Origin of the sequence: Pelosinus sp. sgz500959, from assembly GCF_042610375.1 — a bacterium.
In the GTDB taxonomy this organism is placed as follows: Bacteria; Bacillota; Negativicutes; order DSM-13327; family DSM-13327; genus CTSoil-075.
Genome location: NZ_JBGJZL010000010.1, coordinates 115343 through 173013 on the forward strand (window position 1 = coordinate 115343; position 57671 = coordinate 173013).

58 protein-coding genes, 1 tRNA gene and 1 riboswitch (2 of these 60 running past the window's edge) are annotated in these 57671 nt (G+C 37.2%); of the genes, 8 read left to right on the forward strand and 51 right to left on the reverse strand.

Annotated features, from left to right (window positions below; genetic code table 11):
* Positions 1–779, forward strand: the 3' portion of a protein-coding gene (locus tag ACAN52_RS16110) for an HDOD domain-containing protein (RefSeq protein WP_378956014.1). The gene continues 427 nt to the left of window position 1, outside the view; the window shows 779 of its 1206 coding nt (coding positions 428–1206); its start codon lies off the left edge, out of view; the stop codon is at positions 777–779.
* A 66-nt stretch (positions 780–845) separates the two neighbouring features.
* On the opposite strand, the gene ACAN52_RS16115 is transcribed toward ACAN52_RS16110, so the two are convergent.
* On the reverse strand, positions 846–2534 hold the full coding sequence (locus ACAN52_RS16115) for a PAS domain-containing protein (RefSeq protein WP_378955949.1): 1689 nt from the start codon (positions 2532–2534) through the stop codon (positions 846–848).
* A gap of 240 nt (positions 2535–2774) precedes the next feature.
* Here ACAN52_RS16115 and ACAN52_RS16120 point away from each other — a divergent pair, with 240 nt between their 5' ends.
* Positions 2775–5069 (forward strand): cache domain-containing protein, encoded by a 2295-nt coding sequence (locus ACAN52_RS16120; protein ID WP_378955951.1) that lies wholly within the window; start codon positions 2775–2777, stop codon positions 5067–5069.
* A gap of 79 nt (positions 5070–5148) precedes the next feature.
* Here ACAN52_RS16120 and ACAN52_RS16125 read toward each other — a convergent pair whose 3' ends face one another.
* The 19 genes from ACAN52_RS16125 to ACAN52_RS16215 form a co-directional block, all read right to left on the reverse strand.
* Positions 5149–5964, reverse strand: a complete 816-nt coding sequence (locus ACAN52_RS16125) for a CheR family methyltransferase (protein WP_378955952.1) — start codon at positions 5962–5964, stop codon at positions 5149–5151.
* A 263-nt stretch (positions 5965–6227) separates the two neighbouring features.
* Positions 6228–6315: riboswitch (cyclic di-GMP riboswitch) on the reverse strand.
* 172 nt (positions 6316–6487) lie between these two features.
* Positions 6488–6571 (reverse strand) — tRNA-Leu (locus ACAN52_RS16130).
* A 93-nt stretch (positions 6572–6664) separates the two neighbouring features.
* Positions 6665–7045, reverse strand: coding sequence for a hypothetical protein (locus ACAN52_RS16135; RefSeq protein ID WP_378955953.1), 381 nt, complete (start codon positions 7043–7045; stop codon positions 6665–6667).
* Between the two features lie 161 nt (positions 7046–7206).
* A complete protein-coding gene (locus tag ACAN52_RS16140) occupies positions 7207–7677 on the reverse strand; it encodes an FMN-binding protein (protein WP_378955954.1) in 471 nt (156 codons plus the stop codon).
* The gene (locus tag ACAN52_RS16145; RefSeq protein WP_378955955.1) at positions 7674–8363 is read right to left on the reverse strand and encodes an ABC transporter ATP-binding protein; all 690 of its coding nucleotides are present in this window, start codon (positions 8361–8363) and stop codon (positions 7674–7676) included. The genes ACAN52_RS16140 and ACAN52_RS16145 overlap by 4 nt, the downstream gene beginning before the upstream one ends.
* 14 nt (positions 8364–8377) lie before the next feature.
* Complete coding sequence (locus tag ACAN52_RS16150; RefSeq protein ID WP_378955956.1) at positions 8378–9502, reverse strand: ABC transporter permease; 1125 nt, start codon at positions 9500–9502, stop codon at positions 8378–8380.
* A 6-nt stretch (positions 9503–9508) separates the two neighbouring features.
* The gene (locus tag ACAN52_RS16155) at positions 9509–10795 is read right to left on the reverse strand and encodes an ABC transporter permease (RefSeq protein ID WP_378955957.1); all 1287 of its coding nucleotides are present in this window, start codon (positions 10793–10795) and stop codon (positions 9509–9511) included.
* 13 nt (positions 10796–10808) lie between these two features.
* On the reverse strand, positions 10809–12068 hold the full coding sequence (locus ACAN52_RS16160) for a Fe-S-containing protein (RefSeq protein WP_378955958.1): 1260 nt from the start codon (positions 12066–12068) through the stop codon (positions 10809–10811).
* 87 nt (positions 12069–12155) lie between these two features.
* Entirely contained in the window at positions 12156–12713 is a 558-nt protein-coding gene (locus tag ACAN52_RS16165; protein ID WP_378955959.1) for an iron transporter, read from the reverse strand.
* Positions 12710–13900, reverse strand: coding sequence for an FTR1 family protein (locus ACAN52_RS16170; protein ID WP_378955960.1), 1191 nt, complete (start codon positions 13898–13900; stop codon positions 12710–12712). The genes ACAN52_RS16165 and ACAN52_RS16170 overlap by 4 nt, the downstream gene beginning before the upstream one ends.
* A 255-nt stretch (positions 13901–14155) precedes the next feature.
* Positions 14156–14794 (reverse strand): energy transducer TonB, encoded by a 639-nt coding sequence (locus tag ACAN52_RS16175; RefSeq protein ID WP_378955961.1) that lies wholly within the window; start codon positions 14792–14794, stop codon positions 14156–14158.
* 384 nt (positions 14795–15178) lie between these two features.
* Positions 15179–16333: a sensor histidine kinase gene (locus tag ACAN52_RS16180; RefSeq protein WP_378955962.1), complete on the reverse strand. Its 1155-nt coding sequence runs from the start codon at positions 16331–16333 to the stop codon at positions 15179–15181.
* The gene (locus ACAN52_RS16185) at positions 16326–17021 is read right to left on the reverse strand and encodes a response regulator (protein ID WP_378955963.1); all 696 of its coding nucleotides are present in this window, start codon (positions 17019–17021) and stop codon (positions 16326–16328) included. The genes ACAN52_RS16180 and ACAN52_RS16185 overlap by 8 nt, the downstream gene beginning before the upstream one ends.
* A 236-nt stretch (positions 17022–17257) precedes the next feature.
* On the reverse strand, positions 17258–18973 hold the full coding sequence (locus ACAN52_RS16190; protein WP_378955964.1) for a methyl-accepting chemotaxis protein: 1716 nt from the start codon (positions 18971–18973) through the stop codon (positions 17258–17260).
* 957 nt (positions 18974–19930) lie between these two features.
* Positions 19931–20218 carry a Spo0E family sporulation regulatory protein-aspartic acid phosphatase gene (locus tag ACAN52_RS16195; RefSeq protein WP_378955966.1) on the reverse strand — a complete coding sequence of 96 codons (288 nt, stop codon included), beginning with the start codon at positions 20216–20218 and terminating at the stop codon, positions 19931–19933.
* A gap of 151 nt (positions 20219–20369) precedes the next feature.
* Positions 20370–20510: a hypothetical protein gene (locus tag ACAN52_RS16200; RefSeq protein WP_378955967.1), complete on the reverse strand. Its 141-nt coding sequence runs from the start codon at positions 20508–20510 to the stop codon at positions 20370–20372.
* A gap of 348 nt (positions 20511–20858) precedes the next feature.
* Positions 20859–21221, reverse strand: coding sequence for a hypothetical protein (locus tag ACAN52_RS16205; RefSeq protein WP_378955968.1), 363 nt, complete (start codon positions 21219–21221; stop codon positions 20859–20861).
* 143 nt (positions 21222–21364) lie between these two features.
* Positions 21365–21568, reverse strand: coding sequence for a hypothetical protein (locus tag ACAN52_RS16210; RefSeq protein WP_378955969.1), 204 nt, complete (start codon positions 21566–21568; stop codon positions 21365–21367).
* Positions 21569–21865: 297 nt separating this feature from the next.
* Complete coding sequence (locus ACAN52_RS16215; RefSeq protein WP_378955970.1) at positions 21866–22024, reverse strand: hypothetical protein; 159 nt, start codon at positions 22022–22024, stop codon at positions 21866–21868.
* 313 nt (positions 22025–22337) lie between these two features.
* Between ACAN52_RS16215 and ACAN52_RS16220 the strand changes: the two genes are divergently transcribed.
* Positions 22338–22469 (forward strand): hypothetical protein, encoded by a 132-nt coding sequence (locus ACAN52_RS16220; protein WP_378955971.1) that lies wholly within the window; start codon positions 22338–22340, stop codon positions 22467–22469.
* 92 nt (positions 22470–22561) lie between these two features.
* On the opposite strand, the gene ACAN52_RS16225 is transcribed toward ACAN52_RS16220, so the two are convergent.
* The 17 genes from ACAN52_RS16225 to ACAN52_RS16305 all read right to left on the reverse strand — a co-directional run bounded on the left by ACAN52_RS16225 (position 22562) and on the right by ACAN52_RS16305 (position 41785).
* Complete coding sequence (locus ACAN52_RS16225; protein WP_378955972.1) at positions 22562–23398, reverse strand: MBL fold metallo-hydrolase; 837 nt, start codon at positions 23396–23398, stop codon at positions 22562–22564.
* Between the two features lie 127 nt (positions 23399–23525).
* A complete protein-coding gene (locus ACAN52_RS16230; RefSeq protein ID WP_378955973.1) occupies positions 23526–24503 on the reverse strand; it encodes a sugar ABC transporter substrate-binding protein in 978 nt (325 codons plus the stop codon).
* Between the two features lie 160 nt (positions 24504–24663).
* Complete coding sequence (locus ACAN52_RS16235; protein WP_378955974.1) at positions 24664–25665, reverse strand: ABC transporter permease; 1002 nt, start codon at positions 25663–25665, stop codon at positions 24664–24666.
* Positions 25665–27095 (reverse strand): sugar ABC transporter ATP-binding protein, encoded by a 1431-nt coding sequence (locus tag ACAN52_RS16240; protein ID WP_378955975.1) that lies wholly within the window; start codon positions 27093–27095, stop codon positions 25665–25667. The genes ACAN52_RS16235 and ACAN52_RS16240 overlap by 1 nt, the downstream gene beginning before the upstream one ends.
* Before the next feature lie 177 nt (positions 27096–27272).
* On the reverse strand, positions 27273–28346 hold the full coding sequence (locus tag ACAN52_RS16245; RefSeq protein ID WP_378956015.1) for a tartrate dehydrogenase: 1074 nt from the start codon (positions 28344–28346) through the stop codon (positions 27273–27275).
* A gap of 96 nt (positions 28347–28442) precedes the next feature.
* On the reverse strand, positions 28443–29453 hold the full coding sequence (gene iolG / locus ACAN52_RS16250; protein WP_378955976.1) for an inositol 2-dehydrogenase: 1011 nt from the start codon (positions 29451–29453) through the stop codon (positions 28443–28445).
* 11 nt (positions 29454–29464) lie between these two features.
* A complete protein-coding gene (gene iolE, locus ACAN52_RS16255; RefSeq protein ID WP_378955977.1) occupies positions 29465–30361 on the reverse strand; it encodes a myo-inosose-2 dehydratase in 897 nt (298 codons plus the stop codon).
* An 18-nt stretch (positions 30362–30379) separates the two neighbouring features.
* On the reverse strand, positions 30380–32242 hold the full coding sequence (gene iolD / locus ACAN52_RS16260; protein WP_378955978.1) for a 3D-(3,5/4)-trihydroxycyclohexane-1,2-dione acylhydrolase (decyclizing): 1863 nt from the start codon (positions 32240–32242) through the stop codon (positions 30380–30382).
* Positions 32243–32287: 45 nt separating this feature from the next.
* The gene (locus tag ACAN52_RS16265; RefSeq protein WP_378955979.1) at positions 32288–33094 is read right to left on the reverse strand and encodes a 5-deoxy-glucuronate isomerase; all 807 of its coding nucleotides are present in this window, start codon (positions 33092–33094) and stop codon (positions 32288–32290) included.
* Between the two features lie 14 nt (positions 33095–33108).
* Positions 33109–34077 carry a transketolase family protein gene (locus ACAN52_RS16270; protein ID WP_378955980.1) on the reverse strand — a complete coding sequence of 323 codons (969 nt, stop codon included), beginning with the start codon at positions 34075–34077 and terminating at the stop codon, positions 33109–33111.
* Entirely contained in the window at positions 34074–34922 is an 849-nt protein-coding gene (locus ACAN52_RS16275; protein WP_378955981.1) for a transketolase, read from the reverse strand. Before ACAN52_RS16275 ends, ACAN52_RS16270 begins: the two co-directional genes overlap by 4 nt.
* Before the next feature lie 69 nt (positions 34923–34991).
* Positions 34992–36257, reverse strand: a complete 1266-nt coding sequence (locus ACAN52_RS16280) for a phosphoglycerate kinase (RefSeq protein ID WP_378955982.1) — start codon at positions 36255–36257, stop codon at positions 34992–34994.
* Positions 36242–37270 (reverse strand): type II glyceraldehyde-3-phosphate dehydrogenase, encoded by a 1029-nt coding sequence (locus ACAN52_RS16285; protein ID WP_378955983.1) that lies wholly within the window; start codon positions 37268–37270, stop codon positions 36242–36244. The genes ACAN52_RS16280 and ACAN52_RS16285 overlap by 16 nt, the downstream gene beginning before the upstream one ends.
* Before the next feature lie 308 nt (positions 37271–37578).
* Positions 37579–38619, reverse strand: coding sequence for a LacI family DNA-binding transcriptional regulator (locus ACAN52_RS16290; protein WP_378955984.1), 1041 nt, complete (start codon positions 38617–38619; stop codon positions 37579–37581).
* Positions 38620–38853: 234 nt separating this feature from the next.
* Positions 38854–39969 carry a hypothetical protein gene (locus ACAN52_RS16295; RefSeq protein WP_378955985.1) on the reverse strand — a complete coding sequence of 372 codons (1116 nt, stop codon included), beginning with the start codon at positions 39967–39969 and terminating at the stop codon, positions 38854–38856.
* A gap of 29 nt (positions 39970–39998) precedes the next feature.
* Positions 39999–41174, reverse strand: a complete 1176-nt coding sequence (locus ACAN52_RS16300; RefSeq protein WP_378955986.1) for a glycosyltransferase — start codon at positions 41172–41174, stop codon at positions 39999–40001.
* A gap of 248 nt (positions 41175–41422) precedes the next feature.
* Positions 41423–41785 (reverse strand): DsrE family protein, encoded by a 363-nt coding sequence (locus ACAN52_RS16305; protein WP_378955987.1) that lies wholly within the window; start codon positions 41783–41785, stop codon positions 41423–41425.
* A gap of 546 nt (positions 41786–42331) precedes the next feature.
* Between ACAN52_RS16305 and ACAN52_RS16310 the strand changes: the two genes are divergently transcribed.
* The 3 genes from ACAN52_RS16310 (at position 42332) to ACAN52_RS16320 (ending at position 44475) form a co-directional block, all read left to right on the forward strand.
* Positions 42332–42469: a hypothetical protein gene (locus ACAN52_RS16310; RefSeq protein ID WP_378955988.1), complete on the forward strand. Its 138-nt coding sequence runs from the start codon at positions 42332–42334 to the stop codon at positions 42467–42469.
* Positions 42470–43181: 712 nt separating this feature from the next.
* Positions 43182–44078 (forward strand): MYG1 family protein, encoded by an 897-nt coding sequence (locus ACAN52_RS16315; protein WP_378955989.1) that lies wholly within the window; start codon positions 43182–43184, stop codon positions 44076–44078.
* A 220-nt stretch (positions 44079–44298) separates the two neighbouring features.
* Complete coding sequence (locus ACAN52_RS16320) at positions 44299–44475, forward strand: hypothetical protein (RefSeq protein WP_378955991.1); 177 nt, start codon at positions 44299–44301, stop codon at positions 44473–44475.
* Between the two features lie 214 nt (positions 44476–44689).
* Here the strand turns inward: ACAN52_RS16320 and ACAN52_RS16325 are convergent, their stop codons facing one another.
* The 4 genes from ACAN52_RS16325 to ACAN52_RS16340 form a co-directional block, all read right to left on the reverse strand.
* The gene (locus ACAN52_RS16325) at positions 44690–45343 is read right to left on the reverse strand and encodes a redox-sensing transcriptional repressor Rex (RefSeq protein ID WP_378955992.1); all 654 of its coding nucleotides are present in this window, start codon (positions 45341–45343) and stop codon (positions 44690–44692) included.
* Positions 45344–46107: 764 nt separating this feature from the next.
* Positions 46108–46248 carry a hypothetical protein gene (locus ACAN52_RS16330; protein WP_378955993.1) on the reverse strand — a complete coding sequence of 47 codons (141 nt, stop codon included), beginning with the start codon at positions 46246–46248 and terminating at the stop codon, positions 46108–46110.
* Between the two features lie 125 nt (positions 46249–46373).
* A complete protein-coding gene (locus ACAN52_RS16335) occupies positions 46374–46526 on the reverse strand; it encodes a hypothetical protein (RefSeq protein WP_378955994.1) in 153 nt (50 codons plus the stop codon).
* A 610-nt stretch (positions 46527–47136) separates the two neighbouring features.
* On the reverse strand, positions 47137–47361 hold the full coding sequence (locus ACAN52_RS16340; RefSeq protein WP_378955995.1) for a hypothetical protein: 225 nt from the start codon (positions 47359–47361) through the stop codon (positions 47137–47139).
* A gap of 436 nt (positions 47362–47797) precedes the next feature.
* On the opposite strand from ACAN52_RS16340, the gene ACAN52_RS16345 reads away from it, so the two are divergent.
* Entirely contained in the window at positions 47798–47941 is a 144-nt protein-coding gene (locus tag ACAN52_RS16345) for a hypothetical protein (RefSeq protein WP_378955996.1), read from the forward strand.
* A 206-nt stretch (positions 47942–48147) separates the two neighbouring features.
* Here ACAN52_RS16345 and ACAN52_RS16350 read toward each other — a convergent pair whose 3' ends face one another.
* The 3 genes from ACAN52_RS16350 to ACAN52_RS16360 all read right to left on the reverse strand — a co-directional run bounded on the left by ACAN52_RS16350 (position 48148) and on the right by ACAN52_RS16360 (position 49187).
* Positions 48148–48468 carry a DUF1540 domain-containing protein gene (locus tag ACAN52_RS16350; protein WP_378955997.1) on the reverse strand — a complete coding sequence of 107 codons (321 nt, stop codon included), beginning with the start codon at positions 48466–48468 and terminating at the stop codon, positions 48148–48150.
* 13 nt (positions 48469–48481) lie between these two features.
* Positions 48482–49024: an NADH peroxidase gene (locus tag ACAN52_RS16355; RefSeq protein WP_378955998.1), complete on the reverse strand. Its 543-nt coding sequence runs from the start codon at positions 49022–49024 to the stop codon at positions 48482–48484.
* A gap of 88 nt (positions 49025–49112) precedes the next feature.
* Complete coding sequence (locus tag ACAN52_RS16360; protein WP_378956016.1) at positions 49113–49187, reverse strand: rubredoxin-like domain-containing protein; 75 nt, start codon at positions 49185–49187, stop codon at positions 49113–49115.
* Positions 49188–49407: 220 nt separating this feature from the next.
* Between ACAN52_RS16360 and ACAN52_RS16365 the strand changes: the two genes are divergently transcribed.
* On the forward strand, positions 49408–49644 hold the full coding sequence (locus tag ACAN52_RS16365) for a hypothetical protein (RefSeq protein ID WP_378955999.1): 237 nt from the start codon (positions 49408–49410) through the stop codon (positions 49642–49644).
* Between the two features lie 255 nt (positions 49645–49899).
* Here the strand turns inward: ACAN52_RS16365 and ACAN52_RS16370 are convergent, their stop codons facing one another.
* From ACAN52_RS16370 to ACAN52_RS16400, 7 genes are all read right to left on the reverse strand, one after another.
* Positions 49900–50058, reverse strand: coding sequence for a hypothetical protein (locus tag ACAN52_RS16370; protein WP_378956000.1), 159 nt, complete (start codon positions 50056–50058; stop codon positions 49900–49902).
* A gap of 60 nt (positions 50059–50118) precedes the next feature.
* Positions 50119–50337, reverse strand: coding sequence for a hypothetical protein (locus ACAN52_RS16375; RefSeq protein ID WP_378956001.1), 219 nt, complete (start codon positions 50335–50337; stop codon positions 50119–50121).
* Positions 50338–50413: 76 nt separating this feature from the next.
* A complete protein-coding gene (locus ACAN52_RS16380) occupies positions 50414–50614 on the reverse strand; it encodes a hypothetical protein (RefSeq protein ID WP_378956002.1) in 201 nt (66 codons plus the stop codon).
* Positions 50615–51000: 386 nt separating this feature from the next.
* The gene (locus ACAN52_RS16385) at positions 51001–51180 is read right to left on the reverse strand and encodes a hypothetical protein (RefSeq protein ID WP_378956003.1); all 180 of its coding nucleotides are present in this window, start codon (positions 51178–51180) and stop codon (positions 51001–51003) included.
* A gap of 306 nt (positions 51181–51486) precedes the next feature.
* On the reverse strand, positions 51487–52473 hold the full coding sequence (locus tag ACAN52_RS16390; protein ID WP_378956005.1) for a helix-turn-helix transcriptional regulator: 987 nt from the start codon (positions 52471–52473) through the stop codon (positions 51487–51489).
* 79 nt (positions 52474–52552) lie between these two features.
* Positions 52553–52870: a DUF960 family protein gene (locus tag ACAN52_RS16395; protein ID WP_378956006.1), complete on the reverse strand. Its 318-nt coding sequence runs from the start codon at positions 52868–52870 to the stop codon at positions 52553–52555.
* 861 nt (positions 52871–53731) lie between these two features.
* A protein-coding gene (locus ACAN52_RS16400; RefSeq protein ID WP_378956007.1) for an SDR family NAD(P)-dependent oxidoreductase crosses the window boundary here: on the reverse strand, positions 53732–57671 show its 3' portion. Its footprint extends 1445 nt past the window's final position; only the last 3940 of its 5385 coding nucleotides appear in the window; the start codon falls outside the window, past its right edge; it ends in the stop codon at positions 53732–53734.

Genomic DNA, 57671 nt, shown 5'->3' on the forward strand with positions numbered 1-57671 from the left:
AAGTCGATGAATTACCTACAATAAAAAGTAGCTATCGTCAAATTATGGAGTTAATTGATCAGGATGCTGATTTAGCAAAAATTGCAAGTGCGATTGAAAAAGATCATTCCATTGCAACTAAAATTCTCCATATTATTAATTCGGCTTTCTATGAGGTCAAAACAGGAAGTGTGAAACATGCTATCACTTATCTTGGATTATCGACTATCCGAAATATTTTATTAACAACATCTATTGTTGATTCTCTTAATATGAATGGTCTTTATGGAACACGACTAGAACTATTATGGAATCATTCTTTTATATGTAGTAAAATCGTAAACATTATCTACGAAAAATTACTGTTAAAGAAACTCTCCGAAAATGAAATTTCCGCCGGATTGCTTCATAATATCGGTATTGTATTGTTACTTAAACTTTTCCCCGAAAAATACATTGAAGTCTTTCACAAAGAGGAAAGAGAAAAGACCAGCTTATTACAAATAGAACAAGAAGCTCTCAACGTTACACATCAACAAACAGGTGGTTATTTATTACGCTGGTGGGAATTACCGCATCCTATTGTCGAAGCAGCACTTTATCATCATACACCTTTTGCGACGGGGATTATTCATCGCGAACTGATCTACGCAGTCAATATCGCTCAGCATTATGCAAGTATAATCTTAAAAAACCAATTACCAAGTACCACTTTTGATGCTGCTGTTTTCGCGGCTTTAGGAATTGATCAAAACCAGTTCGAGAAAGAAATTTCTCATTTATCACTGAATAAAAAGTAAGCCTAACATCATATGTAATCAAAAACTCCCTATACAAATTCGTGATTTGTATAGGGAGTCTCTATGTTATGATTTATCTTTATGTCTACTGCAGGCAGTTAAAGGCAGCTTAATGGTAAAGGTTGTTCCAATTCCTCTTTCACTTATTACAAAGATGTCACCACAATGTTTATTTACAACAATGTCATAGGAAATACTCAATCCAAGTCCCGTCCCCTGACCACTTGGCTTTGTCGTAAAAAATGCATTAAAAATATTTTTTTTAGTTTCTTCAGTCATACCAAGTCCATTGTCTTGAATCAAACAGTACACAAATTGATCATCATGATAACTAGTAATCTTAATCATTCCTAGTTTACCCATTTGCTTTTCCCTAATGGCATGAGCTGCATTGATGATAATATTCAAAAGAACTTGATTAATTTGTCCTGATGAAGCCTTTATTGTTGGTAAAAATCCTAAATCAACCTCAATTTCAGCAACATATTTGATTTCATTTTTCGCAATAATCAAGGTATTTTTTATACCTGAATTTAAATCATAAGACTCAAATTCACTACTTTTATCAACTCTTGAAAATAACTTCAAAGCTTTGACAATCTCACCCAACCGTTTTAAGCCATCGTCTGATTCTTGAATAATTGGCTCAAGGTCTTCAAAAATATAGGCTATTTTTTTCTGTTTTTCATAAAGAACAACTTGATGTACTAATTCTTTTAAACTTTGTACATCCGACCCCACGATCTGCTCTTTAAGTTCATCATATTTATGAAATAAATCAATAATCTTAGTTAGATATTTCTTCAGACTATCAAAGTTACTTAACACAAAGCCCAATGGATTGTTAATCTCATGAGCTACACCTGCAGCAAGCTGACCAATTCCAGCTAATTTTTCTTGCTGTACTAACTGCACTTGAGTTTTCTTTAAATTAACTAACGCATCTTTTATTTCACTATTGCGTTTTTCAATTGTCTCTTCCATTAGTTTCTTCTCGCTGATATCACGAATCATAATCATGATATTTTCATCAGAAATGACAACCATACGAGCTTCTCTACTTCTCAACTCTCCCTTCTGCAGCATTTGATATTCAAAACAAGTGACTTTCTTTATTTTAAAGGCCAATGTAATATTTTCCATAAACAGCATCGCTACATCTTCCGGTAATAACTCGCCTATTGTTTTTCCTATAAAAGAATGTTCCTCTGCAATATAGTCAAATTCGCGCGCTTTCTTAAACTCAATTACTTTAAAACCAGGTGTTACGATTGCCATGATATCAGGGATAGCCTGGAGAAGTGTCTGATTTTTCGCCTCACTTTCCCGTAGTAATTCTTCTGCTTTTTTTTGCTCTGTGATATCAGTAATGGCTCCTACTAACCCTTTTATCTTACCGGCTGAATTTCGATAAATGGATTTGTGGAATAGTACATAACGATCCATACCTTTTGTAGTCACATGGCTTTCATATATCTGTATATGATCTTGTCCTAATAATTCTTGATCTTTCATGTGATATTTATCCGCTAACTGTTCAGGTACAATATCATATGCTGTTTTTCCTATAATTTGATCTTTGCGTAATCCAATAAATTTTTCATAAGCTCTATTACAGTTGATATAGATACCATCACTATTTTTAATAAAGAGTGGAACAGCAATCGAATCTAGAATCTCACAAAATCCATATTCTCCATTTCCCAATTTATGATTACTCTGGGGATAGACTGCAGATATTTTTTTAATTCTCATCGTTGTATCCTTTCTTTCCGATCAAATAATCCTGTTGTCTCTTTCTACGAAGTTCATGCTAATTCCTGTAAGCAATCTCGCACAAAGAAACTATATTATATTGATAGATTCACACCACTTTCCTTATGGAGGGATATCAAATAAAATGTCGAATAGAAATGGAAATAGATGCTAAATCTTGCTTTTTATATTTTAATGTCTTTTGATTAAAATATACTTTTAAAATTATCGAGGTGAGACATGAAGGTTCAAACATTACGGCAGCAATTTAGGTTATGGACTATTTTACTCGTCCTCATTCCTAGTTTGCTCGTCATGGTTATTTACACTGTTGGTCAGATCAAATTAGCAAAAGAAGAAAATCTAAAACTGATCAGCCAGCGCGTTTATTCTCAAAAGCGTCTGATTGATTATTGGATGGCAGAACGGGTCTATGACGTTCACAACCTTAGTGAGTCAGAGGATTTTCGAATCTTAGACGAACAACAAATGCAAAAATCTCTCTCTTTAACGCAGCGGAACAACCAAAACTTTGATTCATTCTCATACATCGATAAAGATGGTTTTTTTCGAATATCAACTCTCAATAGTGCAATCAAATACCCTTCGACCAGAAATCAACCTTACTTTGAAGCCGCTCTAGCGGGTAAAGAGTATATTTCAAATGTGGTGATTGGCCGCAATAGTGGCTTACCGATCATTAACTTCTCTTCTCCTATTTTCGACTACGCTGGGAACTTACAAGGTTTGATACTTGGTTCCGTAAGAACAACAACCCTCGAAACACTCTTGCGTGATAATTGGATTGGACAAACAGGAGAAATTTTTCTGGTTAACCAAGAAGGTACAATGCTCACCGAACCACGACACGCCAGTCTATTAATGGACAAGGGGCTTATTGGGGACACGGCTAGGATGAAATTTAAAATTGCAACTGATGCATTTCATCCTAGCCAAATTACGGATTCTGGTACGGCCGAATGGACTGATTACCTTGGTAACAAAGTCTTAGGTTCCTATTTGCATGTACCTGAACGTGGCTGGACAATTATTGGTAAAATCAACGAAGAAGAAGTTCTTGGTCCGATTTATAAGCAGCTAGCACTCATGGCTAGCGGAACAATCGCTTTATTATTCTTGATTATACCTCTAGCCACCCTAATAACCAACCGAATTAAACGTCCTCTAGATTGGCTAATCAAACAGTCTGGATTAATTACTCTCGAACACTATGAAATGGTCGCACGCGATAGACCACCAGAAAGTATTTCCCATGAACTAGACATCCTTTGCACTATTTTCGTGAGAATGAGCCAAAAAATTGCAGATACTGTCAGTCTACTGAAAAAAAATGAAACTAAATTAGAGCATAAAGTTCATGAGCGAACAATTGAACTATCGGATATGAATATAGCACTTGAAGAAGAAATTGCCCAACATCAAGCGGCCAATAGAGCTCTTAAGGATAGCCGGGATGCACTTGCCATTAGCGAGTCTCGTTACAAAGATCTATTTGACTACATGCACAATGGCTGTTCATATCATAAGGTACGATTCGATGAAGAAAATAATCCCATAGATCTTGAATACATTCACGTTAACCACGCCTATGAAAAATATGCCGGATACCTTGCTTCTGAACTTATTGGAAAAGGGCTAACAGATATTTTCCCACACATAAATAACGAAAGCTTTAATTGGATAAAAGCCTATGCAACTGTAGCGATTTCTGGTGAACCAATTAGTTTTACACAATATTTCGAACATCAACAGCGATGGTATTCTATTTCTGCCTATAGCCCTACAAAAGATCATGTAGCTGTCATTTCAGAAGATGTTACTAAATTTATCACTCTACAAAAAGAAATCACCCGCATGGACAGGCTTAATCTAATTGGAAATATGGCTGCAGGCTTAGCACACGAAATCAGAAATCCCATGACCGTCGTAAAAGGTTACTTACAACATTTTAAGAGAAAAATCCCTAATATTCTGCACGATCAATTGGATTTAGTTTTAAGCGAATTAGCACGTATCGAAACAATCATTACCGATTTTTTAGCAATATCCAAAACCAAGTCAACAGAACAAGAAAAACAGGACTTAAATGAAATTATTAATAAAATTGCCCCATTACTACTGACAGATGCACTCAAACGAGGAATGAATCTTGAATTTAAACTCTCTAGGGATATTCCCCAGCTTATTCTAGCGGAAAAAGAAATTAAACAATTACTTTTAAATCTTGCTATGAATGGGCTGAATGCGATGAAGCAGCATGGTACATTAACAATTGAAACCAAATATCAAGATGGCTCTGTGATTTTATGCATAGAAGATTCCGGTTGCGGTATTCCTAAAGACTTACAAGAGAAAATTTTTGATCCCTTCTTTACAACAAGAGATGATGGTACAGGACTTGGTCTTTCTGTCTGTGCTAGTATTGTTGAACGTCATAGTGGTATCATTAAAGTCGATTCCGAAGAGGGAAAAGGAACTCGTTTTGTTATCACTTTCCCAGTAGAAAAAAATTAAGCAACCTCTTTAAAGCAAAAAAATGATTAAATTCACGTTATTCGCGGATTTAATCATTTTTTACTTTGCATTTATATTTTTATGCTTTTCTATAAATAGCAGGCGCCACAAACTGATATCGACTTTCATGACGATTAATTGATTCAGAATGGCCAATGAATAAATAGCCCCCTGATTCCATATGATCATAAAATCGATTGATTAATTTTTCTTTAGTCTCAGCATCAAAATAGATCATTACATTACGACAAAAAATAAGATGGAATTTCTTTTTGAAAGGAAATGTTTCACTCATAAGATTAAATCGTCGAAATATGACTTCCTGCCGTATTATTTCTCTTAGAACACTGTACTCTGAATCGATTTTATGAAAATACTTAGCACGCCAGTAAGCCGGCAAATTGTCTAACTGATTACTAGGGTAGACGGCTTTTTGCGCCTTTTCTAAGACATCTGTTGAAATGTCAGTAGCTAAAATTTTCGTATCCCACCCACTCTTTTGCGCGCCGAAATAAGAGTTAATCAGCATTGCTAACGTATATGGTTCTTCACCTGTAGAGCAACCAGCACTCCATACCCGCAGATCTTTCTTTTTGGCCTCAACTGTAGCGAGATACGGTAGAACCACTTGCCCTAAAACTTCAAAATGTTGTGGTTCTCGCAAAAAATAAGTATGGTTTGTCGTAAGCTTATTTACTAAGATTGTCCCAGACTTGCCTGTACGATCACTTTTCACATGAGAAAAATACTCCGAAAAATTATGAAAACCGCATTGCGCTATATAGTTATTCAAACGTCCGCACACTAACACTTTTTTTTGTAATAAGTTGATTCCATAATTAGCCTTAACAAATCCAACAAGTTCCCTAAATTCCCGTTCCGTTATATCTTCCATGGTTTTTCCTCCTTTCAAGCATACAAACAAAAATAGTATGATTATTTCTTTACTTTCGATGGGACTATGATTTGCCAACTTGTACTCGTCAAAAATAATTTTTGATTTTCTTAACTCTATTTATCTCTTCTTTTCCATTGCTAAATAGGATGAACTTAACATCATATTATAGTTATTACCTTATTAACTGCTTAATTTCTCCTATCTGAAAACGCAAAAAAGATCAGGGGTATCCTGACCTTGGGTATGTTAACATAAAGCAACATAGCAGCCTGGCAATCTTGGTCGTGATACGACTGTAGACCCATAGCTTTGCGTCCCGATCTTTCAATAGGTTTGCCAATATTATTTTTTTGTCTAAAAATGTATAATTATTTTATATTTCATTATATTCTTCTTCTATAATGACGTCAATATTTTATAAGAAAATAGCCTAACTAACCAGAACCTAAGTTTTATATCAATATAAAAAGCATATAGCAAAAAAACTTTCAAGAAAATCTTGAAAGTTTTATAATTGATGTGGTGCGGGAAAGAGGACTTGAACCTCCACACCTTGCGGCGCCAGATCCTAAGTCTGGTGCGTCTGCCATTCCGCCATTCCCGCTTATGAAATTTGTTGTACAAACCCCGTGGTTCTTATTATAGCAGATTAGTAATTAAAAAGAAAGGTTTTTTTTCATCTTTTTTATAAAAAGAATTAATGGTGCATACTATGGTCCATTGCTGGCATCATAGTCGTTTGTGTATTATCTGGCGTAGTAGCTTGATCAGTTGGCTCGACTGAATTAACTAAGTCTAACATCATTTGTCTGAGTGCAGGATCTCTTGATAGCATTTGTTTCATCATAGCCTGCATTTCAGGTGTTTTCATCATCTCAAGACACTTGGTTTGCATTTCAGGGGAGTTCATCATTTTATGCATATCCATATCTCCCATTTGGCCTTTTTCCATCATCATTTCATGAGTTGATGGTGCATTTTTTTCAGCAGCGCTGACAACATTCGTAGACAATGTGACTCCTAATACCGAAACCCCGAGTAAACCTCCAACAATCCAACCTGTCATTTTATTTTTCATAATCTGATCATCCTTTCTTATATCATTTTGCTAAAAAGATTGTAATTGATCTTTGCACTATAATCATACCAGACAATTATGAAAAACTGATGAATATTTGTTGAAAAACTAATGAAGTTTAAAAAAACCATACCCTCAAATTGAAAGGGTATGGTTTTTTATCACTTTGCCTGCTCCAAAGCCTTATGTCCTGCCTCACTAAATTGTTTAAAAGAAAGTGTTGCACCAGATATGGAGTCAACCTTATTTAAGTCTTGTGTTTCTATAAGCCTCGGACCATAGGACATGGCCCCTTTAAGTCCTTGTTGAGCCTTTTTATAGAATTCTGGATTTTCAATTGTACCATTTGTTTTTCCATACTCACTATCTTTTACCTTACCATCTTTTTGAATGCCTTTATAGTCAGCCTTAGTAATTTTACCTTGTTGAATCGTCAGCGTCAGCTCGCCTATGGCACCACGTTCATCAGGGCTGCTTTTACCTGTGTAAGTTCCATCCTTATAAGCCGTATGCATATCATGATTTGCATGACCAGAGTGATCTTCAGTCTTTTCACGACTGCAACCAGCAGCTAGAATGGCAATCATACAACCTACGATTATCATAGATAACCATTTCCTCATGTTCTTCATGAAACTTCCTCCATCTTGCAAACGATCCTCTGATCTTTCCGATCTACAATACGACCGTGTTCTAAGACTACACACCGTTCAGCTAGTTCTGCCACTCTTGGATCATGAGTAACCATAATGATCGTATGGCCTTCACGATGAAGTTGTTGAAAAAATTCTAATACAATTTTCGCATTGGTTTCATCTAAATTACCCGTTGGTTCATCAGCTAAAATGAGCATGGGATAATTGATTAAAGCACGAGCGATACATACACGCTGTTGTTCACCACCAGAAAGTTGACTAGGCAAATGACGAGCCCTTTCTTTGAGACCTACACGCTCTAAAGCCGCCAAGGCCTCCTGCTCATCAGGCATACTATGGTAATATTGTGCTACCATAATATTCTCCAAGGCTGTCAAATAAGGAACAAGGTGAAATTGTTGAAATACCAACCCAATCTTATCTCGACGCAACATGGTTAGATTTCGTGCAGTCACACCAGAAAAATCAACTCCATCCAATACAATGGATCCACTAGATGCTTTATCCATACAACCAATAATATTCATCAAGGTCGTCTTTCCAGAACCAGATGGTCCCATCAACGCCAACCACTCACCCTGCTGTACTGTCAAATCAATGTCTTGAAGAGCTTTTACATTTCCATAAATCATGGAAACATCATGTAACTCTAATAAACTCATCTTGATAACCTCCTTTATTCTCCTCTAAGTACAATCGCTGGTTCAACATCTGTTGCAATCTTGACTGGAATCAAACAAGCTAGACCAGTTACTGATACAGATACAACTAAGGCCAGTAACACAATCAAGGGTTGGAATGAAATTCCCCTGCCAAAGACATTGACACTCACCGCTTGTGCAAAGAAAAATCCTAAAATTGTTCCCATCAGTCCGCCTAAAGTACCGAGCGCTAAACCCTCTCCTAAAAATTCTAGAATAATACTGCGATTTTCGGCACCTAATGCTTTTTTCAAACCGATTTCTTTACGCCTTTCTGTCACAACTGCCATCATCGTCGTAGCCACACAAATCAACGTAAGAAGGAGTACTACGATGGTGACCAAATAAACCAGAGCCTGCAGCTTACCGAGTACAGTTTGCTCTGACTGCGTCACTTGCTTGACCAGTCGTGGCGCTACACCAGGAACTTGTTGTTCAATCGTGTGAGTCCATTCAGTCAATTCCGTCTCATTGGCTGTAATGCTAGCCTGAGCTACGCTGATCATACCTTCCTTATGAAGCATCTGTTGCAATAAAGAAAGATCCAGAAAAACAAAATTTTCTTCCTTACCACCTGTACGGACAATACCAGCAACCTTCACTTTTTTCTCACTGTCATTGCTAGCTAACGTTACCAACTGCCCTGGTTCAATTTGCAACCGTTCGGCTACTTCAGCACCAAGGACAACGTCTTCTGAATTTTCATCCGGCCAAACACCTCGGATCTGCCAATAAGGACTTACCTTCTTTACTGTTTGAAAATGAGTGCCGGCGACTAATAAGGGTTGCTCATTTACTTTCATATGATCATAAAGATAAGGAGCAATGCCAATGAGCTTATCAGAAGGCAATAAATTGGCTATGCTTGAAATTTCATTCTCCGCCAACACTTGCTGCTCACCTGTCGGTAATAGAAGTAAATTGGCACCATAAGAACGAAATTCTCTTCCCATTTGACGTGGGACATCATAATAAATTGTCACAAGCCCCGACAATACCGTCGCACCGATCGCCACAGCCAATAAAGCAATCAGCATCCGAGATCGACGGCGAAGTAAAGCATGCCAAATCATTGTAAAGTACATTGATTGTTTTGTCATTTTTTATCACCTGCCATGAAGTACTGCTGCTGGACGCAGCGATAAAAGCATTCGTATTGCCGGAAAACTACCGACCAAAGTAATTAAGATTACTGACATAACAGCCCACGGGATCACCATGAGATTGATCGCCACCGCTGAACCAAAAACATTTTGACCAATAATTTGTGCAAAACCTAAACCTAGAAAATAGCCTGCCACGCCACCGGCTAGACCCGTTAATGTAATTTCAGTAAGGGTCAAGAGTAATACATCTCCATCAGTAGCCCCTAGTGCTTTGAGTAAACCAAATTCACGACTGCGCTCCATCATGTTAGCCGTTAGCAAATTGGAAATTCCTAACGCTGACCCAGCTAAACTGAGTACTGTAATGAGCAGCATTAATAGCTGAGTTTTTTGTAAAATCATTCCTTCAGATTCTGCCACTTGGCGAACCGGTTTTGCTCTAGAACCACCGATCGCCTCTTCAATTTGATAGGAAATTGAACTTACATAAGCCGTACAGTACCAAGTTTCCCAATCCTTCAAAGAAAGACTTTTCGGATCATGAGCTGCTTTACGAGCTAACTCATTCTCGGGTGTTGTAATGGCACTTACATCTATTTTGCTGACTTTGCCCGTCAGATTCAATGCTTTTTGGATAAAGGATAGTGTCACAAAGATTTGCTCATCTTCTGGACCACCACTGTTAAAAAGCCCCTGTACTAGTAATGTTTCATGTCGACCATTCGGCAAATTAACATCCACTGTATCACCTGGCTTAATGCCTAATTTTCCTGCTAATACAGTGCCAACCATAACACCATTGGCCTCTGCATCACCGACCCAATTGCCCTCTACAGTCCACCAAGATTTCAGTTCTTTAATACCTGTTTCTACAACTTCACCCGTTGGCAATTCCAATTTTCGATTAAACCAAGTGCCTACCATCGTTACATTGATATTCCCCGCCCCTATAGCCACTTGGGATTCTAATGATGGTGCAAATCCAACGATATTATTAGACCAAAAAATAGTCTTTAATTTACCAACATCGCTTTCTTGCAAATACTGCCCTGCCCCAACCGAACTGTTTTCCAGTCCATAAATTTCCCGCAATACGGAGGCGGATCGAGGAGTGACTACAATATTTGCTCCATAAGCTTTCAATTCACGGTTGACTTTGTCTCCAACATCTAGCATTACATTGAGCATGGCTGTCGTCAAAGAAACACCTAATGCAATGGTAACCGCGACCATAAACATCTTTCGGCTCTGCCTGACAAGAGCTCCTTTCAGCATTTGCCAAAACATAGTTCATCCTCCCTTACTTAAACCGATTCTTTTCTTTTTCTAAACCAGCAACTTCAACCATGATTTTCCCTTCTGATACCTTGTAGTCAACTGGAATTGGATTGCAGCCACCCTTAAAACCAATCGTTGCTGTATTCATCACCACATCACAAAGGGCACAGACAACTTGATTATCACGTTCAAAATAACCTGTTGGCCCACAAATTTCGCAAGCATCAAGCCCTACGCCATAAGCAGATCCACTCTTTTTAATGATAATAAACCGAACAATTTCACCCGTTGACGATTGATAAGAAAAGCGGTGCAAGTGTCCATCTGAGACTTTCTCCAAGGAAATAGGAATCTGTCCTTGTTCAGCCACCACTGGCACTGCGGGAACAATCTCAGCTTTTTCATCGGCATACCCTTTGCCAACTGATGAGCAAAAAAATACAACCAGCACACTTAAAGAAACAGCTATACCCCATCGCATTTTTTTGCGCACCGTTACCAAAATTTTTCGGTACTGAGCTGGATTTAATCCCTCTGGCTTAGATGGCTTTCCCTGTAAAAACAAAGCAATAGGCAAAAATAGTGTCACAGCAAGTAATGAATATAAGAACCAAGCTTCATGATTAATCACAGGCCCCATGATCGACATCAACCCTTTTGCCATTAATAGCTTTCTTGCCATCATGACTTGAATAACAACAACAAGTTGTTTTGCCATGACAACAAGAAGTTGAATGGTCAAAAGATTGATAATGGTCTGAGGGATTAAAATTTTTGCTGCGCGAAAGACCGTCAGACCAGTCAACCAAGTCAAAAATAATCCTAAGAATAACCCAATTCCTTTCATGAGGAAATCTAGGCTGATTAGATCACTTGTCGAAATGATCAAATTAATCGGAAAGAGAAAAAATTCTAGACCATGATATAAAAGTAGTGTAGCCGCTACGAGACAGGCAACGCCACCTAGTATTTTATGCTTACCAAAAGAATCTCCTCGTGCTTTAATCCATAAAAAAAGTCCAAGTAATACTATTTCTCCAGTAAGCCCTGCTACAAGAACCAGACTTTCGAATACTTCCCGTTTCACGGCCTTCGAGCCTAGTTTTGCCGTTGTAATAAAAGCTGCTCCTATCACGCCCCAGATAATTCCCCGCCATATGAATTTTTTTAAGGTGCCAAATTCTTCCTTGCTGGCTAGGGCTAGCAACATCGCTAACGGAATAACGACCATAGCTGCATTTTGCATCGCTGGTATAAGATTTTGTAGTACACTTTGTAGCATATTGTTCTCCTTTCAGTAATTTTTTTCATTCATAAGTAAATAAATGAAAAATGGTCCGGGAAAAGCATCCCGGACCGCCAGTTCTTCTTACCAACTTCTCGGAACATAATCAAAATTCCAATGTAGAGTAATTGGTTTTTCCCAGAAACGGCCTTCAACACCTGTTTCTTTATCAACGTGCAACATGTAATTTTGGCGAGTCGGAGATTCAATCGTAAATGCTACATCGTATGTACCGGCACCTTTCATTTTCACATTTGCACCATAATGAGGACCATCACTCGCATTCATTGGCATAAGATTACCTTCAATCACTTTGCCTGTGCCTTGTTGGGTTAATTTATAGTGAACGGTCAAATTAGGAATCCATTCACCAACACCAAATCCAGTGTTATTACCTTCAATGGCAGCAATATCCGTTTCAAGATGGATATCAGATTGAGCAGGTGTTAAACCCATTCCTGCTGGTTCCATAGTCACGGGTTGGAAATAAACAACTGCCACTTTAAATCCTGCTTCAGGTACTTCAATATCATCACCAATCGGATATTCCTGAAAACCAGCCGCAAAACATTGACCTGCTGATACAGCCACCGTTAAAAATGCAGCAAACACCATGGATAAAAATTTTCTTTTAGTATTCATACTACGACCTCCCTAATTTTTTTCTTTTTTTGATAAATAAAATTACCAATCACTATGAGCACAAGAACGAGTTGTGGCAACATCGATTCTAAGGTTGGATAAACTCCCAAAAGAGCAATCGTAGGACTTCCTTCAACTTGAGTCATTCCAATTACACCAGCTTCTTGTAGTTCTTTTATACCACCACCAGCAAAACTAATCGCCAAGCAACACATTAAAATACTCGTGCCTTGGAAAAAATATTTTGTTGGGATTTTCAAACTACCATAGCGAACTAATGCAAAAACGATGACCAAAGCAAGAGTTCCCGCAGCAAAGCCTAACCAAATCATATGCATATTTTCACCCGCATTATTAAATAATGCTTGGTAAAATAATACAACCTCAGCTCCTTCTCGGTACACAGCTAAAAATGCTGCCGCTCCTAATGACAAGGTATTACCACTACTCAACGAATTTTCCACTTTACCTTCAATGTAGCGATTCCAAGACTTTTCATCTGACTTACTTCCCATCCAATAACTTACTGAGAAAAGAACAGCCACCGCCACTAACATCGTTGCGCCTTCGATGATTTCTTGATTGGCACCACTCAAACTGACAACGGAACGAAATAAGATTGCAGTAATAAAACTCGCCACTATAGCTGCTGCCGAATAATAGTAAACAGTTTGCGTCTTATGACCATTTCCTGATTTAATCAGATAGGCTATGATCGCACCAATCACTAAAATTGCTTCGGCACCTTCGCGGACTAAAATCAAAAACGCGGGCCAGAAACTTTCCCAAGAATCTTGCTCCTTACTGCCACCACCCATTTTGACAACATCTTCACGCATCATACCAATCATCTCATCAATTTCTTTTTTGACTTGGGTATCAGGCGCTTGATTGGTCATCAATTTTTTAACCACGCTAAATTTGTACTCTGTCAAATTAGCACGTTTACTGGAGACAGTTGTATTCACAGTTTTCTCAAAGCCATCTTTCTCATAAATCCCATAATAGGCATCGTTGACTAGTTTTTTAGCTGCGGCAGTATCTCCACTTTTATACACTGCAAGGGATTGATTCATTGTTTTTTCGATACGATCAACTACACCAGTCCATTGAGATGCTGCTAAAGCCATACTCTGCCCTAAAATCAACATGACTAATACCAGAAAAACCAATCCAGATTTACGCACATACTCACCTCCTTTCATTTTCTTTTGCTTACTCATGTGTTGAAAATAAAAATCATTCTCAATATATGAGTAAAAAAACAGACCTACTTCAATCGAAAATATTCTACTGCAAAATTGCAGAATCATTCTTCTATAATGAGTTAGCAAGGATAAAATTACATGTTTTTACAAGATTAGTAATCATTATCAATTTAAAACTCTACGATACAACATAATTAGTAAATAATCTTAACTAGTTGTTTTTCTTATTATCAATTACTCTGGTGTAAAGGGGATGGACAATATCGTCGAACAAACAATTGGACGTCCTTCACGATCCTTTGCAGGCTCAAAACGCCATTTTTTAGCAGCGGCGATGGCGGCATCATTGATACTTTTTTGCCCTGATGAAACAGCGACTTCAACCTTGCCAGGCAAACCATTTTCCATGATTTTCATCCTAAGGACTACAATAATTTTACGACCAATTTGATCGACTTCAGAAGGATAGGTAGGATCAACCCGTGTTAATACAACTGGTGGTGTACCCATCACACTGTGTTTATTATTATTTATGACAGTAGTCGTATCGGGTGTTGCTGTGACTACTTGGATTGGTATTGGCTTAGGTTCCACTATGTCGTCACTCGCTATAGGTGGCGTTTCGGTCGGTATCGTCTCCTCTGCCAATGGCGCAGTTTCCTGCACAGGCAGATTGGGTGACGGTATTTCTAGTTCGGGTTCTTCTAACTCCTCACGATCAGACAAGGTACTTACATCTAGCTCGATTACTTGTTCATCGGCGGGTGGTGAGACAGTAAGCTGGAAAGTCATATAACCAACTGCCATTCCAAAAAATATGTGAAAAAAAACCGATAATGCAATTGCTGTCCGCCAACGAACCGTATAAGACATGATGCGCTACCTCACTTTCCTCTCAGTCACCATAGATATTCAACAAAACTTTTTGTTAACGTTTCATCACATTCTCTATGCCTCCCTATTTAATAATCAATCATAAATGAGTAAAAACAACCTTCTGATACCAATAAACTGTGACAATGATACTTTCTATTCATTTGATTTTAATTATCATTATCAACGCCAATAGGACTATTGTAGTTGCTCTACTAAATTTTGTCAAGCGAACTTTATATTTTCTGTGAACTTTAATTTTTCAAAATATAAAGCATAATGATGGGTGAGCCACAATATCATTGATCATTATTCAATCCACATCTGAGCTGAGGAATCTGACTTAAATAACAAAGCAGCCCTCTTAGGGCTGCTTTGTTATACTCAATTCGATCCAACTCTAGTAAGAGGCAATCGCACTTCAAATAGACTTCCTTTTCCCACTTGACTTGTGACCGCCACCTGCCCACCATGAATTTCTACAAGTTGCTTGACAATCGCGAGCCCCAGACCAGATCCACCGCTTTTGCGGTCTCTCGACTTATCTCCCCGATAAAAGTGATCAAATATATAGGGTACATCTTCTGCTGCGATACCAGATCCATTATCTTGAATCGACACAATAAGCCACTGACTATTTTCTTTATCTTGTATAGATGTTACGACCTGTACTTGACCTTCTACTGGTGAATATCGAATGGCATTCACTAATATATTATAAAATACCTGGTTCATGCGATCATTATCGACAATCACTTCTGGTATATCCTGCGCTAAAGAATACTTAATGTGAATATTTTTTTCGTCAGCCATTGGTCTTAGCATTGTAACCACCCGGCTAATCAGTTGATTAACATCGACTGCTCTTTTTTCCAGGGCTAATTGACGAACTTCCGCCAAGGACAAATCGCGTAATTCTTTAATCAAGCGGTTCAAGCGAATTGCTTCTTCATGTAGTGAACTAAGTTGCTCTTTACTCGGCTCAATCACGCCATCGATCATACCTTCTAAATGTCCTTGGATCACTGCAAGGGGCGTACGTAATTCATGAGCAATATTAGCCAACAGTTGCCGCCGTAAATTTGTATTTGTAGCCAATACCTCAGCCATTCTATTAAAAATAGCAGCTAGATGTCCGACTTCATCCTTCGTTTCGATCGGCACCGTTTGCCCAAAATTACCTTGGGCGATTTGTTCGGCGGCTTGACTTAAATTACGAAGGGGTACAGTAATACTGCGGGCTAAGGCATAACTAGCGGCCAGTCCCACTGTTAGAATTGCCAATCCTACCCAAATTAAAGAATTATGAACTGACATGAGAAAGGTTTCTTCTAAAGGTCCCATCACAACTGTCATGGTCGGCGTACTATCATGGTCATGTCCTTGGGTACTATTTTGACTCATTTCCATCTGCTGTACAATCCGATACTCTTTGAATTGACCAGTCATCTGAACATTCGCCAGATAAATTAAAAGAATAACAGTGAGAGCAACAACTAAAAACATTAATCCTGTAATACGATAAGTAATGCTATTCATCAGTATCACTGGAGAATTTATAACCGATTCCATATACAGTTTGAATATATTGAGGTATCTTCGGATTTATCTCTATTTTACGACGTAAATTTTTAATATGAGCATCAACTGTCCGCTCATAGCCTTCAAAGGTATACCCTTGGGTCTGTTCAACAATTTGTAAACGGCTGAATACTTTATCAGCATTCCCAACCAATAGTTCTAACAATTTAAACTCTGTCGGCGTCAATTCAATCGGTTGAGCATCTTGCGTAACCTGATGCCGTTCTAAGTCAATCACTAAATTCCCAACTTTCAGAGGTTCGTAACGTGACATCTCTTTATGGGTTCGGCGCAAAATAACCTTCGCCCGCGCTACAACTTCTTTGGGGCTAAAAGGTTTTGTCACATAATCATCGGCGCCAATTTCAAGACCTACTAACCGATCGCTTTCTTCATCTCGGGCCGTCAACATAATGATCGGTACATCACTATCCCGGCGAATTCTTCGGCAAACTCCCCAGCCATCAAGACCAGGTAGCATTAAATCTAAAACAATAATATCTGGTTTTTTTTCTCGAACTGCTACGAGGGCATCTAGTCCATCATTGACAGAATAAGTGATAAAACCATCTTTATCAAAATAAGTTTGCAACAGTTTTACTAATTTTACATCATCATCTACAATTAATACGGAATATTGAGCCATAATCAGCCTCCTCTTATGTAATTATATTTTTTCTTACATTCGCTAACAATGCGCCTTCTTCCTTCACAGGCAACCTTGTAGCTAAGTAAAGATACCGTTAAACCAAAAGACCAGGACTTCTCCTGGCCTTTTCCCGTACGATTTGTTGTTTTCGTAAAATCCAATCATCTGAATCGACAGATTATCTATTGAATCAATCCCTAACGAGATAAGTTTCGGTTAAGGAGTCTCCTTATTTAAATTTGAAATTTACCAACAGCTTCACGAAGCTCCATTGCTAAATCAGCTAATGCTTGACTGGATGAAGCAATTTCTTCCATCGCTGCCGATTGTTCTTCCGTGGCAGCAGATACGGTCTGTGCCTGCCCAGAAACCTTTTTGCTTAGCGTATCGATTTGTTGCACGGAATCAACAATATGCTCACTACCCATCGACATATGTTCAATAGCAGCCGATATTCCTTGTGTCTGATCTGAAACCTGATCGACTAAATTGGCAATTTCTTGGAATGTTTTTCCAGTTTCATTTATTACTTCTGCTCCAAGCTTCACTTCACGAGTACCGTCATTCATAGCTACCACAGCCTTGTCAGTATCTCCTTGAATTTCACCAATTAATTTACTAATATGCTTTGCTGCATCTTGTGATTGTTCTGCTAATTTGCGGACTTCTTCTGCTACAACAGCAAAACCGCGCCCTTGTTCTCCTGCCCGCGCTGCTTCAATCGCAGCATTTAAGGCCAATAAGTTAGTCTGGCTGGCAATACCTGAAATCGTATCTACAATCTGTCCAATTTCTTTCGAACGTTCTCCCAGTTTGGCAACCACCACAGCCGAGGTCGTGACAGTCTGTTCAATATGGGCCATCTGATTAATGGCTTTCTCCACAGATATATTACCGTCTTTTGCCTTATTAGCCGCCTGAGCTGATTGCTCGGATACATCTTTAGCATTACTAGAAATTTGCTGAATACTTACTGACATTTCTTGTACCACAGCTGATGTACCATCAGCCACACTTAATTGTTCCTCTGCACCATGTGCCACATCATTAATTGATGTGGCAACTTGACTAGCTGCTTGAGCCGCTTGATCAGCACTAGCAGTCAGTTCTTCTGAAGAAGCTGCCAACTGTTCAGAAGAACCATTAATTTGTTTCATCAATTCGTAAATCGCCATCCGCATATCCGATAAAGCGTCAGCCACTTGGCCAACCTCATCCTTTCGCAGAATTTTTCGTGGTTTCTCACGAAAATCACCAGTTGCAAGCTCTTTACAAACCGATACCATTACAGTGAGGGGAGTTGCGATGATTTTAGTAATGTACCACCCACTGACGCCTAAGATGACCAAAGATAGTAGGATAATACCAATTACACTACGTGTTGATTTTTCGAAAGAATTATTATTATCAGCATGCACCTGTTTTGATATTTTAATACTATATTTTGCAAGTTCTATACATCGATTATTTGCGTCATTTACTAAGGGATCAACAGAAGTCGTATATAATAAATAAGCTTCCGCATTTTTATGTTGTAATGCCAATTCAATCACTGGCTGTCTGGCAGTACGATACTTACCTATTGCGGTTTTAATTCCACTCAACTGTTCCTTCTCATTACTATCCAGATGAGCTTTATCAAGTTGTTCCATATTAGCGTTAAAGGCTTTTACACGTTCATCAATAATGGCTTTTAACTCATTATTTTTTTTATCATCCGTTGTAATCATCAACTCTAAAATTGCAGCGTTTACTTTATTAATATGAGCACGATTTTCATTGATGAGAGAAATTGGTACTAAGTGTTCTCCATACAGTGTGTTAATATCCGAATTTGACTGCTGAAGATAATAATATCCTGTATACCCTATAATACTCATCGATAATAAAGCAATAACAACGAGTATACCTAATTTGCGACTTACTTTCATATCATTTAATATATTCATTTTATCCTCCATGCTATATCATATTTTTTCATTATCTCTTTAAATTCCAGCTTGCAATCAATACATAATTTCGAAAAGTTTTAACTTTCTGTTTTATTTGCACAGCAATTTACAAATTATTTTATTGCTTAGTATTTTCAATCCTCCATTTCATTTTTTAGCGATCTACTAACCATTTTAAAATTTCGCTCTGCAAACAATTTCTTAATTAAATATGAATTATAATTGCTAATTCTTAATAGCTCTTACATAAGTTTTCATAACCTTGCCACTAACTTTCATGGAGTATTATGATTTTGCTATTTTATTTCTTGGTTTAATCACTTATTTCCTTTTTTTGATATTTTTTCATTTTATAACTTTCGTCATTAAACAAAAAAATACCTTTTTCTCTCTATTTATTAAATTATTTTTCAATAAAATAATTCTGATATCAAAAATATGACAAGGTATTTTTATCTTTTAGATAAATAAAAAAACCACCTACCAAAAGATAGACGGTTCATTTACTTATTCGATATTCGAACTTTAACTTTTTTGCCACAACCAAGGCATTGCCCTTTACCGTGTTCATTAAGACTAATCGCACATCCACATTGCGTATGAATCAACAAATTTACCACCTCCTTATTTTACTTATTGAAGTATAAAGTAGCATTTCCTACTAAGCTTATTATACCACAAAATAGTAATAAACTTGTTAGTATATTGTTAATTTTATATTCTATAAAATTAACTCACGATATTTTACTAATCTCTCTAAAATAAATGAACCAATTTGACTTAATAATTTCATTTTTTTCACTCCTTGATTTTTATGGTTACTTACTATGTATTTGCTATTAAAAGACACAATTATAAATATTAACGATTACTCCAATTATCTTTCAAATAAAAACCATCTTACTCAATCAAGAGCAAGATGGTTAAAATATATAAGACATGAATTTAAGAGTTTTAGACATTTGACACTGCTTGTTCAGTGATTCGGTAAATACGGTTTATCCTATATTTACGAAATGGTGGGCATAAATGCAACTTATAGCCTGATTCAGATACTGACCTCTCATCACATCGCATCGTTTTTTTCGCCAACGATCTTTTATAAAATTCATTTAGCAATTCATCTAACTTACAACTAATCATTAAAACGTCTGGATGCGACATTCCTTTTTCAAGTGCTGCCACGTGCATTCTTTGCCGTAAGCACTCGATCTTACAACATAGATTTTCCACACAAATCACTCCGGTTGTTTTAATATTGTGTCATACTATTATTATAATCTCATACATATGCAAAATATGTCGAAACACATCTATTTAAAGGATTTATTTTTAACTAAAAAGAGCTTTATTTAATAAAAAAAGCTGGCAATCAGCCAGCTAAAAAGGAATCCTAAATTTTTTTTACACTCCTCACATGTACATATTTAATTTTCTTACTAAGCGCATACTGTGGTTTTTGACTAGAATGGACGAACTTTGCAATGATACCTAAGGAAATGACTGATCCCCAAATACTCCAATCATCAAACATGTCTATACCCCCAAATATGCTTGTCTATCACCGACAGCTTTTTTTATGCCATGCATCTTACACAGCTAGTCCAATTTTTAGCTACTTCTTTATTGATAAACGTCGTGAAAAATGAACCGCTAAAAATGCCTTGAGGTTTTACCCCAATAACATTCTCTCAAAGTATTACTTGGTTATATTTTACAATATATATGCGAGTTTGTAAATATATGGGTTGTAAAAAATATACAATATCAATCCTTTATTAATCATTCAAGGTTTCTTACCTATCGTTTGGAACCTTGAATGATTAATAATAAGATTAGTTAACATTAGCTAGGCATTTTCTATTTTGATCCCTTGTCTTTATCATGAAGTGGTAGAAGTAGCGGTAGTAACAGCATTAGCGGTGGCTTCAACATTAGGGGCGATTGGAATTAAGGGAGGAAGATTTGCAAAAAACGCCTTTGCTACTTCCTGAATATCTTGGGGTAATCCGATATTCGGAAAATTATTCAATACGTAGGATTGAATTGCTTTTACAATTTCTGGTGTGATCACGATGACAGAAGTTGTATCGATCGTCGAAGTCGCAGATACGGAAACAGTAGGAGTTGGAAGAATATCGTTAGAAACAACGACATTCATAGCATTCAGTGGATTCATGAGAATAGGAAAATTTGAAAAAATAAACAATTGCAAAGCATCTTGAAAATCAGGTTTCAAAGACACATTAACACTTCCTTCTCTATTAACTTTAACTATTTTAGGTTATATTTTTTATCATATTCCTATCCCTAAGTAACTTATACAAAAGTACTGTATCTGAGTTAAAAATAAAATAACTATCCACCGATTAATTTTTCTTAATCGATCTATTCAATTTCTAATGACCAAATATCATCTTCCGGGATAGTCAATAATTTCTTATCATCAGCACATTCTACAAGATATACCCAATTATAATTGACAAATTTATAACTAATAATAGTTCCTCGTACAAAAGAACTCTTAAATAAATTACGCCTTTCAAAAGATACTTCTTCTTTATATTTATATTTGTTATTTTTAATGTCCACCAATATCCCTCCTTGATTGCTATCTTGCCCGCCACATAGATCATAGATACTTGATGAAAATTAACATTTATTACCTTATATACACTTAATGCCACCCTCTTCAAGTTTCCTTCATTTCTATATTAAATTCTACCATTAGTATAGGTAAATTCTCAGCAATGGATACTTGTAGAAACAAGAAAAAATCAGATATACCACCTCTAAATTTTTTGCAAAAGAAAAGAGCCTTACAGCTCAATTTTTATTCGTAAATTCAATCTATGATTTTATTAAAACTTACTTTTAACTGAACTACCCCTATACTCTCACTGAAACTTTAGAACCTAACCCCATCGATATTTCTTTCTCTAATACATCTTTAAAAGTTTTTTTCGGTTTCCTAGTTTGTGAATACCCATTTTGATTTGATTGTTTCTTCAAGCCAGTCTTGTAAATAGGTTCAATCGGAGAAATCATCAAGACAACCTCCCTATACCCAGTTATTTACATTAATTCGTTAAAAGTAAATAAATCCCTTTTTATTTAATTAATGTAAATAAAAAATTGCTTACATTTGTAAGCAATTTCTATTTTTAACTATATAAGATTTCCAAAATAATATATTATATACAAAAAAATTACGATAGAATTAAAATCAAATTTGACAACTTCCCACGCCACTGCTATATTTGTACTCTACGCAGGCAGACTTCCAAAGATTTTATATTGGACTTTCTTTCTTGATTTTAAATTAACGCATTTGTAAACAATAATTCTGGGGGTGATACTTATGGGACAGAAAAAAGTAAATAAATCTAATGATTCTTTCGCACTAAAAAAAGCTAAAACACAAAACAATAAAAAAAGTTTTACTGGTTTTGGTGGCAAAAATACCGGTCGGCCTAATCATCCATCAACTTAAGAGCAGCATAAGCTGTTCTTTTTTATTAACCGTAAACTGATTGATGGTATGTCATCCCAACAGTTTTGTACTGTAAATCATGTTAATTTTTCTCATTTATATTCCACTACCAATCCTACACCAACATCTTCAACATTCGCAACTTGGGCTAAACTGATTTTTGAATGCAAATCAGTACAATGGCATGCATAGAGCGCATGTGGTTGGCATTTCTTGAAGTATTCAACGGTATTATTTAGCTTCTGTGGAGAGGGCTTTAAAAGGTGAAAACCACCAATGACATCGTATACTCTTTCCTCATTGCATACTTTTTTAGCATATTCGATTATATTACAAATCCCTCCATGGGAACATCCGGTAATGATCACTAATCCCTTATTGGATTTATACACTAAAGCAGAATCATCAAGAACAAAATCATCTTCCCAACTATCATCCCGTAGAGTTTTTCCGATTGGAGTTTTCGCCTCAAAAGAATTATTTCTTTCGATTTCTCCCAAAAATACAAGTTTCTCTGTGAGCCATATGGGTTCTTTATCAAGTTTTAATGAAAAGGTTTTTTTTAGTTGATGGATAGAAAGCATTGCCCCCACATCAAAGCCATCAATGTTTTTATCTAAAAATGCATCTGGATGAGCTATTACCATAGGTTTTTGGCATTCATATCCTTCATATACACCCTCAGAATACAATTTAGCTAGCTCACCTAATCCCCATGTGTGATCATTGTGACCATGTGAAATAACGACTGCATCTAAAGCTAATAAGTTAATACCCATTTTAGTAGCATTCCTTAGGAATATGTCTGAGTATCCAGTATCAAACAGGTACCTTCGGTCGTCACACTCGATAAAATATGCTACCCCTGGCTCGCCTGTAAAATACCGATCAATCATCGTATTATTATCGACTAAAACCGTTAATTTCATATTACCCTCCTGCTTATCGATTCATCCATGTTGAATACTTATCCTAAACGATAACAAAATCCTGCAAAATATCTCCAAGAGATTTTGCAGGATTTTATAGGTTTAGTGAATTGATTTTTATCAGCTATTATTTACCTAATATTTTTTTCAATTCATCACTTTTTTGCTTAACATTATCCGTATTAATAACTTCTGTACCTGTATCAATGCGTTTATCAACACTTTCGCCCTTAGCAGCTTTAATAGCGGCTTCTACTCCCTTAAATCCAATATTATAAGGACTTTGTGCAATGGAAGCGTTAAGTTTTCCATCTGTAATAGAAGTTAGAGCATCAGGTGATCCATCGAAACCAACTACTGGCGCAGTTACATGAGCAGCTTCTAAAGCTTTGACAGCACCTAAAGCCATTTCATCATTGGTAGCAAATACAGCACCAAATTCTTGTTTGCTTTGAAGAATGTTTTCGATTACAGTTACGGCCATAGCACGTTCACTATTAGCAGGTTGAACGGCAACTACTTCAAGACCAGCCGCTTTTAAGGCTTCAATGCAACCATTGGCTCGTTCATCATGAGTAGGGTCACCTTGCGCGCCGCGAAGAATGACAACTTTGCCACCTTTACCTAGTTTTTTTGCTAAATATTCTCCCGCGAGTTTCCCACCATTGGCATTTCCAGTCCCTACAAAAGAGACCTTACCATCCCAGTTCGCATCTGTATCGCCTAATATGACAGGGATCTTAGCATCTTTCGCTTTATTAAATACTGGAATAGCACTTGCAGGCTGCGATGGCGCCACGACTAATCCGTTTACTTTTTTCGTGATTTGGTCTTCAATCATCGAGATCTGGCCCGTTACATCAGTCTCTGCATTTGGTCCTAAAACAGTTACATTGACACCATATTTTTCTCCAGCAGCTTTAGCGCCAGCTTCAACAATCTTCCAATAATCACTGTTCAGTGCTTTAAGAACAACACCAATTTTGATCTTCTGGGTTTCTTTTTTAGGTTCTTCTTTCTTGGAAGTTTCTGAGCTACCGCAACCAGCAACCACTAGAGCCATCATCAAAAATAACGCCACGAATAAAGAAAAGCTTTTTTTCATTATACGATTCCCCCTCTTTAATTTTGGTTTTCGTTAGAGTTCCAAGGTAATCAGAAATCCAGATTTATACCTCCTACCACCTCCTTTAAAAATAACAGTTCTCTCCATCACCATGCCGATAGGATACTCTATAAATCATGAGCAGCATGAGATCAAATAGCTATGCCTTTAATTTTTTCGCAGCCTTATGACGCAAGACATCAACATATACGGCTAGGATAATCACGATACCAATTGCGACAGTCTGCATCTCCGAAGATACACTCAAAAGATTAAGACCATTTCTCACGACTGCCATAATCATGGCACCAATCAACGTACCCCATACAGTACCTTCACCGCCCATAAAACTAGCGCCGCCAATAATGACCGCAGCAATTGCATCCGATTCATAGGCTAAACCAGCTAATGGATATGCGGAGTTAACACGTCCAACTAGAACTAAACCAGCTAATGCTGCCATTAAGCCACTAATGGTATAAACAAAAAGCAGTACATTATGAATATTAATTCCAGATAATCGTGTCGCTTCAGGATTACCACCGACTGCGTAAATATGCCGTCCAACAGTTGTATAGTTAAGCACAATATGAAAAAGCGCATATACCAAAACAACTAAAATAAAGCTGATTGGTACAGGTCCTATGAAACCGCCTCCCAATAATTGTATTTCTGCTGGAAAATTTGAAATAGGAGAGGCCGCTGTAACAATGAGCGCCAACCCCCGGGCCACACTCTGTGTCCCCATTGTAGAAATAAAAGGATGGGGTAGAGACATTTTCGTTAAAAGCAGACCATTGACTAAACCAACAAAAGCTCCTACACCAAGACAAACGATAATACCAACAATTGGTGACATCCCCAGTTTGACGACAACAATTCCCATTAAAACAATACTTAACGCTAAGATAGAACCCACTGACAAATCAATACCAGCAGTCAAAATAGTCAATAGCATACCTAAAGCAACAAGGCTATTGATTGCTGATTGCCGTGCAATATTCATGATATTGTCCATCGTGAGAAAATACTCCGAGGAAAAAGTCAAAATAACACATAATCCTACCAAGCCAAGTAATGCACCTAATTGCTGTACTATTTCACGCACTTTCCTCTTGTGCGCTTGGTCTTCACCGGGCGCGGTTTGTAGCTTCGTACTCATTACTTCACACCTCCAGTAGCTGCTCTCATAATTTGGGATGGCGTAGCCTCAGAATTGGCAAATTCACCGGTAATTCTACCTTCATACATAACCAAAATACGATCACTAATGCCCATCACTTCAGGCAATTCGGAAGAAATTACAATAACAGCTACACCTTCCGCTGCTAAACGATTAATTAATTTATATACTTCTACTTTTGCACCCACATCAATCCCCCGCGTTGGTTCATCAAAGATAAATATTTTTGACCGTGAACACAGCCACTTGGCAATCACTACTTTTTGTTGATTCCCTCCTGAGAGTAAGCGAGTCGTAAGAAGTGGATTGGCGGGACGTAATTGAAGCTCTTTGATTAAGCCATCTACCTCGGTATTCATTACTTTCGTATTGATAAAGTAACCAAAACTACAAAATCGCTTAAGACCTGATAAACTCGCATTAAATCGTATATTATGCATAAGGACAAGCCCTTGTCCTTTTCGATCCTCTGTCAAAAAAGCCATTCCATGAGCAATTGCATCTTGTGGACTATTAATTTTAACTTCTTGTCCATCAATGGAAATTTTTCCTGATTCAATTTTATCCGCACCAAAAATAGCGCGCGCCAATTCTGTACGTCCTGCACCAACTAAACCGGAAAATCCCAGTACTTCACCATAACGCACTTCAAAGGAAATATTGTCTAATACACCTTCTATGGTAATCCCTTCCGCTCGCAAGGCTACATTTCCCTGCTTAGCAGGAATTTTGGGGAATTTCTCTTGCAGCGTACGTCCTACCATTAATTGGATTAAATCATTTGTATCCGTATCTTGCTTATTCATCACCTTAATTTTACAGCCATCTCTCAGAACTGTAATGCGATCAGCAACATCCATCACTTCTTCTAAGTGGTGAGAAATATAGACAACAGCAATACCTTTTTCTTTTAATTTATGTATTTTGTCGAGAAGAATAGTTACTTCTTTTGAAGATAAACTAGAGGTCGGTTCATCCATTATAATTAGTTTAGCATTAGCAACAAGAGCACGAGCAATTTCTATCATTTGACGATAACCCATACTATAAGATTGTACTAATTTTCGTACATCAACCTCAATGCCAAGGTCATCCATAGCTTGTTGAGCAATTTTGTTCATCTGACGATAATCAAGTAAACCGATACCAGGGATACGCAGTTCCCGCCCTAAAAATATATTTTCCGTGACAGTCATATTAGAAGCCAAACTAAGCTCTTGGTAAATGCAAGCAATTCCTAAAGTATAAGCATCTTTAGGGTTAGAAAAACACACCTTTTCTCCCTGACAGTACATCTCACCTTCATCATATTGATAGGCACCAGTTAATATCTTAATGAGAGTAGATTTTCCTGCTCCGTTTTCGCCTACAAGTGCATGAATTTCTCCTGGTTTAATGTCTAAATCCATATTATCTAAGGCTTTAACGCCCGGAAAAACCTTACATATTCCTTTTAAGCTTAAAAAATATTCGTCTATGATTGCTACCTCCTCTGTCCTCAGCCATAATGACTGTGCAAAACTAAGCGCAAAATAATTATTCTACCACAAACAAAATAAATTCTCCGTAACAAGCTTTGGTATGATTTATTGCTTTATCTTAGAAAGTATGGACACTACAGCATCGCCCACTTCTTCCGTTTTTGCCGCTCCTCCCATATCTGGTGTCAAGTATTTTCCTTGCACCATTACGTGTTCAATGGCTTTTAAAACGATTCTTCCCCATTCCTCATGTCCAAAAAAATCCAACATCTGGCTGGCTGACCAAATCGAGGCTAAAGGATTCGCGATAGCCTTTCCTGCAATGTCTGGAGCCGATCCATGGACAGGTTCAAACATGGAAGGATATCGACCTTCAGGATTGATATTAGCTCCTGCAGCAAGTCCCATGCCACCGGCAACAGCGGCACCTAAATCAGTCAGGATATCTCCAAAAAGATTGGACGTCACAACAATTTGAAACCTTTGAGGTTCTCTAACAAAAAACATACTAGCAGCGTCTACGAGATAAGAATAGGTCTTAACATCTGGATACTCTTTGCCTACTTCTACAAATACACTATCCCAAAACACCATGGAGTAATTTAATGCATTCGCCTTACTGATACTCGTTAATGTTTTACCTGTTTTACGGGCTAATTCATAGGCATAGCGAATAATACGCTCAGTACCTTTGCGGGAAAAAACTCCTGTTTGTAAAACAACTTCTTCCGGCTTACCTTTAAATAGCCAATCACCCGCCCCCGCATATTCCCCTTCACTGTTTTCACGAACGACAATCATATCCACATCTTGGCGTTCAATACCTTTCAATGGGCAGTACGCCCCTTCCAGTAATTTAATGGGCCGCAAATTTACATACTGGTCAAAGCCTTTTCTGATTCTAAGAAGCAAATCCCATAATGAAATATGGTCTGGAACTCCTGGATACCCAACAGCACCCAAATAAATAGCATCAAAGGCTGCTAATCTTTCCATTCCATCTTCATCCATCATTTTTCCGTTTTTAAGATAATATTGGCAGCTCCAAGGAAAATGTACAAACTCAAATGTAAACTGTCCATCTAGTTCTGCAACTTTTTCCAGGACTTTAATCCCTTCCCTTAACACTTCTGGTCCGATTCCATCTCCGGCAATTACCGCAACCTTGTACGTTTTCATAAAATCACTCCAAGTTTTGCTTTTCATATATCATGTCTCCTCTTCATGGGGGGATCATCACCCCCATGAAGAGGAAAAGTCCAGTATTAGCGCAAGTTACTCTTCCAAACGAATTGGTTTTCCTTCTTTATAAGACTTTTGCGCTGCAATACCGATCAAAACTGGCTTTAATCCATCAATGCCAGAAACGACAGTTTCAGTATCATGGGCAATGCTATAAAAAAAGTCTTTCATTTCAGCTTCGAAGGACTCCATATATCTTTCTAAAAAGAAGTACTTAGGTTTATCATTGACTACGGCATCTTCTGTACTGACAACCACAGTCGTAGGAGTATCATTCCCTACACTAATGGCTCCTTTAGTCCCCAATACTTCAACCCGTTGATCATAACCATAGACGGCTTTTCGGCAATTATCAATCATGCCAATGGCACCATTTTTTAATTTCAAACTAATGAGTGCAGTATCAACATCACCAGCTTCTCCGATAGCCTGATCGACCAGTACGCCAGCGTTAGCATACACTTCCGTCACTTCACTGCCTGTAAGATAGCGCACCATATCAAAATCATGAATGGTCATATCTAAGAACATACCACCTGAGACCTTAACATATTCAATCGGTGGTGGTGCTGGATCTCTCGACACGACTTTGACGATTTGCACATCACCAATTTCACCACTTTGAATCAGTTCTTTGACCTTTTTAAAATTATGGTCAAACCGCCGATTAAAGCCCACTTGAAATTTGACTCCAGCTTTTTTAACAGCTGCAAGAGCTGCATGAATGCGATCTACATCATAATCAATAGGCTTTTCACAAAAAATATGTTTACCAGCTTGCGCTGCCTCAATGGTAATTTGAGAATGGGTATTTGTAGATGAACAAATAATAACGGCAGTAATTTCTGGATCTTCAATAATTTTTTTATAATCATCATATACTGTGGAAATACCAAGTCCGACCGCCCATTCCCGAATGTTATCAGCACAAATATCGGCAATGGCCTTTACTTCAACATCAGGAAAATTCTTGATAATATTACTCGCATGAATTTTCCCAATCCGACCTGCGCCAATAACGCCAACTTTAATTTTCTCTCCCATGCTGCATCCTCCTATAAACTTGTTTTTTCTCTTATATATTCTCTAGCCTTGATTGCATACTCAAGAGGATTTGCCAAGGCTGGATCCTGCTCCGCCTCCACAATAAACCACCCTTCATACTGCTCGTCATCAAGCACCTTAAACAGCGGTTCGTAATTGATCATTCCATCCCCTGGCACCGTAAAGACACCAGCTTTGACTGCATGCAAGAAACTCATTTTTTCTTTTTTTACCTTCCCCAGAATATCCGATCTGATATCCTTCAAATGAACATGCTTAATCCGGTTGCTATATTTTTTGAGCACATATTCTGGATCATCACCGGAAAACACCAAATGTCCAGTATCAAATAACAGATAAACTAGATTAGGATCCGTCATCTCCATGAGCCGTTCAATTTCACTAGTAGTTTGTACACCTGTCCCCATATGATGATGGTATACAACTTTCATATCTTTCTCTGCTGCTAGCTCACCTAACTTTTCTAGCCCCTGAGCCAGTTTTGTCCACTCCGCATCAGAAAAGGTAGGCTTGTCTTCAAAAACTGGGCTTTCCATCAAACCTTGTATACTGTGCCCTTGCTCAGCAACGACAATGACTTTTGCTCCCATCTCGTATAGAAAATCCCGATGCTTTATAAAGGCATCACAAGTCTCTGCAAAAGGTTTGGTTGTCAAAAATGCACTAAACCAAGCACTGGCAATCTGAATGCCTCTTAGAGACAATGCTTTTTGTAATACCACCGTATCTTTAGGGTATTTATTACCAACCTCACTGCCAGTAAATCCAGCTAATGCCATTTCACTGACGCATTGCTCAAACGTATTCTCTCCTCCTAATTCTGGCAAATCGTCATTAGTCCAAGCAATCGGAGCAATCCCGAGCAATACTCTTTGTTTATCAAACATATTCCTGTCCTCCAAAACTTAGAATTGTTTTGTTTTACGAACTTCTGTTTTAAAACTTTCATATGCCTTCACTACATTAGGATTTTCGGAAACCTCTGGCACGCCAACACGCCACCATGCACCGTAGCCGCCAGTCATGGTTTTAGGCAGTACTTTAATATCAATCAGCGTTGATACTTGTTGTTGCTTTGCACTTGCAAAAGCATTTTTTAATTCCTCGATCGTTCTCACTGTGTAGGTTTTCGCCCCATACCCTTTTGCACACTCAGCATAGCTAATCGGCATATCTCGACCAGTCAATCTCATGGTTTTAGGATCACGGAATTTAAACTGGGTAGCAAATGACGGAATTCCCTGTGAATTCTGAAGATTTTCAATGCATCCAAAACCGCTATTGTCAAACAAAACGACATTAATCTTGTAGCCTTCCTGTATACTTGTTACCAATTCAGAATGAAGCATCAAATAACTCCCGTCACCCACCATAGAGTATACTTCTTTGTCTGGCTGTGCCATTTTGACACCCAACGCAGCGCAAACTTCATAGCCCATGCAAGAGAAACCATATTCCATGTGATAAGTCTTGGGCTTCACTGGTCGCCATACGCGTTGCAAATCTCCAGGTAAGCTTCCTGATGAACCAACGATAATCGCGTCTTGCCCAATGATCTTAGCTATTTCTCCTAGCACTCGAGCTTGAGAAAGACCATTTTCTTTTTTTTCTTCAAACAATCGATTGACTTCTCCATCCCACTCTTCTTTTGCAACAGCTATTTCCTCAGTGTACAAGGATATATACTCGGCCTCCTTAAGAGCATCTCTTAAGGCATTTAGAGTTTCCTGCGCATCAGCTACAATCGTCATCGAATTCATTTTGTAAGCATCAAAAGAATTAACATTGATTGACAAAAACTCTACGTTTGGATTTTTAAACAACCATTTAGAAGCAGTTGTGAAATCTGAAAGCCTCGTACCGACAGCAATCACGAGATCCGCCTCACTGGCAATTTTATTAGCTGCTAAGCCACCCGTTACGCCAATGCCACCTAAATTTAATCGATGATCCCAAGGTATAGCGCCCTTCCCTGCTTGCGTTTCACCTAGAGGAATATTAAATTCTTCAGCAAAATTCAGCAGAGTATCGCCAGCTTCTGAATATACCACGCCACCGCCACAAATAATCAAAGGTTTTTTCTTAACTTTTATTTTCTCAGTCGCTCTATCAATCTCGCCTTTGGCAGGAAGCCTTCTAGTGATGTAATGAACCCTTTTGGCAAAGAATTCTACAGGATAATCGTAGCTTTCAGCTTCCACATCCTGAGGTAAACAAATGGTTACCGCCCCCGTATCAGCAGGATCAGTCAAAACTCGCATGGCATTCATCATGGCTGTCATCAATTGTTCTGGGCGTACCACTCGATCCCAGTACCTTGACACTGGTTTAAAGGCATCATTAGAAGTAATGGATACACTGGATTGATTTTCAAGTTGCTGCAAAACTGGATCCGGCTGCCGACACGCAAAAGTATCTCCTGGCAATAGTAAGAGGGGAATTCGATTGACTGTAGCCGTGCCAGCTGCTGTAACCATATTTAAAGCGCCTGGTCCGATGGAAGATGTACAGGCAATAATTTCTCGCCTGTTTTTCTGTTTTGCATAACCAATGGCCGCATGAGCCATGCCTTGCTCATTTTTCCCCTGATAAACGACCATATCTCCTTTGTACTGTTCTAAGGCTTCACCAAATCCAACCACTACACCATGACCAAAAATGGCAAATACGCCTTTCACAAATTTATTTTCATGACCATCGAATTCAATATACTGATTGTCAAGAAATTTTAGTAGCGCTTGCCCCATAGTAAGCTTAATGGTCTTCATACCTCTCCCCCTTACAATGTTCTAAATCGATGCTCACCCTATTCTTTATCGATCAGGCCAAATTTTGGCGTTTTTGTCCGTTACCCAAAGATGTTCTGGTACAAATACAGGGTATTCTGGACTTTTATATGGATTTTGGTCCAGATGCCGGATCACCCAAATATAGTACATAGCATACCCTGGTGCTGTCGTTTGAGGGTGAGTTGCACTATCAAGGATTTTCACCGTGTCATTATTTCTAAGTTTTACAACATCTTCACCAAGCTCTGAAAAACCATACCCTTGTTCAGGATAAAATTTATAAAAATAAATTTCAGGCTGAGGGTGATGATGTGGTGGATAACTTGACCATTTGCCCGGATGATCGATGACTTCGCCTACAACTAGATTCGAATAAGGCGCATTATGATAATCAAACACGGTGCGTACAATTCGTGTTGAAGCTTCCTTCATAGTCCCTTTGCCCCGTTCTTCAGAAGCACATTCTTCTGGAGTATATAATTTTATTGGGAATACTCGGTCATTCGTAGTTTGTGTTATGCTAAGTTCCGAATCTTTGGCGATGCCAATGACCTTAACGGCTACCCCTTTTGGAACATGTAACACCCAAGGGCTACAATCAAAACAAGATTCTCTTTTTATTGTGGTTTCTTGCCCACCAAAACTCAACGTAACTTCGCCCTGGATCAAAAGAATAGCCCTTTCTTTTTCTGGATCTAGCAAATGTTCTATTTGATCTTTGCCTAATCGTAAAATCCCAAAGTCCATCATCGTATTATCTTCGGCTTCATCCATGAGTGTAATTGGATTATATCCATACTTAAATGGTCTATCTTGCCTTATTCTTAACATTTCTCACACCTCCATTACCCTTTTCTGGCTAATACTTTATGCACTTTAGCCATGATGTTTTCAGTTGTTAAGCCAAAGCGTTGTTTCAGATAATCTTGCGGCCCAACTTCGCCAAAGGCGTCATTGACCCCCACTCTTTCCATAGGAACACTGCTATTTTCTACAATCACTTCCGCTACTGCAGAACCAAACCCATTGATAATACTATGGTTTTCTACAGTGACGATCGCTCCAGTTTCGTCAGCACACTGAGTAATCAACTCTTTATCAATCGGTTTTAAGGTGAACATATTGACTACCCTCACTGAAATCCCTTGTTTTTCTAATTCCTCTGCCGCCGTTAGGGCATCATCCACCATGATACCGCTAGCGATAATCGTTACATCATGACCGTCTTTTAACGTGATTCCTTTACCAATCTCAAAAGTTGAACCATCTTGATAAATTTTTATGGCGTTCTTTCTAAGGAGCCTAATGTAGAATACTCCGTATAGATCAGCCGTTTGTTTTAATAAGTTAGCTAACATGGTGGAATCTACTGGCTCCAAAATTGTTATCCCTGGAATATTTCTCACAATACCCATATCTTCAAAAGGCATGTGTGTACCACCATTAAAAGCTGCTGTTACACCTGGATCGCTGCCAACAACTCTCACATTCAGCTTGGCATACCCACAAGATAAAAATAATTGGTCAAAACATCTTCTAGTCGCAAAAGGACCAAATGAATGAGCAAAAGGAATTTTCCCTGTTGCCGAAAGTCCAGCAGCCACACCGATCATATTAGCTTCCTGTATACCAACGTTAAACGTTCGCTCTGGATATGCTTTGGCAAACTTCGTCATGCCCATGGAGTTCATCAAATCAGCGTCGAGAGCCACGATTTTTTTGTTGCCTTCTGCCAACTCCATTAATGTTTCGCAATATACATTTCGCATTTCTTTAGGCTCTTTTACCCGTTGTTCTATCAATATGGCGCTCATGCTGTCACCAGCCTTTCCATTTCAACGCTTAGTACGGAAAGTGCTTCTTCCATCTGCGCAGGACTGATTGTCATATGATGATTTAAGGTCACATGCTCAGCAAAGCAACACCCCTTACCTTTTAAGGTATTCAATACAATCACTGAGGGACGTTCTTCTTGCTTTTTCGCATTTTCGATAGCTTCTAGGATTTCTGCAACATTTGCTCCATCAATTTCTTGCGTATACCAGCCAAAAGAGTCAATTTTCGCCCTAATATCACCCATATCATTAATATCTTTGGTATAGCCATCTAATTGTTGTTTGTTATAATCAACAAAAGTAATTAAATGATTTACCTTTTTTTGCGCAGCCAGTAACAGTGCTTCCCATACTTGCCCTTCCTGCATTTCTCCATCGCCTAGCACCAAATAGGTATAATTTTCTTTGCCATCTAGTCTATGCCCCAAAGCAACCCCTACAGCCAAAGAAGATCCTTGCCCCAAAGAGCCAGTCGTCATATCAATACCAATTGTAAGATTTCGATCACAATGGCTGGGAAAACGAGTCCCTGGTGTATTTAATGTCAATAATTCCTCTAAAGGGAAGAAACCTTTAAGCGCTAAAGATGAATAAATAGCTGGACCTGCATGTCCTTTAGAACAAACTAACCAATCTCGATCTTCCCACTTAGGATTTTTTGCATCATATTTCATGGCACCACCGTACAGAACGGCTAACGTATCAGCAATAGACATGGCACCACCAATATGACCAAAACCTAAGTTTCCCATCGCTTTTATCGTCTCTATCCTGATTTGTAGTGCAAAGATCTCTAATTCTTTGATTTTCTCTTTACTAATCACTCTGTCACCCCTTTTTGCCTGGAAGAATATTTTTTCCTTTTCCAGGGAATAATAGGCATCGTATCAGCTTTAACAACGCCCTGTTCTGTCATATGCATTCTTCATGGATTCAATTAAAGGCATACTGTCCCCAGAAAGGAATCGAACCATAGCCCCACCTGCTGTGCACACATAATTGATTTGGGTCGTATCAATAAACTTTTGCGCCGCGCTGACTGTGTCTCCGCCGCCAATAACCGAATAGCCTTGAGCCTTCGCAATCGCTGTCCAAATATTCTTCGTACCATTTTCGAATAAAGGATTTTCATAAACTCCTGCTGGACCATTCACAAAAATAGTTCCTGCTTTAACAAGTTCATTCTTAAAAATTTCAATCGTCTTTTGCCCAATATCCAGATACATTTCTTCAACAGGCAGTTTATCGATTTCAATTTCAACTCTTTTCCCATCATGCTCATAAGCCATGTCCATGGGATATATAATTTTGTCACCATACTGTGTAAGATAATCCTCAGCTGGTTTTATAAAGACTTCTAGTTTTCGATCTTTTATAAATTTATCATTCTTAGAACCTAAATCATAACCAGCAGCCATCAACATGATTTGTCCCGTAACACCACACGTCAATATTTTATCAGCAGAACCATTCTCCAAAACCTGTTTCATCATACCAAAAGCATCGGATATTTTAAGCCCACCTAGAACAAACACATTAGGCCTCTCTGGGCACTCCATCACCTTTGACAAGGCGTTAATTTCATCAATGAGCAGTAGGCCACCTGCCGTAGGCAAGACTTCTTGAAAGGCCACCATGGAAGGTGCATTACGATGAGCCGCTGCAAAAGCATCATTCACATAATAGTCCGCCAGCGGTGCGAGACTACGTACTAAATAGGTGTTTAACATCTCCTGTGGTTTTAGTTTCACCGCATCTTCAAAAGTAGATATTTCTTCAGAAAGATATCGCAAATTTCCCAGCAATACGGCTTCACCAGACTTGAGATTCTTGACGGATTCCTGGGCAGCCGGTCCGCATACATCATCGATATAGAGTACTTCTTGGGACAAGTATTTGGATAACTTCTGAGCATGTTCTGCTAATGATATGAGATTATGATAATCTAAAGTATCCCCTTGATGAGCGATAATGGCGAGTTTGGCCCCTCGGTCTAGTAAATATCTCAAAGTTGGTATACTCTTTTTAATGCGGTTTTCACTGACGATTTTTTTTGTTCTAGGATCCAAAGGAGAATTAATATCCACCCTTAGAATGACTGTCTTACCATAAAAGTCAAATTTGTCCATTGACTGGATTTTAGTTATTTTTTCATCCATTTTCCCATCCCCAAATACTTATTGGTTTCGGCGACTGCAAGAACTCCCTCTGTTTGCATTCCCATAGCCGCTCGTATACCATCGATCGTTTCTGGTATAGTAACTGCTTCTTGGGGAATATTAATGGCATACATAATATCATTGCCAGATTCAACAATGGATTCGTCCCACAACCCAATTTCATACATATCACCACGAGGATTGCCAAGATCTCTTGCATATCGGAACAAGGATGCATTGCCTTGGAATCCGTCCTCAATACGAACGACTCTGATGCGAGGATGTTTGGTAAAGACTTCTAGAGCTTGCTCTTTATTAATTTTTTTCTTTGTAGTAGCTACCACCGTGATAATATGACCATGGGTCACAGGTGTATGTACTAGAATGCCCGTTGCATTAATATGAGGCATGATTGTCATTAAGTCTTCAGCCTGGTGACTGGGGGCTTTGTCAATTTGCAAGGCATTGGTCAATCCGCGATGATAATCTCCAGGATCAGCGACACGCCGTATAATGGTAATCGCCACTTTTTCTACCCCATATTCCCGGTCTAGGCAGTCCACAGAACGAATTAATCCAGTCGTATTGCAAGAAGTGAGTTTCAAGAATTGTTTTTCTAAACCATTTTCATAGTTGGCATAACCATGAAAGAAAACGTCGGCGACGGAATTTTTTTCGCCCCCTTGGAATATGGCTTTTTTGTTATACTTTGCATACAGTTCTTTGTTTTTTGCGCCAACACCCGCGCTGGTCGCATCAAGAACAATATCAACTTTCTGAACAAGTTCCTCTAAAGACCCTGCTACAGGTATATCTAAAGCTGCAAACTGAGGAAGATTTTCTGCTATACCTAGATAGAAGTTATAGGGCATACCTTTTTCTTTCAAAGCCCTTATCGGAAGAGTCGGAGAAACATCAGCAACTCCGATTAGTTCCATGTCCTCCTGCAACGCAACGCCATCTGCAAGTCTCTGTCCGATTACGCCATAACCTACAACACCAACTTTTACCATTATCAATTCCTCCTAATAAATATTTTTTTTAATTATCGGATTTTCATCAAATCTCACAGGCTGACGATCACATCCTTTATTAATTTTTAACACTCTATTTATTTCGACATTTTGTGCAAACGTTTGCACAAAATGCAAAAAAAAATATAATTTTAGAATGTTACTTTTAAAGTTAGCAAATTTAGAATTAAAATTAATTTATTTGTTTATTTAGCCTCTTCAATTTATTCTGAAATTTCATTACAGCATTTTGCAATCGTTTGCAAAATGCGACAACAAGACTTATCAAAATTAAATCCTATGCCCCTTTATAATGATCCACAGGATTCTCGTATAATTAATGACGGCTTGACTAATATATTTCTTTTAATCGTCTTTTGATCTTTAATTAGATTAATCAAAGTTTCACAGGCTAATACTGCAATTTTCTCTCGCGGTTGATGAATCGTCGTTAAGAGAGGTCTGAAAAAAGATAACAATTCAATATCATCATAACCAACAACGGCAATATCTTCAGGTACTTCTAACTTCAATTCTGTAAGTGCTTGAATTGCTCCTAATGCCATTAAATCATTTTGAGAAAAAATCGCACTAAAATCTTTTATTTTCTCCTTGTTGTCCATGATAATCTCATAACCAGACTGGAAAGATCGATCTCCATGGAAAAATATCTTTTCATCAAAATGAATATTATATTCAGTCAGTGCAGCCCTATAACCATCTGTTCGATTCGAAAATTCATCCATATTACCCACCGCAGTGATACAAGCAATCCGCTTATGACCATGTTGTATAAGATGCTCGGTCGCCCTATATCCACCAGTGAAATGATCTGTGCAAAATATATTAGCCTCTTCTAAGAACCATGGATCATTAGGATAATGATGCAAAAACACAAAGGGAATTCCCTGCTTCTTCATAAGAAGTAAAGCCTCTTTGTCAACTTGATCCAAGATTGGACTAACAATAATGAGACCGTCAACTTTTTTACTTTTCACTAATCTTTCAATATTACTACTATCACCATCAAATCTGTTTTTCGCAAAAGCCACAATAAGATCGAGGGCTTCCCTCTCCAATGTTTTCCTAATGTGATTATGTAAGGAATTATAAAATAAGTTAACATGAAACGCTTCAAAACTTTCAGGATAAATAACGCCAATCGATCCAGTCTTTTGAGTACTCAAACTCCGCGCGCTCGCATTAAATTCAAATCCCAACTCTTTAGCAATTTCTTTAATCTGTTTTTTTGTAGCCTCTGCTACGAGGTTGCTATCATTGAGACTTCTCGATACTGTGGAAAAACTCACACCAGCAATGAGGGCAATATCTTTTATTGTTACAGGCATAATGCGTACTCCAATATTAGTAAAATCTTTTTCTATATAATGTAATTTCATAATAACAAACGTTTGCATTAGTGTCAATCTATTTTATTTATCCTTATTCAAAATATTATTTTCTTCTTTATCATAACGATTTCTCCCACTTATATCATTATTAATTTCTTCTGTTTATTTTACTATTTTTTAAACTGTAGCAGAAATATTTGAAAGCCGACCTTAGTCGGCTTTCAAATCGAATCATCCAATCCAATACCAATTTATAAATAAGGAAGCACATAACAATAAAGTAAAAGCGCTTACCGTTATATAACAATAAAAGATTTTTTGGGGAAGTCGAGCAAAAAATAAATATAAGGGGAATATGGGCAAAAGGAAACGCGACATACTGTAGAGTGGTAATTCAGTAGCCGCAAACACTAAGGGGATTATAAACCATAGCCATGCGATAATGAGGTAGGATGTATGAACTTTGAATCTAGACCAAAATGTCGTACATAACAAACCGATTAAACTAATAACAACAGTAAATGAATCTAAGGCAGCTCCAGGTTGATTATCAGGATTATTAGCAAAAGTTAAAGGTAAGTTGTTCCATATGTTTTCCCATGGCAAGCCTAGATGCCTGCCCCATCCTTGCTGAGAAACGACAAACGCGATTGGATCTCCGAGTAAATAAAAATTATAAATCATAAAAAGTAATAAGGCAACAGGCGGAAAAAATAAAGAGATTGCCGCATACTTTACCTTATGCAATTGAGAATAGTTTTTTATAAATTCATACAATAAAAATAAAAAAAAGAAGATCCCTAAATTTCTGGTTAAAGTGGCGAGAGCACCAGCTATCCCTGAATACCACCATTTTTGAGTTCTTGCAAAATAAATACACGCGAGAGAGAAAGTGATGAAGATCGGCTCGGTATAAATACTATTTAGAAAAAATGAAGTAGGCATCACAGCATAAGATAGGAGGGCATATTTAACCTCCTTCTCAGAAAAATCTAACTGAAAAGTAAGATACATCATCCAAAAGCTCAAGAAGGCAAAAAAGTTACAAATGAGTAGACCTGCAACTGCAAAATTTAAGCCAAAATAGGCTAGGATTTTCATAAAGACTATAATGGCTGGAAAAAAGACGATTGATTTTGAAGTATAACCATGCCCAGCAACATAGGTATACCAGTGAGCATCCCACTTGATCAGCTTTTCAATATAGGGCGAAAGAGGGTAAATGGATTGGTCAATAAAACCCGTTGGTTCATGGTGGGGTAATGCATCAGCTAATAGATATGAGACAACAATGATGAGTGTATGAATGAAGAAGCAAATCCATACAATTTTTGAAGGAAATTTCATGAGTAAATACCTCTTCTATTTAATTCAAGTTAATTTAAGGAAACTTTACTTGGCAATTCCTGTGTCACGATTGGTTTTCCATCTTCTCTATTACTTTCGTTGTGCTCAGCAGGCCATGTCCATTTACTATTTGCAAAAAAGTTCCAATTAATTGAAACTGAAATACCTAGCAATTGGCCGGCATATATATTCCATCCTAAAAAGAGAAAGATTTGAGCAAATAAAGTTGTAATCCCAATACCAAGTCCACAAATTAAAGAAAATTGCGAAAATTTTACAATGCGTTTCCACAAAATTTCTTGTTTATATTCTCGCCATGTCACATTATTATTCCATAAAAAGTTATGAATTATTGCAATGCATGAAGCACTGACTGACGATGATAATTCTCCCATATTAAATAACTTAATAAAAATGTGTAAACAGAGCAAATTTACAACAATTCCCAAGGCTCCTATAATACAAAAGGAGTAAAACTTATAGTCCTCAGGGCTATTATTGACTAATCGAAGGATATGCCGAAGATAATTATATTGTTCTTTTATGCTCATCTTTGACTCCCCCGCTTCCCTTGCGATGAAGGAATAGGGAATTTCATGCACAGTCCGATATTTTCCCTTCACAAGGATTTCTATAAGAATCTTCCAGCCAATAGGATCAAGATGAGCAGCGTTTATCACATTGCGTTTAAGAGCAAAATATCCACTTGTAGAGTCAGAAATGAGGCGCAGTTTTTTAATAAAGAAACATCCTACTCCTCTAGCAATTCCAGATATTAGCTTACGAAATAAATTTAGTCCACCATCTGACCCTCCTGGTACGAAGCGGCTAGGAATTACAATATCTGCTTGTAATAATCGTTTAAGGATTAATGGGATCAATTCAGGAGGATGCTGAAGGTCTGCATCCATAACAATAATTTGATTACCTTGAGAATGATAAAATCCTTTTACGACTGCAGATGCCAGCCCCCTCTCATTCTTTCGATGAAGGTATTTGACACAACTAAATTCATTGCATAATTCTTCGAGCACTGCTAAGGTATCATCAACACTATCATCGACAAATACTATTTCATATAAACAGTTTTCCCGATTTAGAATGGTCATTATTCTCGAAGCAATCAATCTAACATTATTTTTTTCATTAAAAGTTGGAATTATGATACTAAGATCCATATGAATCATTGTCATCCTTCCCTGCAACCAAATATTCTCCCTTATTAGTTTTGTACTATAATGAGGTCCTTATCCCATGTAAAAAATGGTTTTTAGAATAAGAACATCTCAGTTAAATTGATCGCTTGTTAGTTGAAAATAGGAGAAGAAGTTAACCGTTTATTTTTACAAGAATTTTTTTATTATTATAGTTAAAATAAAATCAAACCTCCTGCAAGCATTCATCTTAGAATCCTTGCAGGAGGTTTGATTTTGCCGAAAATTCATTAAAAAGATTATATAGAAAGTACTTTTTTACCTGACTTTAGTAGATCAGTAAGTGGAATTCCCATAGGTTTTACGTCGATTCCCAGATTCACCAAAATCTCTGCGACACCATACATCTGAGCGCAGGCTACGCAAGCCGTCACATGAACTCCAGCTTCTATCATTTGAGAAACCCGCCCTTGGATTTCATCATCAGTGGCCAAAAGTTTTGCTGAAGCCCCCCATACAATAAGTGTTACGTCATCCCACCATCCCCTAGTCTTAGAATTGAACGTATACATAAACGCCATACTCAAAGCAACTTCCTTGTCTCCACTTGTCCATAGAATATAAAGTTCATTATTTTCCGGTTTCTCAACATGATTTTCCATAATATTACCTCCATTTTATGTGAAAAATTAATGGTTATTTTCCTAAGATTCCAGCAATATCTCTCATGATTTTTTGCGTTCTTTACAAACTATCACTTTTTAACAATTTTATAATTACTTCGTCGAAAGGTAATTTTATCCTTTAAATAAAAAAACATAAAAATTTATAACTTTATCATATAACACCATTTTTAATAATATTTTTTACGAATGCATCTGAAGATTATGGATTACTTGATCGAGTGTTACAAGTAATCCATAATCCTGCACCATATTAATGGACGGATATACGACTAGTAATGCACGAAAGATCTTGTGGCAAAGTATAGTAGTACCTCGCCAGGAGAATTTTATTACCCACCTGGGCGACCACGACTGGATTTTAAGTGGATCAGCCGTTAAATGGACACTGCCAACTTTGAAAAGCATTGCAAAACAGGAATATTGCCGTTTTTATTATCCTAGCCAAAGCGTGGCTTTTTTGTATTGATTAGCAGTATAAAAAATATATTTTGTTATATCCTATAGTTAAAAAGGAGTTTTATTATGAATTGCGAAAACAATAAACTTCAATATGCGGAATGCCATTTTTGCGGTCAAGAAAAGAAATGTTTTGTACAAGTTGAATCTGATGAAGAACATATAATATGCCCTATTTGTTTATTTACTGGAGATAGTGACTAATTAATAAATTAACTTCCACCACCCATTTATTTTATTGCGTAAATGTGATATACTGATGCTACCATCGTTTATTGGTACAGAAACAGCCCACTTTACTTTTTTATAAAAGTAGAGATGGGCTGTTTCTATTTAAACTGGTTATTCTCTTTATCAAAAGAAACTACGGTCACGCGACTAATCGATCAATCTCATTCTGCAATGCTATCCCCAACGTACGCTGCATACAATAAGTACAGGGGGATTAGATTGCTTATTGAAATTTTCCAAAATTCAATACTATTTCTTATTATTCCATTTGGAACAATCATATCCATATGGTTAATTTGCAAGATTTTTGAAGGCTATTAGGATTTCTTTTATCAATGCTAGCACCATAATTCTAGTACAAAATCTTACATTCAACTATCAGAAAAATGATTTGAATTGACTTTTCTTTATAAAAGGTATATTTACCTTTAAACTGGCAATAATAATTTTATTCCTAGTTCCTAAACTATCTTTCCTCTCCCATTAGCTCTCCTATGGAGGGCCCTTTTTTATTTATCATTCTCTAATAGCAATACCCCCAACATTAATCATTAATCTATGGTCAAACTACTATTGAGAGATGATTGGATCTGTGCCACTAATTCATGCTATTGGATAGACTTCTCCTAAACAATGCTATACTATAAATATGACTCGTAATAAATAGTTCAATATGAAAGGGTAAATGATGATTAATGAAAAGAATATTAAAACGTTAGGGACACATAGTGGGAAATTTCATGCAGACGATGTTATGGCTACCGCTATACTGAGGTTACTATTAGGGGATATAAAAGTAACAAGAACAAGAGATGATAATATACTCAAAAAGTTAGATTTGGTTTATGACATATCTTTGGGAGAATTCGACCATCACCAGTTAACTAAAGAACTTAGAGAAAATAATATTCCGTATGCTTCTTGTGGTCTGGTTTGGAGAGAGTTTGGTTCGAGAGTAATCCAAAAATTTAATTCTCAATTTGAAGAAAATGATATCATCTCAATTTTTGATTATGTTGATAAAAACCTAGTGCAGGGAATTGATGCTACAGATAATGGTATAGATATCAAATCAGAAATTAAAGTAACTTCGATAACTGATATTATCCAAAGTTTTAATCCTACATGGGATTCAAATGATTCTCAAGATGAGGCGTTCGAAGAAGCTACTCACTATGCAACTGAGGTGATAAAAAGAATAATAAGCAGACAAGTTTCTGTTATAAAAGCAAGGAGCATCGTAAATGATGCCTTTGAAAATAGGACGATTAATGAAATAATGATTTTAAAAAATGGTTGCCCTTGGCTCCATCAATTGCTTAAAATCGATTTAAATAATGAGGTATTATTCGTTATTTCTCCAAGTGATGATAATGCAGAATATAAGATTCAGACTGTAAAGAAAACCGTTGATACTTTCGAAGCAAGAAAAGACCTATTAGAATCCATTAGAGGAAAATCAAGTGAAGAAATAAATTCTATCATTAAAATAGACGATTCTATCTTTTGTCACAAGGCAGGGTTTATAGCATCAACTAAAAGTATGGAGAGTGCTTTAAAAATAGCAAAATTATCAATTTAAACTTTGTAAGTTTAAATCAGTCACGCTACTTCTTGATTAATAGCTAATCTGTAATCCATTTTCCTGATAGGTAAAAAGAATCATAATGATTACAAATATCAATTTTACCTTTTCATTTTAATAGTGTACTATAAAGACAGGAAAATTGTAATGATTCCAAAGTTAATGAATAATTAAATTTATCTTAATTTTAGCGCAGAATTCTAGGAGGTGTATTGATTTGAAAAAAACTATACTCATCAAACAAATTCTTGAAGCTGATTCGGTAAAACAAGATTCGGCAACTGGAGTCATGGAGCAGAGTTGGAAAGATACAATGCTTAATCAAATGGATGAAAATAAAATGAAACCTATTGATGAATTCCGGTATAGTCAACGCTGTTATTGTGGCCTCTAATTAATTAGATAAAAGAAAAACAAATTAAAACGCTATTGCGAAAATCAATTTGTTTCATTTTTTTAGTTCTTATCTTTTTACAGATAAGAACTTTTTATTTTACGGCTATTTGAATTTTTGATTGCTCTCTAAAAAATTTAGTATTTTGGAAATTTAAATAGAGTCTGTAATATTTGTGGGATTTTAAAAATCATTTTCAACGAGATCATCTAATTCATTCTTCGATTTGTGACTGCCTCGCTAAATGGAAAGACAAGCTACTGAGTCCTACAGATAGGTCTTCATTGATAATTCGCACAGTATCTGGAACTTTAATTTTACGTGGGGCAAAATTCCATATACCACGTATTCCAGCATCAACTAATTGATCAGCAACTTCTTGGGCATAAACTCCTGGCACGGAAATAATTCCGATATGAATCATTTGTTCTTGCATCACTTCTTTTAAACAGTCTAAATTGGATACTTGTATACCATCTATACATTGCCCAATTTTATTGGGATCATTATCAAAAATAGCCACTAATTTAAAACCTAGGGAATCAAATTTTTGATAATGAGCTAATGCCCATCCAAGATGCCCTAAGCCAACTATAGCAATCTGCCAATTTTTATCAAGCCCCAGAATCTTCCCTATATTAAAAATAAGATCCATTATATGGTATCCAACGCCTTTTTTACCGAATTGCCCAAATGAAGCTAAATCTTTACGAATTTGTTCCGGTGAAATTCCTAAACGTTGACCTAGTTCTTCAGAAGAAATAATTTCCATTCCTTCATCCCGACTCAGCCTAAGAGTACGAAAATATAACGGCAAACGGTCTATGATAACCTTAGAAATCACAGTTTTGTCAATACTCTCTTTCAATGATAAATCCTCCTCTGAATGGTATTTTCAAAAAGCATATCTTATCTTTTGTAAATTCATTTACTTTATTATATATAATTTGTCATGCAACCTCAAAACTCCCCCTTGAAAACTTCTTTTTTAAAAATTTTATTATTAGTAATTTGACAGTTGATTAGTTGTTTTAGGTAAAAAAATAAGCCATGTCGTAGGACTACTATTCCTAGACATGGCTTTAATTTTTATTATAGTTTATCTCTATATTCATTTTAATCGTGGAAACCTGTTTTTTGCATAATTTCACCCTGTCTTGCTAGTTCTTCCATAATAAATAATCCTATCGTTTTTAAAAGTTTCATGATTATCACTCCTTTAATTTTGACCACTTGTTGGTTTTGATTTAACTATATCTCAAATGGTAATCATTGTAAATTTAAAAGTTTATTCTGTTAAAAGATACAATTGTGTTGATTATAACTATTCAATACTGAACGAATTGTTTGCAAATATAAATTTTTCTACCCAAAGATAGACGGCTCATCTATTTATTCGATACCCGCACACTAACTTTCTTACCACATTTTGCGCATTTTCCTTTACCATGTCTGTTGATATTAACTTTACCGCCGCACTGAGTATGAATTAACAAATTCAATATCCCTCCCCTCATTTAATAGCCACAAAATCATTCTATGAATTATTCTCGAAATTGAGAACAAATAATTCTATATCAATTCAAATAAAAAACACCGTCCTATCAATTAAGATAAGACGATGCCTTACATTTATCGATATAACAAGTAATAATTTGACATCGCAGTACTAAGTAGTTCTTTTTTCTTCAATTCATTTAAGACTATGTTAGGATCTTCTAAATATTCCACGTAGGCTTTATCTTCTTTTTGATCATCATTAACTGTTTCCACATTCCTTCCTCCCTTTTTACAAGATACTTATATTATTGCTTTTAAAGCTTTATGTTATTATTTTTAGGCAAATAAAAAAGCCCCTGCCAAGTCAATTATGAACTGCACCACATCAGAAGTAATTATTACAATAAAATTTTAATAATTACGCTAACCGCTATAGCTCCGCCAATCCATACTACCCATTTTGGTACATCGTATGTTGAAGATGTTTCTTCAACTTTATCATCGATCTTTGATCCTAATTCATCTATTTTCTTTTTCAACTCTTCATCCAACTTTATCACCTCCCACTGTTATTGTATTCTGTTAACTCGATAAAGTTCATCAAAAGCCACACACTTGAACGTAAATGCCGATAAGCAAATCATGCGGAGACACATTACTCCCTTTTACCATTTTCTACAAAATTAAATAAAAGGTAATATTATCCGCTCATAAAATATACGTTTTATTAAATACTAAATTTAAAAGAGGTGTTATTATGCTTACTACAAGCAGTGAATCTAAGTATGCGAAGTGTAATTGCTGTGGTCAAGAAAGGGAATGTTTTATACAATATAAATTTAACAACGAACAGGCATTGTGCGTATATTGCCTATCTGCTATATATTGCTATTTATAAATACGAGGACTATCCACGTTTGTAAGTAGTTCTTTTTTTTAATCACTTATGACTGCTATATGATACTCACCTTCTAAGTTTAATGATCATATAATGTATTATCTTCGATAAAGGAGGAATACTTATGGGCTTCGGTTTTGGAGGCGGACGCAATGGTAGCTGTATTATTATCATAATTATCCTTTTATTATTTTTCTGCTGTAGTGAAGACTCTTCTTGTAGCTGCTAATTCTTTCTAAATTAATCCACCAAACTATTCCCTCTTATAACCACGTTTCGCCAAAACGTGGTTTATTTTTTTTGTATAAATAAAAGCGCCCTGTAGGGCGCTTGGCAATGATAACACTAACAACAGCCATGATGAAAATCATGATTACACCATGGGCACCACTTCCACTCTTTGTGACATTTACGATGGCATTTAGGACACTCGCGTTCATCATTACACTTGTTATCACACTCACACTTGTTATTACACTTATTATCACACTTGTTATCACACTCACACTCGCATTCATTATGCCAATCATTTTCATACTGAATAGGCATATAGCCTCCTCTATTATCATGTTCAGATTCAACTTTTTTCATTTTTTCACCTCTCTTCACTATTATTCTATATATAATATGTAAAGAGAGTGAAAACGTTCCTTTATCTGAGTCCCCTCCCACGTATAACTCCTACCTCAAACGGCAATAATATGATTGTGTGCACATCTCTTTTCTCCCGGAACAAGACCATCAACGGCGCTGGTCTTGTTCTTTTTTGATTAAATTTCATAAGTCACAGCTCCATGCTCTGACTACATTCTTTATCATCCATCTACTAACGCCCTAGTACGCAATATATTTTTCACTTCCTTCAAGCAATACGCATAAACTAACTATGTAATCTATTAATTTATTTCACAACGAGGTGATAATATGATTATTGATTTCGATGAGCAAAAGTTTAAAAATGAAATTAAAACGATAGCTAAAGGTTACGGAGCATCGTCTAGCAATGCCAAAATGGCAGTATCAGTAGCTTTATCAGCTGTATATAAGGCAAGCAAACCTGTAAAATAATAAAGTCTGCTTTAACGCCAGCAAGTAGAATTTTACTTGCTGGATTTTTTATTTTTAAGGACAGCATTTCAATAGCAAATAAAAAAGGCCACGCTTTAACGATTGACTTTGGTACGTGATTTTATACCTCAATCAATCGTTAACTAGTGACCACCCTACCTAGAAAATACTTTTTTAGCACAGACCATTTCCTGGATCAAACGTGTCTATCTGCTGAATTTAAAACTATCACAATCGGTTTGAGTGTGATACTCCACATTTTCTCCATTCACCTGAATATTGTCTAATGTGCACAGATGATTATTATTAAAAGCACATGTCTCAACAGTGCATTTTAAACAATCACACGCACCTAGGCGCAGTGTATTATTGGTTAACTCCGAGTAATGGATTTTATTTAAAAATGATCCACAACAAGTATCATCGTTCTTTTTAGCAGAACTACCAACTATATCAACACAATTTGCGTAGCATATACTAGATTTATTATGGGAGCAGTTAGTCACTTGACAGTTGATTTTTACCATTTAAATTTCTCCTTTATTTAAAATATCGATCGAGTAAGCCCTTGAAGGCACATCCGTGTCTAGCCTCATCCTTACACATCTCGTGTACTGTATCGTGGATTGCATCCAAATTATTTTGTTTAGCTAATGTTGCAAGTTTTTTCTTACCTTCACATGCTCCATATTCAGCTTCAACACGTGCACTTAGATTAGCTTTTGTATCCGCGACTACCACTTCACCTAAAATCTCAGCAAACTTAGCAGCATGCTCAGCTTCCTCAAAGGCAATTCTTTTATATGCTTCTGCTACTTCTGGGTATCCTTGTCTATCTGCTTGGCGCGACATCGCTAAATACATTCCAACCTCAGTACATTCACCTATAAAATTAGCCCTTAATCCCTCTAAAATTTCTATAGAAATATCTTTTGTAATCCCAATTCTATGTTCATCTGCCCAGGCCAACTCGCCAGTCATTTCTTTAAATTTATCTTTACTGGCCTTACAAATTGGACATTGGTCGGGGGCTTCCTCCCCTTCATGAACATACCCACAAATTATACAAACAAATTTTTTCATTCGTTTTCCTCCCGACTTGTTTAAAATGAAGATTATCTGTATAGTATTAGAATTTTTTATTTATACGATACTCATTTTGTATGAATTATCACAAAAAAATGATTAANGGGGCTTCCTCCCCTTCATGAACATACCCACAAATTATACAAACAAATTTTTTCATTCGTTTTCCTCCCGACTTGTTTAAAATGAAGATTATCTGTATAGTATTAGAATTTTTTATTTATACGATACTCATTTTGTATGAATTATCACAAAAAAATGATTAAATATATTTTCCCGCCATCCCCACGCTGGGTTATTTTTTATTAACGAAAAGGATTTTAAACGCATAAATAGAAATATAATATTTAAAATACCAAATAGAAAGAAGGCGCTGATGTATGGGCAAAGAAACAATCATCCCATGTGCAATGTGCGCTCATCCGCAAAGAGTGGACATTGAAAATTTTTACTCTGCAATGTCTGAGGCTACGAAAATACCTATTGAAGAAATATCATCAACTACTTACGAATTTGTTTGCCATGATTGCTCCAAAACAGATGAGTATAGAAATATTTATTTTGCACACAAAGCTCATGCAGTATTAGGAAAGAGATCGGCAATTATTTATAACTAATTTTACTACCCAGCCATTGTGCTGGGTTAGTTTTTATCTAAAATACATTGACAAAGCATGTCAATGTATGAATATTTCGACAATTTTATTATATGGTATGAGGGAGAATAAAAAGAAGAAGGTTATAATTTAAAAGAGTAAATATCTTTAAGAGCCACCCATCAAGGTGACTCTTTTTACATGCCTTATAAATTAATTATATCTATGACCCTTTTCTGCTGCACTGGATTTTACTGTTCTGCTGAGATATTGCAACTATTGTTTGTTTTCATTCCGAATGTTGTTTTTATTAGCTATCTCATAAGCACGATCTATATTTATGCTTTCATTAATATTTCCGTTATTATTTTTACTAGCTATTTCTCTAAGCAACTCTATATTTTTATTTTCCGTGTTGTTATTTTGATGGTTCAATCTCATCACCTCCTATATGAATTATTATCTCCAGTTATATGCTGTGATATAAAAAGTTAACTATTTACCTAACGCAAAACTATGCGCTAATAATAAGACACTTTCCAATGCCTTACCACTATTACTGTAAATACACTTTTTTTGATTTGCACGATCATTATTGGACTTAGTGCAATCTTCCAGGTTATACAATCTAATAATCCATTGCCCATTAACATTTGGATATAATACCATTTCATAACGTTCTTTAATTTCATCAATCAGTTTTTCTTGATCCATTATCACTCACTCCTCATTTACAATCTCGCTTACCTATATCGCTTGCCATTTAATGTGCTCTCGAAACAACCCACTCTTACTTCCGATCACCCCAAAGACGTTCTGCCCCTGAAGGTGTAATCAACCACCCAAGCACAGTATTAACTGCTTCATTATCGTTCATTCTACCTTTATTGCAGGCTGTTATAACTGAACTTCTATTAATTCCATATAATTCTGCTACTTGTCCAGCAGATAAATATTTTTTTGAGTCTTTATGAAGATCTTGCAACTTCATTCAATCATCCTTTCACCAGTATTAGCCAACTGGTGGTAGCTTTCTATTCATCTACTACCAGAAAATAATTTTACAATACAATAACTACTGATCATAACCATTACAGCCATAAAACAAGCTGTAACCAAATTATTAAATTCATGGTGCATTCCAATACTGGTACTAGTAACAATAAGTAATCCTGTGATTTTATTTTTCATGTTGTACAAAATGGATAAAGCGGATATATTTTTTACAAGGTATTTTCCACTTGCTCCATTCCCTCACCTCCTAACACCATCATAACACGTCATTCGTTGTACGTCGACAGTTGCCTTAAAGTAGTCTAAAATAAATAAAAAAAATAGCCACCATAACGGCAGCTATCATATAACCAATGATATAAATTATTTTTTTAATACCAAATCATAGATACAGTTTGGTATTTTATCAGGAAAAAATCGAAATACAAAAATCGTAAAAATCGTAATCGTAAAAATAAGATGAAACAAAGGCGTAGGAATAAAAGTTAAGACAGCATACTCTAGACCAAAAACGATTGCCAAATCTTGCATATCAGACGACATTCAACATACCATCCCCAAAAGAAATTTTATTTTTATATTATATCATATACGGTCTAACTAGCAAGTAATAAATATATTAATCGCCCTATGCCATACAGTACTTACCACTAATATATCAATTGCCTGCCTCTGGATGAGTTATATTCATTAGGCAGGTGCTTTAAACATCCTATTAAATAAAATAAAAAATTTTTTTCTCAACTTTTCGTCGTCCATACCTAGCCTTGCATTAGCTGATGAGCATCTTTGTATCTATTTAGCTCTATCTCATATCATAAACACATATTTCCCACACACATTTGGATCTTATAAATAATGTTTCAGCATACCCATAATAGTTCCCTGCATCTCTTCCCGCAATTCCTGCGGTTCCAAAACCTCTAAGAACTCCGCCTGACTTAACAGCCACATTTTTATACCCCGACCATAAACTTCAGCTTCCACCACTGCTATATTACCATCCTGAGATAAGACACGCGCCGTAGGGAGTCGATCAAGTACAGCATCTAACGATTTACCCCAAAATTTAAAGCGTATACGCAATAAGTTGCCACTGGTCATAAACTGCACACGCTTACGAAACTCACCTTCTTCAAATCGTTTTGCCTGTTGTACTCTAAAATGCGCATCAAGTACGCAGTATTCATGAATGCGATCAAGGCGATAAATAGCAGGAAACTCATAGTCCTTGCCATGTATATAAGCAATTAGATAAAAATAATATTCCGAAAAAATAATGCCTTGTGGCTCGACAATACGTTCAACAATTGTCTTATCTTGCTCTTTTTGATAGTGAATTGTCAGCATACGCTGTTCACGCACAGCTAAACTTAACTGCCAAATTTTTTCTCCTAACATCTGATTGTGCTGTGTTGGAATATAGTGGTGTCGTTCATTGCGAATCACTTCTTTAATGTGTTTACATTCTTCAGCAGCACATTGTATGGATAACTTATCAAGAAGTATGATCATTTCATTTTTTGAAAAAGCACGACTTTCAAGCAAGACCTTTGCAATGGACAATATTTCCTCACCTGTCAACCAAGAATGTTTTTGTCGTTCCATTCGATAACCATTGTGCGGCTTAGAATATTTCACATTACAGGAAGAATCTGCACCATACATTTTAAGAAGATATTTATTGATTGTCTGAATATCACGTTGTACTGTTTTCGTTGTCATGCCATATCGTTCGGCTTCTAAAGTCTTACTGACAATATCACCTTTATGTAATCTTTCAAAAAAATCTAAGACACGTATAGTTTTTTCTTCATTATCACAATCACTTGCCATATGATATACACCCACTTGCTATATTACTGCTTTTTTTCCATTATACCACCTATATTCCCAGTTTTTTGTCGAATCCTGCTTATTTCCATTTTCCCTTGTCAGTCGGTATAAGCATTGTTCTCGGATCAATAGCATCCCGAATCCAGATTGTAGTTTGAACTGCTTCATATATGTATTTATAATAGAATATCTTACAGAAGGAGCTGTGATCCTTCCTATATGTAATCTTTTGAAAGACTTCGCCACAGGCACACTCAATTGAAAGATGAAAAATATGATCCGTCGCCCGCGGATCTGTTGTGGCATATTCTTCTACTAAATCCCATAGTACTGTCTGTAGCTCCTTACAAACTGTGCCTAAAACAAGAAGTTTAGTCTTGTCTTTCGAAATAACCAATCACGTCTCCCCCTATCTAAATAGTGTATGACAAGCACTGTCCATCTTTTTTTCAATAGTACCACATCACTATGGACATACTTTGTCTACTGTAATAAATAAAAAAAGAAGGACGTCTCTATTTATATGCATAACTGCTGTCACAGTTGCACCAGAGACGTCTTTTTAAACATGATAATCTTATATCAAATTACACTGCGTTAAAATTTTTGATGAGAGTCATTCCCTAGACCAATCAAATATTTTTACAATAAATGTTATTATCCTTATTTTTATGGGGGTAATAATTGGTTCATTGATTAGCTACATAAATGATGCTCGGTATCGTCACTCTATATGCTGGACCTGCTATGTCCACAAGTGTCCACACCGCCGTCAAAGCCCATAAGGAAGTATACATCATTTGGATCATTCTAATCATACATTCAAGTCTCGGCGTTCCTTATCTTTTAGCATCATTATTCTCCACTAAAAATTGATTGATAATCAAACCATTCTCATTCTTTCAACTTCTTAAAAAGAATATGATTCCCATATTTTTCTTATTATATACCTACTTACTAGATGTATCATGGGGAATCGACTGTTCCTACAGTCATCTCCATAGCCGCAAGTAAGGCAAGGAACATTCCCTGCAATCTCAAATTCAACCACATGATGTATCTTTCCCCTTTAGTAACTTTGGCCGAATAACGTGTAGGACAACATATGCTAGAGGATACGGCATGTACACCCTTCTGTACTACATGCAAGTCAATGAAATAGTCGTAAAAAAGGGCTATCGCACTAAGAAAGTAGTGTGATAGCCCTTTTGCCGTAATGAAAGCGAATATGTAGCCAGAAAGCATCTTAGAGATCATGTTATGGGTTTTTTTCCATATCATAACTCAGTATTTGATTTGTAAGGTCTATTATGTTTATATCCTTAAAAATCTCCATTACTGGCAGAATCACCCCGAAGTTCATTTGTATATAGACCGCTATTTCGACGGCCATTAGAGAATCAAAACCCATATCTTTCAAAGATTTACTTGTATTTACTCGTGCCAGTGGAATATCCATGATGATTGAAATCATTTCCATCACTAAGGTTTCTGTCAAACTATACCGTTCTGCTTCTCCTAAGAGCTCAAGCTTTTCTTTGAATAACCGTGCTTTTTCCCCGCCTTCACCCTGTCCAGATTTGGCGATAAGCAATGAAAATTTTGCCGAATCTTTGACCTGCGGATTTAGCTTAGCCCATTGCTGCCAATCAACGTCGGCAAAGGTAGCACTAACAATGTCTTCTTGCATCATATACTCTAGTGCATTGAGGGCTTCAACTGGCGATATGCTTTTCATACCTAGGTTTTCAAGGAGTCGCAAAATTTCTGGACTTCTTGCTGCCATACCTACATCGGCCAACATACCTAGATGTATGCACATGGCAGGCACTCCTCTCCTCCGTCGGTGCTGAACCACTCCTTCAGCAAAAGCATTTGCCGCCGAATAATTCCCCTGCCCCTGATTGCCGATAATTGACGATATAGAAGAAAATATAACAAAAAGATCAAGCTTTAGATCACAAGTATGCCTGTGCAGATTTAATGCACCAAGGGCTTTCGGCGCCATAACCTTTGCAAATTGTTCAGCGGTTAACCCTTCGATATAACAATCTTCCAAGACGGCCGCGCCATGAATGACTCCTTTTAATGGAAAGTCAGTTTTATGAATAGTATTTATCATTGCTTTAACACTTTCTTCACAAGAAACGTCAACAGGATAAATTTCTACACTTATTCGACTTTCCTGCAGGGAAGAAATGATATCGGCTGCAGCCGCTGATATGATATCCCTTCGCCCAGCCAGTACTATGCGACATGCACCATGCCCCGCCAGCCACCTGGCCGTTTCCAGCCCTAATCCACCAAGCCCACCTGTCACCAGATATGTGCCATTGGGGTCAAGGACTATTTTCCCTCTTCCTTTTGAACTATTTTCGGGTTTATTATATGTCGTCAACTTGCCAATAAACATCTTGCCACCTCGAAAAGCCAGTTCCTCCCCTTTATGATCCCTACGGCAGCAGCCAAGTAATTGCTCAGTGTCAAATCCAGGAACACCTGGATCTAAATCGATAAGACTACATTTTATCCAGGGATACTCGTTACTAATGACCCTACCCAGTCCCCAGAGTGAAGCTTGAAAAGGTAATATGGGACCATCCTGATCAATTACTGCTTGACCACCCTTTGTCACCAACAATAGTTTTAGACCATTTCCAACCTTTTGCTTTACCAAACTCCGTAGCATATGGACGATGCCAATGTAGTCGGCAGTATAATCAACGGTACAGTTTAGCGGGTCTTCACTGCTACTTTCCTTCATCCCCCAATAAATAATCCCAGTTATCTTATCAACTATGTTTATGGCATATTGAAAGTCCGTTAGGCAATCCCTGCGTATTGATATCTGTCCGTCAGTCAACTCCTTAAAAGAGTTGCCGATAATAATATGAACCACTTTTATATTGCCTGCTGCTAAATTCAAGCTTAATTCACTGCAATCGACTTCGTCACGCGCCAGCAATAGCCAGACATCACCAGTTGCTCTAGCTAGTTGCGGACGTGCCAATGGATTATCTTCATGCCATTCAAGCTGATAAAGGCATTGTTGTCGTTTGAATTTCCATTCAGCACGAGACTCAACGATTGCTTTACAGCACAGTCTGTCTATTTCTGCATATATGTCTCCATATTCGTCAAACAGGATAATCGTAGCCTCTATCTCTTGCTGCTCATGTTTAATAATTTTCCCATAACCGTACACCTTAAGGGGAGGACTTTTATGGAAAATAATTCGTTCTATTCTTACCGGTACATATGTAGTAAACGAGTCATACCAGTCTGTTACACTATCTAGTGCCGCAATCATGGCCTGGAAGCTGGCATCTAGGAGTGCAGGATGAAACAGATAGTCCTGGTAGTCTGCCGCTATGCTGCTACATTCAAGTTCCATAAGTATTTCCTGGGAACCTTTCCATAGTTTTTTGATATTTTGGAAAAATGGACCGTAGGTAAGCCCCCGATAAGCAAGTTGTCGATACAAGGTGGGGACGTGTACTTCCCGATTGCAAGTGTATTGCAACAACTCCCGATTAACCTTCTGTTGGCAACGATCATTCCATGTCTTGCTGATTCTCCCGGTAGCATGCAGTGTCCACGCAGATCTGTCATACACCAGAGTGCTGTAGACTGAATAGTTACCTTCCTTGGAATCATATTCGCTATGAAGAAGAGATTCTTTACTGGGATTTACAATAAGCGGGTTATGAAATTCCAAGGATTCAATGATTACCCTTCCCTCACCTTGTATTTCCTTATGGAGAGCCAAGCCAATTTCAACATAACAGGCGCCAGGCAATATCATGCTATCTTTCACCTTATGGTCGCTTACGTACGGGATGAACAAGCTATTTAGCTCTTTTTCATAAGAAACTTTTGGCATTTTTAGCCGGGTTCCTAGTAATGGGTGCCCTTGTGGTCCAAGCCTTTCTTCCCTGGATTCTTCAGATTCTGTAAAATAGTACTCTCGCTGCCATAAATTCTGCGGCAACTTGACAAAACAGGCGCCTGCTGAATACAGTTTGTCCCATTGCACCGGATAGCCAGCAACATGCAACAATGCAACTGCAGCCAAAAGCTTAGTTTTCTGACCGCTATTGCGTTTCTGGGTGGAAAACACGTAACCCTTAACTACCTTGCTTAGCAATTGCTCCGCGATATACCCACTTAACACAGGATGGGCGCTGATTTCCAGAAAAAAACGGTAGCCATCATTAATCATGTTTGCCACTGCCGTATTAAATAAAACAGTTTGTCTGAGATTCTTCCACCAATACTGAGCATCGGCTTTTTCATTTTTCACACGACTGCCAGTTACGGTTGAGTAGAGTGGTATTGACGGCATACGAGGCTCAATCCCTTTTAGAGACTCTAGTAGTTCTGCTTGTAAATGCTCTATTTGCCTGCTATGGTAGGCAATATTCACATTGATAAAACGACAAGATATATTCATCTTGCCAAGGACTGTAGTCATTGCCTCAAGCCCTTTCCAGTCTCCTGAAAAAGTTACAGACGTCGGACTGTTAACCGCCGCTATCAATACATCACTGTCAAGGTCGTTGATAAGTTGCACTGCTTTTTCACTGGAAATATCAGCCGCCAGCATTGTTCCTTGCTGCGACATCGTCTGTTGGACACGGCTCTGGTGATAGCTTATCAACAAAGCATCCCGCAACGACAAGGCACCCGAAATATAAAAAGCTACTATTTCACCAATGCTATGCCCGGCAACTGCGTCCGGCGAAATCCCCCAAGACTTAAGTAGCATGGTTATCCCTACCTGAACGACAAAATTAATAGGCTGGGCAACCCTCGCCTCGGCAATATTGGATGACGTCTCATCTTTTAAGAATTCGTCAATAAGCGACCAATTCGCGTATTGACGAAAAATAGCGTCGCATTCTACAATGGTTTTTTTGAATAAAGGTTCGGTTAAAAACAATTCCCGTCCCATATACCACCACTGGGGACCCATTCCTGAGTAAACAAAAACCAGCCTGTGATCTTGAATCTTTTCGGCATGTCTTACAAATACATTTTCTTCCCAAATACCGTCAGCGAAAGCTTGCAGCTTATCCCGCAACTCTTTCTTTGAACCGGCTACGATTGCCAGACGGTGTTCAAGATGACTACGGCGGACGGAAGCAGAATAGCAAATGTCATACAAAGAAGCATCGGTTCCTACCGATTCACTCTCT

What these genes read in the sequence shown, in the direction of transcription:
- ACAN52_RS16115 (WP_378955949.1), bottom strand. Translation starts at nt 2,534, where the DNA reads ATGAGAATTAAAAAAATATCTGCAGTCTATCCCCAGAGTAATCATAAA.
- ACAN52_RS16120 (WP_378955951.1), top strand. Translation starts at nt 2,775, where the DNA reads ATGAAGGTTCAAACATTACGGCAGCAATTTAGGTTATGGACTATTTTA.
- ACAN52_RS16125 (WP_378955952.1), bottom strand. Translation starts at nt 5,964, where the DNA reads ATGGAAGATATAACGGAACGGGAATTTAGGGAACTTGTTGGATTTGTT.
- ACAN52_RS16135 (WP_378955953.1), bottom strand. Translation starts at nt 7,045, where the DNA reads ATGAAAAATAAAATGACAGGTTGGATTGTTGGAGGTTTACTCGGGGTT.
- ACAN52_RS16140 (WP_378955954.1), bottom strand. Translation starts at nt 7,677, where the DNA reads ATGAAGAACATGAGGAAATGGTTATCTATGATAATCGTAGGTTGTATG.
- ACAN52_RS16145 (WP_378955955.1), bottom strand. Translation starts at nt 8,363, where the DNA reads ATGAGTTTATTAGAGTTACATGATGTTTCCATGATTTATGGAAATGTA.
- ACAN52_RS16150 (WP_378955956.1), bottom strand. Translation starts at nt 9,502, where the DNA reads ATGACAAAACAATCAATGTACTTTACAATGATTTGGCATGCTTTACTT.
- ACAN52_RS16155 (WP_378955957.1), bottom strand. Translation starts at nt 10,795, where the DNA reads ATGTTTTGGCAAATGCTGAAAGGAGCTCTTGTCAGGCAGAGCCGAAAG.
- ACAN52_RS16160 (WP_378955958.1), bottom strand. Translation starts at nt 12,068, where the DNA reads ATGCTACAAAGTGTACTACAAAATCTTATACCAGCGATGCAAAATGCA.
- ACAN52_RS16165 (WP_378955959.1), bottom strand. Translation starts at nt 12,713, where the DNA reads ATGAATACTAAAAGAAAATTTTTATCCATGGTGTTTGCTGCATTTTTA.
- ACAN52_RS16175 (WP_378955961.1), bottom strand. Translation starts at nt 14,794, where the DNA reads ATGTCTTATACGGTTCGTTGGCGGACAGCAATTGCATTATCGGTTTTT.
- ACAN52_RS16180 (WP_378955962.1), bottom strand. Translation starts at nt 16,333, where the DNA reads ATGAATAGCATTACTTATCGTATTACAGGATTAATGTTTTTAGTTGTT.
- ACAN52_RS16185 (WP_378955963.1), bottom strand. Translation starts at nt 17,021, where the DNA reads ATGGCTCAATATTCCGTATTAATTGTAGATGATGATGTAAAATTAGTA.
- ACAN52_RS16190 (WP_378955964.1), bottom strand. Translation starts at nt 18,973, where the DNA reads ATGAATATATTAAATGATATGAAAGTAAGTCGCAAATTAGGTATACTC.
- ACAN52_RS16200 (WP_378955967.1), bottom strand. Translation starts at nt 20,510, where the DNA reads ATGTTTGATGATTGGAGTATTTGGGGATCAGTCATTTCCTTAGGTATC.
- ACAN52_RS16215 (WP_378955970.1), bottom strand. Translation starts at nt 22,024, where the DNA reads ATGATTTCTCCGATTGAACCTATTTACAAGACTGGCTTGAAGAAACAA.
- ACAN52_RS16220 (WP_378955971.1), top strand. Translation starts at nt 22,338, where the DNA reads ATGGGACAGAAAAAAGTAAATAAATCTAATGATTCTTTCGCACTAAAA.
- ACAN52_RS16225 (WP_378955972.1), bottom strand. Translation starts at nt 23,398, where the DNA reads ATGAAATTAACGGTTTTAGTCGATAATAATACGATGATTGATCGGTAT.
- ACAN52_RS16230 (WP_378955973.1), bottom strand. Translation starts at nt 24,503, where the DNA reads ATGAAAAAAAGCTTTTCTTTATTCGTGGCGTTATTTTTGATGATGGCT.
- ACAN52_RS16235 (WP_378955974.1), bottom strand. Translation starts at nt 25,665, where the DNA reads ATGAGTACGAAGCTACAAACCGCGCCCGGTGAAGACCAAGCGCACAAG.
- ACAN52_RS16240 (WP_378955975.1), bottom strand. Translation starts at nt 27,095, where the DNA reads ATGGATTTAGACATTAAACCAGGAGAAATTCATGCACTTGTAGGCGAA.
- ACAN52_RS16245 (WP_378956015.1), bottom strand. Translation starts at nt 28,346, where the DNA reads ATGAAAACGTACAAGGTTGCGGTAATTGCCGGAGATGGAATCGGACCA.
- iolG (WP_378955976.1), bottom strand. Translation starts at nt 29,453, where the DNA reads ATGGGAGAGAAAATTAAAGTTGGCGTTATTGGCGCAGGTCGGATTGGG.
- iolE (WP_378955977.1), bottom strand. Translation starts at nt 30,361, where the DNA reads ATGTTTGATAAACAAAGAGTATTGCTCGGGATTGCTCCGATTGCTTGG.
- iolD (WP_378955978.1), bottom strand. Translation starts at nt 32,242, where the DNA reads ATGAAGACCATTAAGCTTACTATGGGGCAAGCGCTACTAAAATTTCTT.
- ACAN52_RS16265 (WP_378955979.1), bottom strand. Translation starts at nt 33,094, where the DNA reads ATGTTAAGAATAAGGCAAGATAGACCATTTAAGTATGGATATAATCCA.
- ACAN52_RS16270 (WP_378955980.1), bottom strand. Translation starts at nt 34,077, where the DNA reads ATGAGCGCCATATTGATAGAACAACGGGTAAAAGAGCCTAAAGAAATG.
- ACAN52_RS16280 (WP_378955982.1), bottom strand. Translation starts at nt 36,257, where the DNA reads ATGGATGAAAAAATAACTAAAATCCAGTCAATGGACAAATTTGACTTT.
- ACAN52_RS16285 (WP_378955983.1), bottom strand. Translation starts at nt 37,270, where the DNA reads ATGGTAAAAGTTGGTGTTGTAGGTTATGGCGTAATCGGACAGAGACTT.
- ACAN52_RS16290 (WP_378955984.1), bottom strand. Translation starts at nt 38,619, where the DNA reads ATGCCTGTAACAATAAAAGATATTGCCCTCATTGCTGGTGTGAGTTTT.
- ACAN52_RS16295 (WP_378955985.1), bottom strand. Translation starts at nt 39,969, where the DNA reads ATGAAATTTCCTTCAAAAATTGTATGGATTTGCTTCTTCATTCATACA.
- ACAN52_RS16305 (WP_378955987.1), bottom strand. Translation starts at nt 41,785, where the DNA reads ATGGAAAATCATGTTGAGAAACCGGAAAATAATGAACTTTATATTCTA.
- ACAN52_RS16310 (WP_378955988.1), top strand. Translation starts at nt 42,332, where the DNA reads ATGAATTGCGAAAACAATAAACTTCAATATGCGGAATGCCATTTTTGC.
- ACAN52_RS16315 (WP_378955989.1), top strand. Translation starts at nt 43,182, where the DNA reads ATGATGATTAATGAAAAGAATATTAAAACGTTAGGGACACATAGTGGG.
- ACAN52_RS16345 (WP_378955996.1), top strand. Translation starts at nt 47,798, where the DNA reads ATGATTATTGATTTCGATGAGCAAAAGTTTAAAAATGAAATTAAAACG.
- ACAN52_RS16350 (WP_378955997.1), bottom strand. Translation starts at nt 48,468, where the DNA reads ATGGTAAAAATCAACTGTCAAGTGACTAACTGCTCCCATAATAAATCT.
- ACAN52_RS16355 (WP_378955998.1), bottom strand. Translation starts at nt 49,024, where the DNA reads ATGAAAAAATTTGTTTGTATAATTTGTGGGTATGTTCATGAAGGGGAG.
- ACAN52_RS16365 (WP_378955999.1), top strand. Translation starts at nt 49,408, where the DNA reads ATGGGCAAAGAAACAATCATCCCATGTGCAATGTGCGCTCATCCGCAA.
- ACAN52_RS16375 (WP_378956001.1), bottom strand. Translation starts at nt 50,337, where the DNA reads ATGGATCAAGAAAAACTGATTGATGAAATTAAAGAACGTTATGAAATG.
- ACAN52_RS16380 (WP_378956002.1), bottom strand. Translation starts at nt 50,614, where the DNA reads ATGAAGTTGCAAGATCTTCATAAAGACTCAAAAAAATATTTATCTGCT.
- ACAN52_RS16385 (WP_378956003.1), bottom strand. Translation starts at nt 51,180, where the DNA reads ATGTCGTCTGATATGCAAGATTTGGCAATCGTTTTTGGTCTAGAGTAT.
- ACAN52_RS16390 (WP_378956005.1), bottom strand. Translation starts at nt 52,473, where the DNA reads ATGGCAAGTGATTGTGATAATGAAGAAAAAACTATACGTGTCTTAGAT.